At 63.4% G+C, this 57,058-nt stretch carries 51 protein-coding genes and 1 other RNA gene (1 of these 52 cut by a window edge); 14 read left to right on the top strand and 38 right to left on the bottom strand.

Annotation, left to right across the window (positions count from 1 at the left end; genetic code table 11):
• From EV664_RS14325 to mtgA, 3 genes are all read left to right on the top strand, one after another.
• A protein-coding gene (locus tag EV664_RS14325) for an RluA family pseudouridine synthase (RefSeq protein ID WP_133496412.1) crosses the window boundary here: on the top strand, positions 1–361 show its end. It extends 590 nt beyond the left edge of the window; only the last 361 of its 951 coding nucleotides appear in the window; its start codon lies off the left edge, out of view; it ends in the stop codon at positions 359–361.
• 61 nt (positions 362–422) lie between these two features.
• Positions 423–1,328, top strand: a complete 906-nt coding sequence (gene rpoH / locus EV664_RS14320; protein ID WP_133496411.1) for an RNA polymerase sigma factor RpoH — start codon at positions 423–425, stop codon at positions 1,326–1,328.
• Positions 1,329–1,447: 119 nt separating this feature from the next.
• On the top strand, positions 1,448–2,182 hold the full coding sequence (gene mtgA / locus EV664_RS14315) for a monofunctional biosynthetic peptidoglycan transglycosylase (protein ID WP_133496410.1): 735 nt from the start codon (positions 1,448–1,450) through the stop codon (positions 2,180–2,182).
• 38 nt (positions 2,183–2,220) lie between these two features.
• Here mtgA and EV664_RS14310 read toward each other — a convergent pair whose 3' ends face one another.
• The 6 genes from EV664_RS14310 to EV664_RS14285 form a co-directional block, all read right to left on the bottom strand.
• Complete coding sequence (locus EV664_RS14310; RefSeq protein WP_133496409.1) at positions 2,221–2,472, bottom strand: hypothetical protein; 252 nt, start codon at positions 2,470–2,472, stop codon at positions 2,221–2,223.
• A gap of 61 nt (positions 2,473–2,533) precedes the next feature.
• On the bottom strand, positions 2,534–2,857 hold the full coding sequence (locus EV664_RS14305) for a YbaB/EbfC family nucleoid-associated protein (protein WP_133496408.1): 324 nt from the start codon (positions 2,855–2,857) through the stop codon (positions 2,534–2,536).
• Between the two features lie 5 nt (positions 2,858–2,862).
• The gene (locus EV664_RS14300; protein ID WP_133496407.1) at positions 2,863–4,533 is read right to left on the bottom strand and encodes a DNA polymerase III subunit gamma/tau; all 1,671 of its coding nucleotides are present in this window, start codon (positions 4,531–4,533) and stop codon (positions 2,863–2,865) included.
• A gap of 516 nt (positions 4,534–5,049) precedes the next feature.
• Positions 5,050–5,147: signal recognition particle sRNA small type (gene ffs, locus EV664_RS14295), an RNA gene on the bottom strand.
• Positions 5,148–5,195: 48 nt separating this feature from the next.
• Complete coding sequence (locus tag EV664_RS14290; protein ID WP_133496406.1) at positions 5,196–6,209, bottom strand: inorganic phosphate transporter; 1,014 nt, start codon at positions 6,207–6,209, stop codon at positions 5,196–5,198.
• A 15-nt stretch (positions 6,210–6,224) separates the two neighbouring features.
• Entirely contained in the window at positions 6,225–7,283 is a 1,059-nt protein-coding gene (locus EV664_RS14285; RefSeq protein ID WP_188656445.1) for a DUF47 family protein, read from the bottom strand.
• Positions 7,284–7,453: 170 nt separating this feature from the next.
• Here EV664_RS14285 and EV664_RS14280 point away from each other — a divergent pair, with 170 nt between their 5' ends.
• Positions 7,454–8,917, top strand: coding sequence for a peptide MFS transporter (locus EV664_RS14280; RefSeq protein WP_308423535.1), 1,464 nt, complete (start codon positions 7,454–7,456; stop codon positions 8,915–8,917).
• 9 nt (positions 8,918–8,926) lie between these two features.
• On the opposite strand, the gene EV664_RS14275 is transcribed toward EV664_RS14280, so the two are convergent.
• The 5 genes from EV664_RS14275 to EV664_RS14255 form a co-directional block, all read right to left on the bottom strand.
• The gene (locus EV664_RS14275; RefSeq protein WP_133496405.1) at positions 8,927–10,384 is read right to left on the bottom strand and encodes an ATP-binding protein; all 1,458 of its coding nucleotides are present in this window, start codon (positions 10,382–10,384) and stop codon (positions 8,927–8,929) included.
• 500 nt (positions 10,385–10,884) lie between these two features.
• Positions 10,885–11,769 carry a class A beta-lactamase gene (gene bla / locus EV664_RS14270; RefSeq protein ID WP_133496404.1) on the bottom strand — a complete coding sequence of 295 codons (885 nt, stop codon included), beginning with the start codon at positions 11,767–11,769 and terminating at the stop codon, positions 10,885–10,887.
• 3 nt (positions 11,770–11,772) lie between these two features.
• Positions 11,773–12,108 (bottom strand): 2Fe-2S iron-sulfur cluster-binding protein, encoded by a 336-nt coding sequence (locus EV664_RS14265; protein WP_133496403.1) that lies wholly within the window; start codon positions 12,106–12,108, stop codon positions 11,773–11,775.
• Positions 12,105–13,199, bottom strand: coding sequence for a cysteine desulfurase family protein (locus EV664_RS14260; protein WP_133496402.1), 1,095 nt, complete (start codon positions 13,197–13,199; stop codon positions 12,105–12,107). Before EV664_RS14260 ends, EV664_RS14265 begins: the two co-directional genes overlap by 4 nt.
• On the bottom strand, positions 13,196–14,278 hold the full coding sequence (locus EV664_RS14255; protein ID WP_133496401.1) for a cysteine desulfurase family protein: 1,083 nt from the start codon (positions 14,276–14,278) through the stop codon (positions 13,196–13,198). The genes EV664_RS14260 and EV664_RS14255 overlap by 4 nt, the downstream gene beginning before the upstream one ends.
• Positions 14,279–14,380: 102 nt before the next feature.
• Here EV664_RS14255 and EV664_RS14250 point away from each other — a divergent pair, with 102 nt between their 5' ends.
• Entirely contained in the window at positions 14,381–15,037 is a 657-nt protein-coding gene (locus EV664_RS14250; protein WP_133496400.1) for an alpha/beta hydrolase, read from the top strand.
• An 18-nt stretch (positions 15,038–15,055) separates the two neighbouring features.
• Here the strand turns inward: EV664_RS14250 and EV664_RS14245 are convergent, their stop codons facing one another.
• From EV664_RS14245 to EV664_RS14235, 3 genes are read right to left on the bottom strand one after another with little or no spacing between them, the layout of a single operon-like run.
• Positions 15,056–15,670 carry a hypothetical protein gene (locus EV664_RS14245; protein WP_211338516.1) on the bottom strand — a complete coding sequence of 205 codons (615 nt, stop codon included), beginning with the start codon at positions 15,668–15,670 and terminating at the stop codon, positions 15,056–15,058.
• A gap of 58 nt (positions 15,671–15,728) precedes the next feature.
• Complete coding sequence (locus tag EV664_RS14240) at positions 15,729–15,923, bottom strand: hypothetical protein (protein WP_162848865.1); 195 nt, start codon at positions 15,921–15,923, stop codon at positions 15,729–15,731.
• A gap of 44 nt (positions 15,924–15,967) precedes the next feature.
• Positions 15,968–16,933, bottom strand: a complete 966-nt coding sequence (locus EV664_RS14235) for a threonine ammonia-lyase (RefSeq protein ID WP_133496398.1) — start codon at positions 16,931–16,933, stop codon at positions 15,968–15,970.
• Positions 16,934–17,075: 142 nt separating this feature from the next.
• Here EV664_RS14235 and EV664_RS14230 point away from each other — a divergent pair, with 142 nt between their 5' ends.
• Positions 17,076–18,290, top strand: coding sequence for a type III PLP-dependent enzyme (locus EV664_RS14230; RefSeq protein WP_133496397.1), 1,215 nt, complete (start codon positions 17,076–17,078; stop codon positions 18,288–18,290).
• 308 nt (positions 18,291–18,598) lie between these two features.
• Here the strand turns inward: EV664_RS14230 and EV664_RS14225 are convergent, their stop codons facing one another.
• Both EV664_RS14225 and EV664_RS14220 read right to left on the bottom strand, forming a co-directional pair.
• On the bottom strand, positions 18,599–19,777 hold the full coding sequence (locus EV664_RS14225) for a carboxynorspermidine decarboxylase (RefSeq protein ID WP_133496477.1): 1,179 nt from the start codon (positions 19,775–19,777) through the stop codon (positions 18,599–18,601).
• Positions 19,778–20,094: 317 nt separating this feature from the next.
• A complete protein-coding gene (locus EV664_RS14220; protein ID WP_133496396.1) occupies positions 20,095–21,300 on the bottom strand; it encodes a saccharopine dehydrogenase family protein in 1,206 nt (401 codons plus the stop codon).
• Positions 21,301–21,430: 130 nt separating this feature from the next.
• On the opposite strand from EV664_RS14220, the gene EV664_RS14215 reads away from it, so the two are divergent.
• A complete protein-coding gene (locus EV664_RS14215; protein WP_133496395.1) occupies positions 21,431–22,435 on the top strand; it encodes an alpha/beta hydrolase in 1,005 nt (334 codons plus the stop codon).
• A 287-nt stretch (positions 22,436–22,722) separates the two neighbouring features.
• Here EV664_RS14215 and EV664_RS14210 read toward each other — a convergent pair whose 3' ends face one another.
• The 12 genes from EV664_RS14210 to EV664_RS14155 form a co-directional block, all read right to left on the bottom strand.
• Complete coding sequence (locus tag EV664_RS14210; RefSeq protein WP_133496394.1) at positions 22,723–24,609, bottom strand: XrtA/PEP-CTERM system amidotransferase; 1,887 nt, start codon at positions 24,607–24,609, stop codon at positions 22,723–22,725.
• The gene (gene xrtA, locus EV664_RS14205) at positions 24,609–26,141 is read right to left on the bottom strand and encodes an exosortase A (protein ID WP_133496393.1); all 1,533 of its coding nucleotides are present in this window, start codon (positions 26,139–26,141) and stop codon (positions 24,609–24,611) included. The genes EV664_RS14210 and xrtA overlap by 1 nt, the downstream gene beginning before the upstream one ends.
• Complete coding sequence (locus tag EV664_RS14200) at positions 26,138–27,328, bottom strand: TIGR03087 family PEP-CTERM/XrtA system glycosyltransferase (protein WP_133496392.1); 1,191 nt, start codon at positions 27,326–27,328, stop codon at positions 26,138–26,140. The genes xrtA and EV664_RS14200 overlap by 4 nt, the downstream gene beginning before the upstream one ends.
• Positions 27,328–28,398, bottom strand: a complete 1,071-nt coding sequence (locus EV664_RS14195; RefSeq protein WP_133496391.1) for a FemAB family XrtA/PEP-CTERM system-associated protein — start codon at positions 28,396–28,398, stop codon at positions 27,328–27,330. Before EV664_RS14195 ends, EV664_RS14200 begins: the two co-directional genes overlap by 1 nt.
• Entirely contained in the window at positions 28,395–29,237 is an 843-nt protein-coding gene (locus EV664_RS14190) for an XrtA system polysaccharide deacetylase (RefSeq protein WP_133496390.1), read from the bottom strand. Before EV664_RS14190 ends, EV664_RS14195 begins: the two co-directional genes overlap by 4 nt.
• A gap of 5 nt (positions 29,238–29,242) precedes the next feature.
• Positions 29,243–30,268, bottom strand: coding sequence for an ExeA family protein (locus tag EV664_RS14185; RefSeq protein WP_133496476.1), 1,026 nt, complete (start codon positions 30,266–30,268; stop codon positions 29,243–29,245).
• Positions 30,269–30,297: 29 nt separating this feature from the next.
• The gene (locus EV664_RS14180) at positions 30,298–31,854 is read right to left on the bottom strand and encodes a TonB-dependent receptor (RefSeq protein WP_133496389.1); all 1,557 of its coding nucleotides are present in this window, start codon (positions 31,852–31,854) and stop codon (positions 30,298–30,300) included.
• 44 nt (positions 31,855–31,898) lie between these two features.
• Positions 31,899–32,777 carry an AAA family ATPase gene (locus EV664_RS14175; protein ID WP_133496388.1) on the bottom strand — a complete coding sequence of 293 codons (879 nt, stop codon included), beginning with the start codon at positions 32,775–32,777 and terminating at the stop codon, positions 31,899–31,901.
• Positions 32,778–32,787: 10 nt separating this feature from the next.
• A complete protein-coding gene (locus tag EV664_RS14170) occupies positions 32,788–34,311 on the bottom strand; it encodes an XrtA system polysaccharide chain length determinant (RefSeq protein WP_133496387.1) in 1,524 nt (507 codons plus the stop codon).
• Between the two features lies 1 nt (position 34,312).
• Complete coding sequence (locus EV664_RS14165) at positions 34,313–34,954, bottom strand: XrtA/PEP-CTERM system exopolysaccharide export protein (protein WP_133496386.1); 642 nt, start codon at positions 34,952–34,954, stop codon at positions 34,313–34,315.
• A gap of 69 nt (positions 34,955–35,023) precedes the next feature.
• Positions 35,024–36,262: a pyridoxal-dependent decarboxylase, exosortase A system-associated gene (locus tag EV664_RS14160; RefSeq protein WP_133496385.1), complete on the bottom strand. Its 1,239-nt coding sequence runs from the start codon at positions 36,260–36,262 to the stop codon at positions 35,024–35,026.
• Positions 36,259–37,761, bottom strand: coding sequence for an AMP-binding protein (locus EV664_RS14155; RefSeq protein ID WP_133496384.1), 1,503 nt, complete (start codon positions 37,759–37,761; stop codon positions 36,259–36,261). Before EV664_RS14155 ends, EV664_RS14160 begins: the two co-directional genes overlap by 4 nt.
• Positions 37,762–37,884: 123 nt before the next feature.
• On the opposite strand from EV664_RS14155, the gene EV664_RS14150 reads away from it, so the two are divergent.
• From EV664_RS14150 to EV664_RS14140, 3 genes are read left to right on the top strand one after another with little or no spacing between them, the layout of a single operon-like run.
• On the top strand, positions 37,885–38,157 hold the full coding sequence (locus EV664_RS14150; RefSeq protein WP_133496383.1) for an acyl carrier protein: 273 nt from the start codon (positions 37,885–37,887) through the stop codon (positions 38,155–38,157).
• On the top strand, positions 38,154–38,867 hold the full coding sequence (locus EV664_RS14145) for a hypothetical protein (RefSeq protein ID WP_133496382.1): 714 nt from the start codon (positions 38,154–38,156) through the stop codon (positions 38,865–38,867). The genes EV664_RS14150 and EV664_RS14145 overlap by 4 nt, the downstream gene beginning before the upstream one ends.
• Positions 38,855–39,649: a hydrolase 1, exosortase A system-associated gene (locus tag EV664_RS14140; protein WP_133496381.1), complete on the top strand. Its 795-nt coding sequence runs from the start codon at positions 38,855–38,857 to the stop codon at positions 39,647–39,649. Before EV664_RS14145 ends, EV664_RS14140 begins: the two co-directional genes overlap by 13 nt.
• A 166-nt stretch (positions 39,650–39,815) precedes the next feature.
• Here the strand turns inward: EV664_RS14140 and trxB are convergent, their stop codons facing one another.
• The gene (gene trxB / locus EV664_RS14135) at positions 39,816–40,763 is read right to left on the bottom strand and encodes a thioredoxin-disulfide reductase (RefSeq protein ID WP_133496475.1); all 948 of its coding nucleotides are present in this window, start codon (positions 40,761–40,763) and stop codon (positions 39,816–39,818) included.
• A gap of 203 nt (positions 40,764–40,966) precedes the next feature.
• Between trxB and EV664_RS14130 the strand changes: the two genes are divergently transcribed.
• Genes EV664_RS14130 through fdhD form a run of 3 tightly spaced genes read left to right on the top strand, consistent with a single transcriptional unit; the run spans position 40,967 to position 44,573 of the window.
• Positions 40,967–43,255 carry an FdhF/YdeP family oxidoreductase gene (locus EV664_RS14130; RefSeq protein WP_133496380.1) on the top strand — a complete coding sequence of 763 codons (2,289 nt, stop codon included), beginning with the start codon at positions 40,967–40,969 and terminating at the stop codon, positions 43,253–43,255.
• Positions 43,252–43,773 (top strand): molybdenum cofactor guanylyltransferase, encoded by a 522-nt coding sequence (gene mobA / locus EV664_RS14125; RefSeq protein WP_133496379.1) that lies wholly within the window; start codon positions 43,252–43,254, stop codon positions 43,771–43,773. The genes EV664_RS14130 and mobA overlap by 4 nt, the downstream gene beginning before the upstream one ends.
• The gene (gene fdhD, locus EV664_RS14120) at positions 43,770–44,573 is read left to right on the top strand and encodes a formate dehydrogenase accessory sulfurtransferase FdhD (protein ID WP_133496378.1); all 804 of its coding nucleotides are present in this window, start codon (positions 43,770–43,772) and stop codon (positions 44,571–44,573) included. Before mobA ends, fdhD begins: the two co-directional genes overlap by 4 nt.
• On the opposite strand, the gene EV664_RS14115 is transcribed toward fdhD, so the two are convergent.
• The 9 genes from EV664_RS14115 to EV664_RS14075 form a co-directional block, all read right to left on the bottom strand.
• Positions 44,562–45,806, bottom strand: coding sequence for an NAD(P)/FAD-dependent oxidoreductase (locus EV664_RS14115; RefSeq protein WP_133496377.1), 1,245 nt, complete (start codon positions 45,804–45,806; stop codon positions 44,562–44,564). The genes fdhD and EV664_RS14115 overlap by 12 nt on opposite strands.
• Positions 45,807–45,818: 12 nt before the next feature.
• Positions 45,819–46,136 (bottom strand): 2Fe-2S iron-sulfur cluster-binding protein, encoded by a 318-nt coding sequence (locus EV664_RS14110; protein WP_133496376.1) that lies wholly within the window; start codon positions 46,134–46,136, stop codon positions 45,819–45,821.
• Positions 46,137–46,244: 108 nt separating this feature from the next.
• Complete coding sequence (locus EV664_RS14105; RefSeq protein ID WP_133496375.1) at positions 46,245–47,429, bottom strand: acetyl-CoA C-acyltransferase; 1,185 nt, start codon at positions 47,427–47,429, stop codon at positions 46,245–46,247.
• Positions 47,430–48,017: 588 nt separating this feature from the next.
• Positions 48,018–48,365 carry a hypothetical protein gene (locus tag EV664_RS14100; protein WP_133496374.1) on the bottom strand — a complete coding sequence of 116 codons (348 nt, stop codon included), beginning with the start codon at positions 48,363–48,365 and terminating at the stop codon, positions 48,018–48,020.
• 619 nt (positions 48,366–48,984) lie between these two features.
• Positions 48,985–50,379, bottom strand: a complete 1,395-nt coding sequence (locus EV664_RS14095) for an aldehyde dehydrogenase family protein (RefSeq protein ID WP_133496373.1) — start codon at positions 50,377–50,379, stop codon at positions 48,985–48,987.
• Positions 50,376–52,016: an acetolactate synthase large subunit gene (locus EV664_RS14090; protein WP_133496372.1), complete on the bottom strand. Its 1,641-nt coding sequence runs from the start codon at positions 52,014–52,016 to the stop codon at positions 50,376–50,378. The genes EV664_RS14095 and EV664_RS14090 overlap by 4 nt, the downstream gene beginning before the upstream one ends.
• Before the next feature lie 68 nt (positions 52,017–52,084).
• Positions 52,085–53,704, bottom strand: a complete 1,620-nt coding sequence (locus tag EV664_RS14085; RefSeq protein WP_133496371.1) for a multicopper oxidase family protein — start codon at positions 53,702–53,704, stop codon at positions 52,085–52,087.
• A gap of 26 nt (positions 53,705–53,730) precedes the next feature.
• A complete protein-coding gene (locus EV664_RS14080; RefSeq protein WP_040379137.1) occupies positions 53,731–55,671 on the bottom strand; it encodes a cytochrome c/FTR1 family iron permease in 1,941 nt (646 codons plus the stop codon).
• Entirely contained in the window at positions 55,668–56,330 is a 663-nt protein-coding gene (locus tag EV664_RS14075; RefSeq protein ID WP_050775901.1) for a cation efflux transmembrane domain-containing protein, read from the bottom strand. Before EV664_RS14075 ends, EV664_RS14080 begins: the two co-directional genes overlap by 4 nt.
• Before the next feature lie 87 nt (positions 56,331–56,417).
• Between EV664_RS14075 and EV664_RS14070 the strand changes: the two genes are divergently transcribed.
• The gene (locus EV664_RS14070; protein WP_050775903.1) at positions 56,418–56,864 is read left to right on the top strand and encodes a MerR family transcriptional regulator; all 447 of its coding nucleotides are present in this window, start codon (positions 56,418–56,420) and stop codon (positions 56,862–56,864) included.
• Positions 56,865–57,058: the final 194 nt, after the last annotated feature.

Genomic DNA, 57,058 nt, shown 5'->3' with positions numbered 1-57,058 from the left:
ACGATCGCCGGCAAATCGCAAGAAGGTCGCGATCGTTTCGGGGGGCAAACATGCGGTCACCCATTATCGGCTGGTCGAACCGCTGAAAGAGGCTGCGCTGGTCGAATGCCGGCTGGAAACCGGGCGCACGCATCAGGTGCGTGTGCATATGGCGTCGATCGGGCATCCGCTGCTCGGCGACCAGACCTATGGCCGTCCGCGCCCCGCGCATCGGCCCATTCTGGAAACGCTGGATTTCCGGCGCCAGGCCTTGCACGCTGCCCGTTTGGGGTTCATTCATCCTATAAATGGCAGTGCTTTATCGTTTGATAGTCAAATGCCCCGTGACATGCGGGAACTGTTGGCCAAACTTCACGTATAGAAATTGGTGACGCGCTGACCGTGTATGACAGCGCCATCGGACGGATAAGGAGACGAAGATCATGGCAAGCGGCAGCAACGTCCCGGCGACGATCCCCGCGCTTGGGGGAGAGGCGAGCCTCAACCGCTATCTTGCCGAGATCAAGAAATTCCCGATTCTCACGCCCGAGCAGGAATATATGCTCGCCAAGCGGTTTCAGGAGCATCAGGACCCCGAAGCAGCGGCGCAGCTGGTGACCAGCCATCTCCGCCTCGTCGCGAAGATCGCCATGGGCTATCGCGGCTATGGGCTGCCGGTCAGCGAGCTGATTTCGGAGGGCAATATCGGCCTGATGCAGGGCGTGAAGAAATTCGAGCCCGATCGCGGTTTCCGCCTCGCCACCTATGCGATGTGGTGGATTCGCGCCTCGATTCAGGAATTCATCCTGCGCTCGTGGAGCCTCGTCAAAATGGGCACCACGGCGGCGCAGAAAAAGCTGTTCTTCAATCTTCGCCGGATGAAGGCGAAGCTCGACGCGTTCGAGGACGGCGATCTGAAGCCCGAGGACGTCGAAAAGATCGCGACCGATCTTGGCGTTACTGCGGAAGAAGTCACCAGCATGAACCGTCGCATGGCGATGGGCGGCGATACCTCGCTCAACGTACCGATGCGCGAAGATGGTGAGGCGCAGTGGCAGGACTGGCTGCAGGACGACGAACCGCTTCAGGACGAGCGCGTTGCCGACGTGCAGGAAGCCGAGGTGCGCCACGATATGCTGGTCGAGGCGATGGACGATCTCAACGATCGCGAAAAGCATATCCTGACCGAACGGCGGCTCACCGACGATCCCAAGACGCTTGAGGAACTGAGCCAGGTCTATGGTGTCAGCCGTGAGCGGGTTCGCCAGATCGAGGTGCGTGCATTCGAAAAGTTGCAAAAGGCGATGATGCGGCTTGCCGGTGAGAAGCGGTTGCTTGCTGCGGGATGATGGTGCATCGCCTCTGCAAAGCGGGGGCGATTGCCGGCGGGGATAGCGACATCGGGTAGCGCCATCCCCGGTTGCCGGACATTCTCCGCAAATCGGCAAGTGTCAATCTGCGGAACATCATGGCGACCAAAGCGAAAAAGGCCGGCAAGGCAAAGCGGGGTAGACGGGGACCAGTGCGCTGGATGGCCGTTACGCTGTTCAAGCTCGCGCTGGCATTCGTGCTGTTGTCGGTGATCTGGGTCGGGATCTATCGCTTCGTACCGCCGCCGATCACTTTTACGATGATAAGCGACATGCTTTCCGGGCATGGCGCAACGCGCGACTGGATGAGCATCGACCGGATCGATCGCAATATGGTGCGTGCGGTGATCGCCGGTGAAGATTCGCGGTTTTGCGAGCATTCGGGTTTCGATTATGAAGCGATCCGCAAAGCGTTCGAGCGCAATGAGCGCGGCGGGCATGTCATCCGCGGCGGATCGACGATCAGCCAGCAGACTGCGAAGAACGCCTTTTTGTGGCAGGATGGCGGCTATTTCCGCAAGGGGCTTGAGGCCTGGTTCACCTTTCTGATCGAGCATCTGTGGGGCAAGCGGCGGATCATGGAAGTCTATCTGAACATCGCCGAGACAGGGATCGGCACCTATGGCGTGAATGCAGGTGCCGAACGCTATTTCCATCACGGCGCAGACCGGCTGACTGCGCAGGAAGCGGCGCAGATCGCCGCTGTGCTGCCGCTCCCCAAAAAGCGCGCCGGGATCGCGCCGACAGGTTTTACCCGCCGCTATGGCAATACGATCCGCAAGCGGATCAATGTCGTACGCAATAGCGGATATGATAGCTGCGTTTATAAATGAGGTGAAATCCGACCCTATGGGTCGTCCTCATCCAGCAATCATTCCTTCGAACCCTGATCGATTGCGTCGCCAGCTTTGTCGGCGGTGTCGGAAACGCTTTTCGCTGCGCCGGTGATCGCCTGTGTCTGGAGATCGTCATTCTTGCTCTGGTTGAGCAGAAAATAAGCGCCGACAATCACCAGAATCAGGACGGCTATTCCGATCAGCAAACCGCCGCCGCCGCTGCGCCGTTCCTCGATCACCGTAGTATGGGTGTGGCCCGGCGTTTCGGTAGTGCGTTCTTCGACCATCGGTCATCCTCCTCAACATGATGGGGAGCATAACCTTTTTCAGGTTCCGCTTGTTCCGCGATCAGAACGGCATTTTGAAGCCGGGGGGAAGCTGCATCCCACTGGTGAGCTTGGACATTTCCTCGTTGCTTGCCTGATCCGCCTTCGCCCGTGCATCGTTGAACGCAGCGACGATCAGATCCTCCACCACCTGCTTTTCGGCGGGCTGAAGCAGCGATTCGTCCACATCGACCGCGACGATCCGGCCCTTGGCGGTGGCTTTTACCGTGACGAGCCCGCCGCCCGATTTCCCCTCAACCTCAATATTATCGAGATTGGCCTGCGCCTTTTGAAGTTCGTTCTGAACATTCTGCGCCATATTCATGATTTCTTCGAGATTCTGCATCGCATTCATCCATTCTGTCTGCGGGTCCAGCGCTCCAGTTCGGCGCCGGGAAATGCTTCCATCGCTGCCGCGACCATCGGTTCGGCGAGCACCGCCGCGCGATCCGCCTCCGCATTGGCGCGGCGCTGTTCGCGCAAGGTCGGCTCACCCGGCGCGTCGCTCGCCGTGATCTTCCATATAACGCCCGTTATTTCGCGCAGGTCCGCGGCAAGGTCACGCAAAAAATCGCTCGGCAAAGGACGCGCCGCGCTGATTTCCATCTTCGGCGGGTCGAAGCGGATCGGGCTGACCAGATTCCGCACCTGCGCTTCCATCGCATGTTTGTTGTTCGCCTCCAGCAGCGCGGCCAGCGCTTCGAGGCTGTCGGGCAGTTTGGGCGGTTCAGGCTCCGGAGCAGGTTCGGGCGCGATCTGCGCATTCGGCGCCGGCGCGGAGGGCGCCGATGGCGCCTCTGCCGGAGCGGGCGGTGCCCCCTCCCCGCGCATCAGGCGGCGGGCGAGATCGCCGGGATCGGGCAGCGACGCGGCGTGAACGACCCGCAGCAGCGCCATTTCGCATGCCTCGATCGGCATGGCTGCGCGGGCAACCTCTTCATGTCCTTTCAGCAGCATCTGCCATAGCCGGTGCAGCACCGGGTTCGACAGCGACCCGGCCCATTCGGCCAGCATCGCACGCGTTTCGACCGACTGCGCCGGATCATCAGGCGTGCCGACCTTGACCAGCGTGACGCTGTGCACCGTTTCGAGCAGCGCCTGCATCACCGATTGCGGATCGACGCCGAGATCATATTGCCGCCGGATCGCGGCGATGACGCCTGCCGCATCGCCCGCCAGGAGCAGGCCGAACAGGTCGCGCACCGCGCCGCGATCAGACAGGCCAAGCATCTGGCGCACCGAGTCGGCGCGAACGCCCCCGCCCTCCATATCGGCGTGGGCAATCGCCTGATCGAGAATCGAAAGCCCGTCGCGTGCCGATCCTTCCGCAGCGCGGGCAATCAGCGCGAGCGCTTCGGGTTCGGCCTCTGCCCCTTCCTGCTGCGTCACGAACGCGAAATGCGCGGCGAGCTTGTCCGCCGGGATTCGGCGCAGGTCGAATCGCTGGCAGCGCGACAGGACCGTCACCGGCACCTTGTTCACTTCGGTGGTGGCGAACAGGAATTTCACATGTTCGGGCGGCTCTTCCAGCGTCTTCAACAGCGCGTTGAAGGCGTTTTTGGAGAGCATATGCACTTCGTCGATGATGTAGATTTTGAAGCGCGCCGACACCGCCGCATAGCGCGAGGCATCGATAATCTCTCGCACATCGTCAACGCCGGTATGGCTCGCCGCGTCCATTTCGATCACATCGATATGCCGCCCCTCGGCAATGGCGCGGCAGGGTTCGCACACGCCGCAGGGCGAGATGGTCGGGCCGCCATTTCCATCCGGACCGATGCAATTGAGCGCTTTCGCGATCAGCCGCGCGGTCGAGGTCTTACCCACGCCGCGAACGCCGGTGAGCAGGAATGCGTGCGCCAGCCGGTCGCGTTTGATTGCGTTGGCCAGCGTGGTGACCATCGCATCCTGCCCGATCAGCTCGGAAAAGGTCTGCGGCCGGTATTTGCGCGCGAGCACGCGATAGGCCTCAGCCTTTTGCGGCTGGGGCGGTTCGTCGAGTCCGAGGGAAGATTCGTTCATCGCAGCTTGTCTAGCCCAACCGGGCGGGCGTGTCGAAACTTGTCAAAGTTCACACTACGCCCCCCCTCGCTCCCCCACCCGATCCACGAAACCGATTCCGATTTCCGAAGGGTGCGTGCATCGTGCATCGTGAATGATCCTGTTTTGTTCCGATTCAGCTATGCCATAAGCGGGGCGTGTAGGAAAGCCCCGGACGGTCTGGCGGGTGAATTTCCGGGGTGGTTCGCTATCGAGGGGATTGGGGGTCTGGGTTGGGGGCGGTGGCAGACGGTAGCGGCCCCGGCCTGCGCCGGGGCGACGATTTTGGCAAATCGCGGTGCGTATACGTCGCTGACACTATGCGTCGCCCCGGCGCAGGCCGGGGCCGCTGGCGTGTGGCGCTATGGTTGCGCGGAGCGGTGGCGGTTGGTGCGGCTTGATGCATGGCTGCGGGCGGGGTGGCGCTCTGGATTGCCGCGCCCCTTCGGGGCTCGCAATGACGATGCTGCGACGGGTCGCGATCCATGAAATCTGGAGAGAGGTGGGAGCCGGAACGACCCGATGCGAAATCGTTGCGGCTGCTTCCTTCCGGACCTGACCGGGTTGGCGACGGCACCGTCCGCCCGACTCCCGGTCGGGCATATGGTGGAATCATCGCGGCAACGCAACCCCCGCCGCGCGCATCAGAAAAAGGTGGTGAGATAGTAGAACAGCGCGCCCACCGCTGCGGAAGCGGGAATTGTCACGATCCATGCGACGACGACATTCTGCGCCACGCCCCAGCGGACCGCCGATGCACGCCGCGCGGTCCCTGCCCCGATAATCGAGCCGGTGATGGTGTGGGTGGTCGAAACCGGAATGCCCAGCCAGGAAGCGCCGAACAGCACCACCGATCCGGCGGCGGAGGCGCTGAACCCCTGATGCTGCGACAATTTGGTGATTCGCGATCCCATCGTCTCGATAATCCGCCAGCCGCCGGTCATCGTGCCCAATGCGATCGCGGTATAACAGGCGATGGCGACCCAGTGCGGCACTTCGAACGGGCCGGTCAGATAGCCGGTCGAATAGAGCAGCACCGTGATGATGCCCATCGTCTTTTGCGCATCGTTCAGGCCATGGCTGAGCGAATACGCGGCCGAGGAAATGAGGTGCATCACGCGCAACCCCTTTTCCGCGCCGCGCGCGGTTGCCCGGTGCAGCGCCCAGCTCGACAGCAGCATGACGAGCATGGCGAGGAACATGCCGATCATCGGCGACAGCACGATCGCGATCAGCGTTTTGTTCAGCCCCGACCATTCGATGCCGGAAAGCCCGGCATGGGCAACGCCCGATCCGATCAGCCCGCCGATCAGCGCATGGCTTGACGAGGACGGAATCCCTTTCAGCCAGGTGACGACATTCCAGAACATCGCACCGATCAGCGCGCCGAAAATGACCGCCGGGGTTACCAGATCCTTGTCGATCAGCCCCTTGCCGATCGTTTCCGCAACCGCATGCAGGCTGGGAAAGGCGATGGTCAGAAAATAGGCGGCGAAGTTGAACACGGCCGCGAAGCCGACCGCCATGACCGGCGAGAGCAGCCGCGTGGCGACCACCGTCGCGATCGAATTGGCCGCATCGTGCAGGCCGTTCAGATAATCGAACGCCAGCGCGACAAGAATGAGCGCGACGAGCAGCGGAAAAGCGAGTTCATGCACAAGCGGTTCGCCGGATCAGACGTGGTCGATGACGATGCCGTCGATCTCGTCGGCGACATCCTCAAACGCATCGACGATCCGTTCGAGATGTTTGTAGATTTCACGCTCCACGACAAAGCGCAGCGTATCGGTCTGGCCATGCTGTTTCAGCGCTTCTCTCAGACCTTCGGTATGGATATCGTCGGCATGGCCCTCCATCCGGATGAGCCGCTCGGTCAGTTCGTGCAGCCGCCGCCCGTTGCGCGCGACATCGCGCAGCAGCGGCATGGCATCGGCGGTCAGCCGCGCCGCATCGACGACGATTGCTGCCATATCGCGCATCTGCGGCGTGAATTCGGTGAACTGATAGAGGTCGATGGCCTGTGCCGCGGCCTGCATCTCATCGACCGTATCGTCGAGCGCGCCGATCAGGCTGGTGATCGCGCCCCGGTCGAACGGGGTGAGGAAGGTGCGGCGAACCGTCTGCAATACTTCGCGGGTGATTTCGTCGGCATCATGTTCACGCTCGACAATCTCGCGAATATGCTCATCGGCCCCCTGCCCTTCGCCGAACAGGCGAGCGGTGGCATCGGCGGCAGCCAGAACCGTGGCGGCATGCGCCTCGAACATGCCGAAGAAATTGCCCGTCCGGGGCAACAGGCGCTGAAACCACGCGAACATCGATTTTATCCCTGATTTTGGTGACGTGCCGCCCGTCGGCGCAGTGCGCGCGGCGGCATTTTTGAATTCGGACGCGGCGAAGGAGCGAATCAATTCCCCCAGATCGGGTTCGTCGACTGCATCCGCCGCTTCGGCGAGTGAAAACCAGCGGCGGTCGCGCTGATGCTGTTCTTTCCATGCCGAAAGTTCGTCGGTGACGGCCAGCGGAAATACCTCGACATCGGCCATCAGCGACGCGCCGCTGCGCCGCAGCTTGCGGTAGCGATAGCTGCCGAGCGGCACCGGGCATATCGCGCCGATCACGCCCGCCTCTTCCTTCGCCTCGGTCGCGGCGGCGACATGCGGCGCAACGCCGGGGCCGATATTCCCCTTCGGCATCACCCAGCGCCCTGTCCCGCGCGAGGTGATGAGCATCACCTGCACCGGTGCATCGGGGGATTCGGATCGGTACGGAAGGGCAGCTATCTGACGAATGAGAGAAGGTCCGCGTTCATATTTGTGCCAGCGCTTTAGGCGCGAGGGGCGCGACGTGCAACGGTCGCAGCACGCGCCGGACAGCTAAGGTTCATAGAGCAGCATTACGCATGATAGTTTCAAACGAGACGATCAAGGAGCGCCCTTCCCGCATGACCGCCGCCGAGATGACGCCCGAACTCGACATCGAAACCCACACTGACCGCGCGTTTTTCGGCCATCCCAAAGGGCTGGCCTATCTTGCCTTTACCGAGGCGTGGGAGCGGTTTTCCTATTACGGGATGCAGACGCTGCTCGTGCTGTACATGGTGCACCACCTGTTGCAGCCCGCCAATATCGGCAATGTCGCAGCGTTCGGGGCGTTTCATTCGCTGCCCATGTATCGCGGGCTTTCGGGCGAGGCGCTGGCGTCGGCGATTTTCGGCACCTATGCCGCACTCGTCTATCTGACGCCGATCGCGGGCGGGTTCATCGCCGACCGATGGCTGGGCAAACGCCGCGCGGTGCTGTTCGGCGCGATAACGATGGCGGCGGGCCATTTCCTGATGGCGTTCGAAGCGAGCTTTCTGTTCGCATTGCTTGCGCTGGTCATCGGATCGGGGCTGATGAAGGGCAATATCGCGAGCCAGGTCGGCGCGCTGTACGGCGAAACCGACCGGCGGCGCGCCGATGCGTTTCAGATCTTCTATCTCGGCATCAATGCGGGCGTGATCCTGTCGCCGATCATCGTCGGCACGCTGGGTCAGGATGTCGGCTGGCATTGGGGATTCGGCGCGGCGGGCGTGGGCATGCTGATCTCGCTCGGCATCTATATTGCCGGGCAGAAATATCTGCCGCGCGAACATTTCACCCCTAAAGTGCGTGGTGCCGATGCCGCGCCCAAGGAGAGACTGACGCGCAGCGACATCCCTGCGCTGATCGCGGTTTTGTTGCTGATCCCGGTGCTGGCGATCGCGCTGATCCCCAACATGCAGATCTTCAACATCTATCTGATCTGGGGCGACCAGCATTTTGCGCTGAGCCAGTTCAACGTGCCGGCGCTCGATTTCCGGTTCCTGTCCTCGTACCTGATCACCATCGATTCGATCGTGTCGGTGTCGTTCCTGTTTCTCGTGACGCTGTTTTACCGCTGGTATGGAAAGCATTGGAAACAGCCTGATGAGCTGACCAAGATGATCATCGGCGCGGGCTTTTCGGTTGGGGGCATGGTCTGCCTGTTCATGGCCGCCGCAACCACGCCAGCTGGCCATAAGATCAGCATGTTCTGGCCCATGATGTTCGAACTGATGAACTCGATCGGTTTCGCCCATGTGCTGCCGGTCAGCCTCGCCCTGTTCGCGCGCCTGGCGCCCAAGGCGCTGAACGCGACCGTGATCGGTTTCTATTATCTGTCCTTCTTCGCCGCCAATTCGCTGATCGGCTGGCTGGGCGGGTTTTACGTGACGATGCCGACGACAACGTTCTGGCTGATCCACGCCGCCTGCGCCGGTTTTGCGGGCGCGGTGTTCATCGCGTTCAAGCTGCTGCTCGCCAAACGGTTGATGAGCGACGAACCAGCCGAAGCGCCGGCCTGACCGCGCGCGTCACACCTCTGCGGGCTGAGTCGTCCAGCCGAGATGCGGCAGCGTGATCGAGCGCTTTCCGGCGAGGTCGACGCGGGTGACGATCAGGTCGCGCTCTTCGATATAGCCGATCAGGCGGCGCACCCGGCCGAGCGAGCTGGTGCCATAGGTTTCGGCGATTGCCGAGTCGCTGGGGCACGGTTCGCCTTCCTTTGCGGCACGAGCGATGAGCAGGAACGTGCCGAGCATGTCATCGGGCAGCGTGTCGGCAAGCGCCATGGCCGGTGCCCATTCCTCACCCGGCGCATCGAAAATCCCGGCGCGTGCGCAGGACAGCCGCCGCGTAAAGCCGGCGATATCAAGCGGCGGGGGAGACAATCCGGCCATGCGGCAACGGACCTGAAAATCCTGAAACAGCACCGGCGGCGCGCGGAACGCCGAGTCGGCGTCGGCGACGATCGCACGCATCACATCGGCGATGATCGTCTCGACCTCATCGGGCGATTTGTCGGGCAGCGCAGATGCCGAGGACTGCTGCGTCGCGGGGCTGGCCGCGAGCTGCTCCATCAGCGTTTCGGGTGCCTGACGCCGTACCGGTGGCGGCGGCGGGGGTGGCGGAGCATCGGCCAGTTCGGCGAAGAGCAGATCCTTCATATCCTCCGCCGGTGCGCTGGGCAGCGGAGTCAGCTTGGGGCTGCCGCTGCGCGCGCTGGTTTCGACATCGCCGATCTTCACCGCGATCGGGCGGCGGCACAGTGCGGGCCCGAGCGCAAGGAAATGGCCGCGTTGCAGGTCGCGGATCTGCTCCGCCTGCCGCCGCTCCATGCCGAGCAGATCGGCAGCGCGCGCCATGTCGATGTCGAGAAAGGTGCGCCCCATCAGGAAGTTCGACGCTTCCGCCGCGACATTCTTGGCGAGTTTGGCGAGACGCTGGGTGGCGATCACCCCGGCCAGCCCGCGCTTGCGCCCCCGGCACATCAGGTTCGTCATCGCGCCCAGCGAGGCGCGGCGGACATCTTCGGGCACTTCGCCGCCGCCGGTGGGGGCGAAAAGCTGCGCCTCATCGACCACGACCAGCGCGGGATACCAATGTTCGCGCGGGGCATCGAACAGCGCGGCAAGGAACCATGCGGCGCAGCGCATCTGCCCGTCCGCCTCCAGCCCTTCGAGGTTGAGCACCACCGAGGCGCGATGTTCGCGGATGCGCGCGGCAAAGGTCACGATCTCGCGCTCCGAATGGTCGAGCGCGTCGATGACGACGTGGCCGTATGCGTCGGAAAGCGTGACGAAATCCCCTTCGGGATCGATAATCACCTGCTGCACATGACCGGCGCTCTTTTCGAGCATCCGGCGCAGCAGATGCGACTTTCCCGAGCCCGAATTGCCCTGCACCAGCAAGCGCGTGGCGAGCAATTCCTCAAGGTCGATGGGCACGGTCTTCCCCGCGCCGTCGGTGCCAAGATCGACGAGAACGGTCATATGACCGCGCTATGGCGGAAAGGAGCGGTCGGGGGCAAGGGCGCGGTCGGGGTTATCCACAGGGTTTTGGGTGGGGGCGGCGGTATTCCCGCGCAGGCGGGAGTGCGGCGCGACAGACGCAAGGGGGGTTTTGTGGGGCTCTGGATTCCCGCTTTCGCGGGAATACGATGGGCCTTTTTCGATCAGGTGGCGAGATACGGCAGTTGCCTACGCCTATGTGCCCGGCCGTATTCCTGCGCAGGGGGGAATACGGGGCGGCAGACGCGAGGTGCAGTTGGTGCGGCTCTGGATTCCCGATTCCGCAGGGATACGGCAGGCCTTTCTCGATCGGGTGGTGAGATACCGCAATTGCCTGCACCTATGTGCCCGGCCGTATTCCCGCGCAGGCGGGAATCCAGGGCGGCAGACGCCGGGTGCAGTTGATGCGGCTCTGGATTCCCGCTTCCGCGGGAATACGAGGAGTCAGGGATTTCCGTGTTCGCGGGAATATGGGCGTTGCCTCACGGGGCGAAGAGCGCGCCGACCAGCTCGCCGATCTTGGCATGGACCGCATCGGCGGCGTCGGGCTGTCCGTCGGGTGCCCAGAGATAGCTGGCGATGACGATCGGGCGTCGCCCCTCGCCCGGCCATGCGACGGCGACGTCGTTATACCAGCCGTCTCCGCTCGTACCGGTCTTGTCCCCTGCCTTCCAGTTGACCGGAAGTCCGGCGCGAATCCGCTTCAGCCCGGTTTCGCTGTCGATCATCCACTGGGCGAGCGTGCGGCGATGCGCTTCGGTAAGCAGCTGGCTGAACAACAGATCGTTGACCAGCCCCGCCATCGCCCAGGGGGTGGTCGAATCGGCATCCTGGCCGGGGCGAACGCGATTGATGAGCGGTTCGGGATGGTCGATGCTGGTCACCGTATCGCCCGCCTCGCGCAGATAGCGGGTGAGGCCGCGCGGCCCGCCGACCTGCGGCAGCAACAGATTGGCGGCGCTATTGTCGCTGACGGTCACCGCAGCGCGGGCCAGTTCGCCGATCGTCATGCTGCCTTTGGCGAGATTCGCCTTCACCGCCGGGGCATAGTCGAGCAGGTCAGCAGCGCTGATGCTGACCGGCGTGTCGAGGCTGAGCGTGCCCTTCTCCGCCCCCGCCATCACTGCAGCGGCTAGCGGCAGCTTGAAGGTCGAGCACAGCCCTACGCGCTGATCGGCATTCCAGGTCAGCCGGTGGCCGGTGCCGGTATCGAGCACGGCGAGATACAGCTTACCGTTTACCGCATTTTCAAGCTTGTCGAAGATCGATCCGCCCTGCGCTGCCTGAAACGCGGTTGCACCGCGTGTCGTCGCGACAAGGCCAAGCGCGGTCGCACCGGCGAGCATCGATCGGCGGGTAAAATCCATGTTTTATCGTCCCTGCATATTATGCGCCTGCGCCGGGATGCGCACGGTAAGCCCGTCCAGCGCGTCGGTCAGCGTGATCTGGCACGCAAGCCGGCTCGTCCGCCGGACATCGGCGGCAAGGTCGAGCATATCCTCTTCCTCATCGCTGGCGGGCGGCAATTTTTCGAAATCCTGATCCGACACGATCACATGGCAGGTCGAACATGCCATCTGCCCTTCGCACGTGCCCTCAAGCGGCTGTCCCGCCGCCTGCCCGGCGCGGAGCAGGTTGTCGCCCGGCTCGGCGGTCACTTCGCGCACCGATTGGCCATCGGCATCAATGAAGCGCACCGCGATCATGCCGACACCCGCTGGCTTGTTGCTGCTTCGTCGATCCGTTTCATCGCGGCGGTGAGTTCCTCTGTCTGGGTGTAGCGGCCAAAGCCGATCCGAATGCTGCTGCGTGCTTCGCGATCGGTAAGGCCGATCCCGCGAAGTACATGGCTCGACCGGCCCGATCCGCTGGCACAGGCCGATCCGGCGGAAAATGCAATGTCGCGAAGCTCGCTCATCAGCCGGTTTACGTCCACCCCCTCACGCCGGATATTGAGGTTGCCGCGATAGCGCGCCTCGACTGAACCGTTGATGACCCAGTCGCTGCCGAGCGCATCGATCGCCGCGTCGAACAGTGCGGCGACGTGCGCGGCATCCGCCTCACGCCGCTCAGCCGCAAGCGCCGCCGCAGCACCGAAACCGGCGCATAAAGCGGGCGAGAGCGTGCCCGACCGGCCCGCCGCTTCCTGTCCGCCGCCATGGAGCAGCGGGTCGAGGGTGACACCGTTACGAATCCACAGCGCACCGATCCCCTTCGGCCCGTGAATCTTGTGCGCGGAAATCGCGATCAGGTCGCACTCCGCCGGGATAGCGACCCGGCCATAGCCCTGTACGGCATCGCACAGCATCAGCGCGCCCGCTTCGTGCGCCAGCGCGGCAAGGTCAGCGACAGGCTGAATCACGCCGATCTCATTATTCACGAGCATCGCCGCGACCAGTGCGGTGCCCGGCCGGATCGCCTCGCGCGCCGCCGCCATATCGACCAGCCCGTCGCCGCCGACCGGCAGCACCACGACCTCGCGCGCCGTCGCCTCCAGTGCACGCACCGTATCGAGCACGGCGGCATGTTCGGTCGCGATCGTCACGATCCGCCCCTCGCCGCACCCTTTCAGCGCCCAGTTGAGCGCTTCGGTAGCGCCGGAGGTGAACGACAGGGTGCCGCCAGCGGGCAGCGGCACAGCGACCTGTTCGCGTGCGACTTCGACTGCTGCGCGCGCCGCGCGGCCTGCTTTGTGGCTGCTATGCGGATTGGCATGCTGCGATTCGAGCCATGGCAGCATCGCGGCCAGCGCTTCCGGCGCCAGCGGAGTCGTTGCCTGATAATCGAGATAGGTCATGCCGCGCGGCTCCGCGCATCCCTTGCGATATCAGCCCAGCAGCGGGCGAAGGAAGCGATCTGATCGGGCGTGGTCGTCCAGCCCACACTCACCCGGATCGCGCATTCGGCAAGCGGCGCGGGGGTGCGGATCGCACCCAGCACATGGCTGGTCTTCAGCGTACCCGACGAACAGGCGCTTCCCGCCGACACCGCGAAGCCCGCCATGTCGAATCGGATCAGTTGCGCAGCCGACTTCACCCCCGGCATCGCCCAGGTCGCGACCGCCGCCGATCCGCCGGGCGCAATCTGCACGCCGCCCGCATCGGTCAGCTTCATCTGAAGATCGAGCAGCGCCGGACGCAGCGCGGCGAGCCATTGTGCGGTGCCGTCGGCGTCCACGGCGCGCGCCTCCAGCGCCGCCGCCATGCCGAGCGCGCCGGGCAGATTCTCGGTCCCCCCGCGATAGCCGAATTCCTGCCCGCCGCCGGGGTTGAGCATGGCGAATTCGCGCACCAGCAGTGCGCCGATTCCCGGCGGGCCACCGAATTTATGCGCCGAAATCGCGATCATATCGGCATCGGGCAGCGCATATTTTCCCGCCGATTGCGAACAATCGCAAAACAGCAGCCCGCCCGCGTCGCGCACCTCTCCGGCGATATCGCCAATTCCCTGTATCGTGCCGGTTTCCGAATTTACGTGCTGGATCGCGACCAGCGGGTTTTCGGCTTTGGCGAGCAGCGCCGCGAGCAGATCGCGATCGACCGCTCCGCCCGGCAATACCGGGACGCGCGGGGCATCGCCCGAAAGCCGCAGCACCGAATCATGTTCGATCGCGCTGACCAGCAGCGGGCGCTCCCGACGGCCGAGTGCAAGCGCGATCGATTCGCTCGCGCCGCTGGTGAAGATCAGCTCGCCCGACCAGCCGAGCGCCGCCTTGATCCGTGCCCGCGCATCCTCCAGCGCGGCGCGCGCCGCCCGCCCCTCAGCGTGCGGAGAGGACGGGTTCGCCCAGCGGCGCAGCCCCTCCGAAACCGCGCTCAGTGCCTCGGGCCGGACCGGCGTGGTCGCCGCATGGTCGAGATAGATTCGATCAGCCATGACGGCCGGGTGTCAGGATGATTGCGCGAAAGGTCACGCCGCCTATATAGCCTCCACATTTCGGCGTGCCACCATGCGCACCCCTCCAATTGCGGAAGACCAATGCCCGAAGTCATTTTTCCCGGACCCGAAGGTCGCCTCGAAGGCCGGTTCGCCCCGGCACCCAAGCCGCGCGCACCCGTCGCGCTGATCCTGCACCCGCACCCTTCGTCGGGCGGAACGATGAACAATCGTATCGTGCAGGAGCTGTACAAGACGTTTCAGCGGCGCGGTTTCGCCACGCTGCGTTTCAATTTCCGCGGCGTCGGGCGCAGCCAGGGCACGTTCGACAACGGTATCGGCGAATTGTCGGATGCGGCAAGCGCGCTCGACTGGGTGCAGAGCTTCCATCCCGAAGCGCAGCAGACCTGGGTCGCGGCGCCCAGCTTCGGCGCGTGGATCGGCATGCAGCTATTGATGCGCCGCCCCGAAATTCGCGGCTTCATTTCGATCGCGCCGCCCGCGAACCTTTATGATTTCAGCTTCCTCGCCCCCTGCCCGGCATCGGGCATCATCATCAATGGCGAGGCGGATGAAGTGGTGACGCCCAGCGGGGTGCAGCGCCTTGTCGACAAGCTGCGCACGCAAAAGCATATCACCATTCATCACGACACGATTCCGGGCGCCAACCATTTCTTCGAACATGAAATGGACCCGCTGATGGCGAGCGTGAACAATTATCTCGACATGCGGCTCGACCCGAACTGCCCGATCAAGTGAGGCAATGCGCGCCGGAGATCAGCCCCCGGCGCGTTTCAGATCGGCCGAGGCGATGTGCCAGCGGCGTTGCTCGGCGGTCGATCCGGGAACGTCGTTGACCCGGCGCAGCGTGTAGCTGCCGGTAAAATGCTGGCGGGTGCCGTCCTTCAGGCGCGAATCGACCTCCACCGGCACGGCGATATAGATCGACCCGGCCGCTCCTTCGGGATCGCCCATTTCTCCGATCGCGACTTTGGTCGAGGCCGTTTGGGCGAAGCCCTTTTTGAAGCCGGACAGGCTCTGGTTGCTCGCCTTTCCGTCATCGCCCCATAAAGCATAAGCATCGCGGAAATCGCCGCGATCGATCGCGGCGTAATAGCGGCGCACGACATCGCCCGCCGCAGCGGCGCTGGTCGGATCGCCATCGGGGTTCGACATTGCCATGTTGCGTTCGGGTTCGTTCGCGCGGTTCCCTGCGCCCGGCACGGGATCACCGGCGAGTCCGCCCTCTTCGCGCGCAGCCGCGCCGACGACCGCTGCATCCGCATTGCCGACCGCTGCATTCGCGTCGTTCTGCGCCACTGGCTGCTGCGAACAGGCGGCGATGAGCACGATCGGAGCAAGGGCGAAAGATGCGGAGATGTAGCGCTTCATGGCTTCCTCATGGCTGGTTCGGAATGCCAAGAACCCGCAAGGCCGCTGCAAGGGTCCGTCAGAGCGTCCAGATCAGCACATTGGCGAACAGCACTGCCGCGCAGATCAGCATCAGCATCCCCTTTTGCCGGGTATCCGCCCCCCGCCGGATCAGCATGATCCCGCCGATGACGAGCAGGAACATCGCGACCATCGCGATTCCCGGCGCTGCTCCGGCGATGCTCCGAAACAAGGGGCTGACCGGCTCAGCCATCGGCCGCCACATAGAGGTTCATCGCCTCAGACCTTTGCTTCCTACTATTCGGCACTGATCGCCGCCGCATAATCGGCAATATCGACATTGCCGCCCGACAACACGACCAGCATTCCGGGTGCGGGCGTCACCTTGCGCGCGAGCAGCGCGGCGAGCGCCACCGCGCCGCCCGGTTCGACCACGAGTCGCAGTTTCGCTGCCGCCCAGCGCTGCGCCGCCCGCACTTCGGCCTCGCTCACCGCCACGCCCTTCGCATCGCGCCGGGCAAGCACTTCGAAGGTACGTTCGCTGACCAGCGGGGTTTGCAACGCGTCGCAGGCAGTCGGCGGGGGATTGTCGCCCACCGGCTCGATCCACCCGGCCTCAAGGCTGCGGCGCATATCGTCCCAGCCTTCGGGTTCGACCACCGTCACCTTCGCATCGGGAATCGCCAGCGCCATGCCCGAGGCAAGCCCGCCGCCGCCGCACGGGATCACCATATGCGATACATCGGGCAGCCGCGCCTCGACCATCTGGCTCATCGCTTCGATCGCGGTGCTGCCCTGTCCTTCGATAATCCAGGGGTCGTCGAAACTCGGCACGAGCACCGCGCCGCGCGAATGGGCGAGATGCGCCGCGATCTTTTCGCGACTCTCGGTGGCGCGGTCATAGATGACGACCTCCGCGCCCAGCGCCAGTGTGCCTTCGCGCTTCACGCGCGGGGCATCGGCAGGCATCACGATGACCGCCGGCATACCGAGTCGCTTCGCCGCCCATGCGACACCCTGCGCATGGTTGCCGGAAGAAAAGGCGACGACACCCGATTCGCGCTGCGCCGAATCGATCGCGGTTAGCCGGTGCCAGGCCCCGCGCAGCTTGAACGCGCCGACGGGTTGCAGACATTCGGCCTTGAACGTTATGGGAACCCCGCCCACGTCATGAACGTAAATTGGGGATGGCGGCAGGATCGCCGCCACTTTCGCCGCGGCATCGCGAACGCCCGCCCGGGTTGGTTGTCGCAGAATTGTCACAAATACCCTCGTTTCGTCCGAAGTTGCGCCGAAACGCTTTACATAGCAACAGCTCGCCCCTATGTGGGCGCTCCGCTGCCCCAAGGGACTTCCAACCGCAAGGCAGCTCTTTGTGTTGAACTACCCGTGGAGGTCCCTTGAATTGGCCGAGCATCATAGCGCGCTGGGGCTAGCAACCGCCCTTCGTCCGGTACAGCCGGTAACCCTCGTCCGTCCCCATGCGGCACGCAGGGCAGCTACATTCTTTACCGAAAAATTTCCCGGTCGCTGCATGTACGCGGTGAAGGCCAACCCTTCGCCTGACCTGCTGCAGATCCTGTGGGAATCGGGTGTCACGCATTACGATGTGGCGTCGATCGGTGAAGTACGCCTTGTTTCGCGCACCCTGCCGGACGCGACCCTGTGCTTCATGCACCCGGTCAAAGCCGAGGAAGCGATCGAGGAAGCCTATTTCACGCATGGCGTGCGCACGTTCAGCCTCGACACGATCGAGGAACTGGAAAAGATCGTGCGCGCAACGCGCGGTGCCGAAGACCTGACGCTGTGCGTCCGGCTTCGCGTATCGTCCGACCTGTCGAAACTGAGCCTTGCGGCGAAGTTCGGCGCGGAACCGGGCGATACGAAGGAACTGCTGTTCGCCGCGCGTCAGGCCGCCGATGCTCTCGGCATCTGCTTCCATGTCGGAAGTCAGGCGATGAGCCCGGATGCCTATGCAAATGCGATGGAAATCGTTCGTGCCGCGATCGTCGAAGCGTCGGTCACCGTCGATGTGATCGATGTTGGCGGCGGGTTCCCCTCGACCTATCCGGGCATGGAGCCGCCGCCGCTGGAGCGCTATTTCGACACGATCCATCGTGCGTTCGAAAGCTTGCCGATTTCCTATTCGGCGGAGCTTTGGGCCGAGCCGGGCCGTGCGCTGTGTGCCGAATACAGCTCGCTGATCGTGCGCGTGGAAAAGCGTCGCGGGACCGAGCTGTATATCAATGACGGTGCCTATGGCGCACTGTTCGATGCGGCGCATATCGGCTGGCGTTTCCCGGTGAAGCGGCTGCGCGAAGTGCCGACCGCATCGCCGTACGAGGAGTTCAGCTTTTACGGTCCGACCTGCGACGATATCGACCATATGGCAGGCCCGTTCCTCCTTCCGGCCGATATTCAGACCGGCGATTATATCGAGATCGGGATGCTGGGTGCCTATGGCGCTGCGCTGCGCACGGCGTTCAACGGCTTCGGCGCGGATGAAACGCACAGCGTCGATGACGAGCCGATGGATTCGCTCTATCTGGGCGATGCGCGCGAAGCCGAGCCCAGCCGGGTGGTTTCGATGGACGAGCACCGCCGCAAAGCGGGTCAGTGAGGCATAGAGAAAGGCCGGAAGGGAGTAATCCTTTCCGGCCTTTTTTATTGGCGTTGACATCAAGACGCGTTGGTCTGGTCTGAAGCAAGACCGTCATTGCGAGCCCCAAAGGGGCGCGGCAATCCATTGTAGCGCCTGCGTGACTGGATCGCTTCGTTGCTCCGCTCCTCGCGATGACGATGGGGTCATCACATCCTACGCACTGCAACGTCGATCAAGCCCGAAGCCCGTGGACACTGGCCGTGGTCGAGATACATCGCGCGGCGACCGTGTCTCAATATCGCCCGAGGCGAACGATTGCCCCCCGCTCAGCTCAGCCGGTCGCGGAAGGTGGTCCAGTCGAACCGGCGCACGACCTGTAGGCTGTCGTCGCGGCTGTTCCAGATCGCGATCGACGGAAGCGGCACGCCGTTGAACGTAGTCGTCTTCACCATCGAATAATGCGCCTGATCGAGGAACGCGAAGCGGTCGCCCGGCTGTGGACGATGCGGGAAGCGATAATCGCCGATCTCATCGCCAGCGAGGCAGGACGGGCCGCCGAGGCGCACCGTGACGCCCTCTCCTTCGCCCGCTTCGTTCAGCATCGCCGGGCGATAGGGCGCTTCGATCACATCGGGCATGTGGCAGGTGGCGGAGATATCGACGATCGCCACCGGCATGCCGTTGTCGAAAATATCAACGAACTCGCCGACCAATATGCCGGTATCGAGCGCGATCGCTTCGCCGGGTTCGAGATAGACCTCGCACCCCGTCTCTTCGCGCACTTCGCGGATGAAGGCGATCAGGTCCTCGCGCTGATAATCGGCGCGGGTGATATGGTGGCCGCCGCCGAAATTGATCCATTTCAGCCGGTCGAAATAGGGCGCCAGTCGCGGCTTCAGCGCTTCCCATGTCCGGCGCAGCGGCGGGAAATCCTGTTCGCACAGGCTATGAAGGTGGATGCCGTCCATCCCCTCAAGATGCTCGGGCAAAAGCTGGTTCGCCGGAAAGCCGAGGCGCGAATGCGGCCGCGCGGGGTCATATTTCGATACCTCGCCCTCGCTGTGCATCGGATTGAGGCGCAGGCCCATGTCGAAGCGTTCCCCCGCCTCGCGCGCTGCCCGAGCGGCATCGCGCATCGCGGCTGCCTGACCCGGCGAATTGAAGATCACATGGTCGGACAGGCGGAACACTTCCGCCATGTCTTCGGCCTTATAGCCGGCGCAGAAGGTCGCGACCTCACCCTGATAATGTTCGGATGCCAGCCGCGCCTCCCACAGGCCTGACGTCGCCGTACCGTCGAGATAGCGCCCGACCAGATCACCCAGCGACCACATCGAAAACGCTTTCAGCGCCAGCAATATCCTGCACCCTGCCCGGTCGCGCACATCCGCGAGTACGCGAAGATTGGCCTCGACCGCAGCGCGATCGACCACGAAACAGGGCGACGGCACCCGGCTCAGATCGAAATCGGTGAACGCACCCGGCCCGCCCGATTTGGTGGTCATGGGGGTCTGGGGTTCGGTATCGGAAGCGTGGGCCATGGTTTCCTTCGTCATGCCGGACTGGTTCGCGCATCCGTTTTGCCGCGAACCGGGACCCGCGCGCTTTGCCGCACGATGAACCCGGGCACAAGGCCGGGGTGACGATACGGGGGCAGGGCAGAAGAAGCGCGGCCCTTCGACAAGCTCAGGGCGAACGGTTTTGAGGGTGGAGGTGCAACCCTCTCCGCCGTTTGTGCTGAGCTTGTCGAAGCACCGTTCTTATCGGCAACGGTAGCGCCTCAGCCGCTGGGCGGCCCCGGCCTGCGCCGGGGCAACGGTATTTAGAAGCGCAGCGGTTCGGCCAGCTCACGCACCTGCCAGGGCAGGCCATGCTGGTTCAGCATGTCCATGAACGGATCGGGATCGAGCTGTTCCATGTTGAACACGCCCTCCCCCTTCCACGTGCCGTTCAGCATCAGCGCAGCGCCGATCATCGCGGGAACGCCGGTGGTGTAGCTGACCGCCTGATTGCCCGTTTCCTCGAACGCAGCTTCATGATCGCATACATTGTAGATGCGCACGGTCTTTGCCTTGCCGTCCTTGGTGCCGGTGGCGATGTCGCCGATATTGGTCTTGCCCTTGGTCGTCTGCCCCAGATCGCTGGGTTCGGGCAGCACGGCTTTGAGGAACTGCAAGGGAATGATCTCGACGCCGTTATACATGACCGGGTCGATCCGGGTCATGCCGACATTCTGCAGCACGTCGAGATAGCGCAGATACTGATCGCCGAACGTCATCCAGAAGCGAATGCGCTTGATGCCCGGAATATGCTTCGCAAGGCTCTCAAGCTCCTCATGATACATGAGGTACATATTCTTGGTGCCGACTTCTTCGAAATTATAGACCTGCCGCGTCGAAAGTGCAGGCGTTTCGATCCATTCGCCATTTTCATAATGGCGGGCAGGCGCGGTGATTTCGCGGATATTGATTTCGGGATTGAAATTGGTCGCGAAATGCTGGCCGTGATCGCCGCCATTGCAATCGAGAATGTCGAGCGTGTCGATCGTGTCGAGATGGTGCTTTTTCAGATACGCCGCGAACACGCTGGTCACGCCCGGATCGAATCCCGAACCCAGCAGCGCCATCAGCCCGGCCTCTTTGAAGCGCTCCTGATAGGCCCATTGCCAGCTATATTCGAACTTCGCTTCGTCGCGCGGTTCGTAATTGGCGGTATCGAGATAATGCACGCCCGCTTTCAGGCACGCATCCATGATCGGCAGATCCTGATAGGGAAGCGCGAGATTGACGACGAGTGCGGGCTTCACCTTTTCGATCAGGCGGACCATCGCGTCGACATCGTCGGCATCGACCTGCGCCGTGTCGATATCCGCGCCGAAGCGCTGCTTCACCGAAGCGGCGATCGCGTCGCATTTGAACTGCCGCCGGCTCGCCAGCGTGATCTTCCCGAACAGATCGGGGTTCTTCGCCATCTTGTGGACCGCGACCGACGACACGCCGCCGGCACCGATTACGAGAACGTCTTTCACGCCATTTGCCTCCCGAAATTCGAACAGGTGCGGGACATAGCGATGCGCCCGGCCGATGCAAGTCAGTAGCCCTCGACAAGCCGCCCTTTCACAGGTCAGATAGGCGAAGGATCTGAGGAGAGGGACAAAAATGACCATAGACCGGCGGACATTGATCGGCAGTGCGATCGGAATCGGCATGGCCGGGATGACCAGCGCAGCCGCGTCGGCGCAGGACTGGCCGCCCGCCGTCCCCGCAGACCGAAGCCCGAATCGCCCCGCCTGGCCGCCCCGGGAGACGTTCCGCATCTGGCCCGGTCGCGCGCCGGGATCGCCCGAAACGCTTCCCGTCGACGGTTCGACGATGGAAGGTCCCGCCGATGGTCGTCAGCTCTGGGTACGTGGAGTCGCGCATCCGACTCTCTCGGTCTATCGCCCCGAAAAGCCCGACGGGCGCGCGGTGCTTTGCATGCCCGGCGGGGGGTATAAATTCCTGTCGGTGCAGAATGAAGGCATCCACGTCGCGGCGGCGTTCAATCCGCACGGCATAACGGTGTTCGTCCTCACCTATCGCCTGCCCGGCGAAGGATGGGCGAACCGCGCGGACGTTCCGCTGCAGGATGCGCAGCGCGCCATGCGGGTCATCCGGTCGCGGGCGGCGCAATGGAATATCGACCCGGCGAAACTCGGCTGTATCGGCTTTTCTGCCGGAGGACATCTTGCCGCGTCGCTGACGGTGGGATTCGATGACAAGGTGTATTCGCCGGTGGACGACGCCGATACGCAGTCGGCGCGGCCCGCTTATTCGGGTCTGATCTATCCGGTCATCGACCTGTCGATCGGGCCGAACGGCGATTCGACGAAGAGCCTGGTCGGGCCCGATGCGACTCCGGAACAATATGCACGGTACGAAGCCAGCAAGCGCGTGACAGGCGACACCCCGCCGATGTTTATCGTTCAGGCGCTGGACGACCCCATCGTCAATCCGCAAAATGCGATCAACATGATGGAAGCGGCGCGCGCGCATGAGGTGCCGGTCGAAGCGCATTTCTTCGAACATGGCGGCCATGGGTTCGGCATAAAGGGGCTTTCCGAAGACATGCCCGCCGCGCACTGGCCGTTATTTTTCCGCCTTTGGAGCGCGAAGCATAGCTGATCGGTCGCCAATCTAAACATGTCTCGACTTCGCTCGACAAGAACCGATCGGGGGCTTTGGGGTTTAATCCCCCCTCCCTTCCGTTTGCCTGCGAAGCGCAGTCGAGAAGCGTTGGTCCGGACGCACCCCCATACCATGATGCCGTAAGCGTGCCTTACCGAGCAAAGTCGTCATCGCGAGGAGCGTAGCGACGAAGCGATCCAGCGATGTGGACACCGCTCTGGATTGCTTCGCCCTTCGGGCTCGCAATGACGATGGTGAGACAGGTTCCGATCAACGCACCTTGATTACCCGAACAGGCGAACCGCCGACCGTTCCAGCATCAGCAATTGCCACAGCGTGCGGCCATGATCGGCCAGTCCCGCACGATGGTCCGACGCGATCTGCTCCAGTGCCTTTCGATCGAACCATGCGGTCAGGATCGGCGACTGGCTGAGCGCCCGTGCCTCACCTGCCAGTTCGCCGCGAAACCATGCGCTGATCGGGGTCACGAACCCCATTTTCGGGCGATAGAGAATTTCCTTCGGCAGCCAGGGCTCTATCGCCTTTTTCATCAGCCATTTGCCCTCACCGCGCCGGAGCCGCATCGACACGGGCAGCCGCGCGGCGAATTCGATCAGGCGGTGGTCGAGCAGCGGCTCGCGCGCCTCCAGCCCCACCGCCATGCTCGTGCGGTCGATCTTGGTCAGGATATCGCCGGGCAACCAGTGTTTGAAATCGGCATATTGGGCGGCGTCGAGCGGTTCGCGCGCGGGTGCATCGCGCATCGCGGCGATATAGCGATCCTCGGCGCGATGCCCGCCCAGTCGCCGGACCATGGCGTCGGTATAGAGCCGGGAGCGCAGATGCGGCGGCGTGACCCCGACCGACTTCGCATACGCCTCCGCCCCGTCGCCGGCGATCGACAACAGCGTCGTCTTTGCCCGGAACATTTGCGGCGCCCAGTCGGCCTTTGGATAGACATTGCCCAGCGTCCCGAACACCTGCCGCCGCAACCCTTCGGGCAGCAGACCGCGCACCCGCTCTTCCGCCGCCTGAAACTTATGGCGGCGATATCCGGCCAGCGCCTCATCCGCGCCGTCGCCCGACAGCGCGACCGTCACCCGCTCGCGGGCGAGCGCGCAGACGCGATAGGTGGCGAGCGCGGAGGCATCGGCGAACGGTTCGTCAAAAGCAGTGACCAGCGTATCGACGAGCGAGAAATCGCGCGCCGCCACGGTCTGCGTGCGGTGATGCGTGGCGAAGCGCTTTGCGACGATATCGGCATGCGCGGTTTCGTCATGATCGGCGCGGTCGAACCCGATCGTGCAGGTCTCGACCGGCGTGCGGCTCGCCTCCGCCATCAGCGCGACGACCGCCGAACTATCCACTCCGCCCGACAGGAATGCGCCCAGCGGCACATCGGCGACCATGCGCGAGCGAACTGCAGCGCGCAGCAGATCGGCCAGTTCGGCCTGAAGGTCGCTCGCCGAACCCTTTGCCCGGTCCGAAAAATCGACGTCCCACCATTGCACCGGGTCAGGGACCGGATGGCCGCGCCGCAGCAGCAGGAAATGCCCGGCGGGCAGCTTGCGCGCACCCATCAGTATCGAGGAATCGTCGGGGATATAGCCGAGCCCCATAAAATCCTCGACCGCGCGGACATCCGCCTCACGCCGCATCAGTGGATGCGCGAGCAGGCCCTTAAGCTCCGAGGCGAAGGCGACCGCGCCGTCCGACAATTCGGTATAGAGCAGCGGCTTCACGCCCATCCGGTCACGCGCCAGAAACAGGCTGCGCGCATCGGCATCGTAAAGCGCAAAGGCGAACATGCCGTTGAGCCGCGACAGCATATCCGGCCCCCATGCGCGCCATGCGTGGAGCAGCACTTCGGTATCGCTGCCGGTGGTGAAGACCGCGCCCTTCGCCTCCAGCTCGCGGGCAAGCTCGGCGAAATTGTAAATCTCGCCATTGAAGCTGACAGTAAGGCGACCATCAGGCGTCGCCATGGGCTGCGCGCCGCCGTCAAGATCGATGATCGCAAGCCGGCGATGGCCCAGCCCTATGCCGGTTTCGGTCCACACCCCCGCGCCGTCCGGCCCGCGATGGGCCTGCGCCTCGGTCATCGCCGCGATTCGCGCCGGATCGATCGGCTTGGGCGTCTGGGGATAGAAAAGGCCGGCAATCGCGCACATCAGTTCGTTGTCCCCAGCATCCGGTCGGCAAGCGTGTCAAGGCGAAGCGCATCCGCGAAACGGCCAATCTCCGCGCGCGGATCGCCCTTTCCGCCATCCTCTACCGAGATCAGGATCGCAACCGCGCGCTGTTTTCCGCCGAGCAATTTGGCGCGCAGCGTCGCCAGCTTGGCGCGGTTCGGACTGTCGGTGAGCGTGCCCGCGACGTCGTACCATGTCGCGACATGGCGATAGACCGGACCCGGCGCGGTCATGCGCAGCACCGCTCCGCCACGGATCGGCGCTTCATCGGCGATACGCACCCATTGGTCATTCTCGCGAATCGGGCCGATGCCGAAGCCGACGACCTCGCGACCCTCGCGCTGCCCGGCATAGATGGCGACGGCCAGATCGACCCGCGCCCCGTCCGGCCCGCGATACTGGCCGATCAGCAGCCGGTCGGCATCCGGATAATGGGGTGCCCATGGAAAATGCGTCCTGCGCTCGACGAGCGTCCAGCCGGGTAGTTCGGGCAGCGCCACTGCTCGCGGCAATGCGTCTGCGCGGCCGGCAATGGCACCCGCCCAGAGCAGGAAGGCGAGCGCGATGCCGATTACCAGCCCGGTCGCAGTAAACGGATCGGTGCGCAGGCGCGCGGGTGGCGGCAAGTCGGCGGGGTCGAACCATGGCGCATCGGGATCGCGATCGAACCAGCGCCAGCCGATCGCCAGCACCATCGCCATGACCAGCGCGAAAAACACCCAGCCATAGACGATATGGTCAAAGCCGGTCGCCGCCTCTACCGAGGTCAGATGCGCGGCATAGATCGTGCCGAACGCGCGAATGCCGTTGGCGATGATCGGCACCACCAGCGCCATCGCCATAAACCCCGCCCGGCGTTTCCACGAGACGTAACAGACATTGGCGACCAGCGTGCCATAGGCCATCATCGCGATCAGGAATTTGGCACCCGAACAGGCTTCCGCGACTTCGAAATAGCCGTTCGGAATGGTGATCAGCACGCCATCGACCTGCGCCGGTACGCCGAACAGGTGAAGCAGCACCATGCACATATGCACGGTGACCGTTTGAAGCGGCGCTTCGAACATCTCGCCGAAGGGCACGAGGAACAGCAGAAAGGCGAGCGGGAACAGTATCGCTCGCGCGATATGCGGACCGAGCAGCGTCACCGCCGCGCCCTGCATCATCAGCACCAGCCCCAGATGACGAAGCAATGCGACGCCCGCCGCGCTGCCAAGCAGCCACAGGCCACCACCGCCCGCAACAAGCAGCAGGCCCGGATACCAGCTTTGCGGTGTGAGCTGCGCCAGCCCTTCGCGCCGTTGCCACACCAGCCAGCCGAATACCGGCAGAATGAACAGGCAATGGCCGAAGGTCGTGCTGTTCCAATAGATATAAGCGAGGTCGCCGACATCGCCGCGAAACAGGATCAGCAGCGATGCGATCGCGCCTGCCAGCAACAAGAGATGCCGGGACCAGCCGGTTGCCGCGGTCTGCCCATGCGGCACCGCCATGCGCTGCGCATCGCTCATGCCGCGCCCCCCGATCCGATCAGCCGGTCGAGCACTGCCAGCCGCGCCGACCAGCCATAGCGCTCGATCGTTCGCCTCCGCGCCGCCTCGCCCTGTGCGCGGGCGGCAGCGGGATCGTCGAGCAGTGCGATAACCGCATCGCCGAAGCCGCGCTCGCCTTCCGCAACGCAAATCGTGCCGCCATGGTCGATGCCGCATGCCGCCGCCGGGCTGGCCACGACGGGGCGCGCCATCGCCATCGCTTCGAGCACCTTGTTCTGCACCCCGCGCGCAAGGGTCAGCGGTGCTACCGCCACCGATGCGGCGGCGAGCCAGCCCCGGACATCAGCGACCTCCCCGGTAACGGTCACGCCGGGCAGCTTCGCCAGCGCCCGAACCGCTTCGCCCGGATTGCGCCCGACAATCGCGAAGCGGGCGGCGGCATGGCTCTGGCGGATATGCGGCAGCACATGGCCGGCGAACCAGCGCACCGCCTCGACATTGGGCCGATAATCCATCTGCCCGGTGAAGACGATCAGCGGCCCCGGCGCTTCGAGGGCAGCGAAATCACCGTCGGGGTCGTATAATCGCGTGTCGATCCCGTTTTCGACCGCTTCCACCCTTGCGTCCGGTGCTGTGTGCGAGAAGAGTTCAGCTTCCGCCGCACTGACGAACAGGCTCACATCGACGCGCGCGGCGACATGGCGTTCGAACCGGCCGAGCAACCGCGCCTCGCGCTGGTGCACCCATTTGAGCGGCCAGCGTGCACTGTTCGCATAAGCGGCAAATTTGGCCGAATCCATATCGACGAAATCCATCACCACCCGCGCGGCGTGGGTCTCGGGGAGATATTGCGCCATCTGACCCGAAAAGACGTAGATCGTGTCGATATCGCGCCCGGCCAGTATCCGCTTCACCGCATCGCGAACCCGGCGATCGCCGAATGCCGTGACGGAAGCGGGCGCACCGGTCAGCAGCGCCTCCCCCATTGCGCGGCCCCGCGACTTGCTCCGCCGCACCACTGTCCGGCTCGCCGTCCAGCGCGCAAGCTGCTCACCATATTCCGCGTCGCGCGCATCATCGGCAAAGGCGATCAGATGCACCGGCGCGCTGCGGCCGAGATGCTTCAAAATGTGGAAGCTGCGCATCTTGTCGCCACGGTCGGGCGGGAACGGCACGCGATGCGCCAGAAACAGGATATCGCCCATCAGCCCAGCCCCCGGGCAATCGGGGGGCCGATGCGATTGGCGAGCCAGAGCGGCAATTTCTTCCACGCCGCGACCTGAAGCCGATATTTGGGGCTGAGCGGATTGATCTTGCGCGGCTCCCCGCCATCGCTCGCCCGCGCCCAATAGGTCAGCGGTTCGGGCGTGAAGCCCCAGTTCTTCTTGAACGCCGCCGGACCCGTTCCGACCTTCGACCGGCCGAAATCGAACCGGTCGCATGCCTTTCGCCGGGCATGGCACATCAGCGCATAATACATCCGGTCATTGGCGCGCAGCGCCCGCGCCGCATGCACCCCGCCGCCCCAATAGGGATAGACGCAGCCGCGCCAGTACAGGCTCAGCACTGCCGCCACCGGGCGATGCTCGCTGCGCACGATCAGAATATCCGACGCATCGTCGAACGCATCGAGCACTGCATCGAACAGCGCGCGCGGAAATACCGGCGTGCCGAGGTTGCGGACCGATTCGGCATAGACCGCATAATGGTCGCGGCGCAGCGCTCTCTCCCGACCGAAATCGACCGTCAGATCGCCGTTCAGCGCCTTGCGCACCTCGGCGCGCTGTTTGCGCGGGATCGCGGCCAGCTGCGCAGCATCGTCCCCGGCAAGGGCTGCGACAAAGCCGAGATAGCTTTCGCTGTCCGCATGCCATTGCGCGCCCGGACAGGGACCGCCGCGAAGCTCCATCGTGCCGCACCCGGCATCCTCCGCCAGCGCCCATCCGGCAAGGACCAGCGGTTCGAGCGCAGCGGCATCGCGCACCAGCGCCCCCCCGCCGACCGCGAACCCGGCCGACACCATCGCATTGCCGAACAGAGGCGATCGCATTTCGGTGAGCGGCAGCACGCCGACCAGCTTTCCGTGATGCTCGGCAATCAGATAGCGTGCGTGCTGGCCGCACCCCCGCTCGATAGCCGCGCTCCATTGTGGCAGGTGAAAGGGCGTGCCGTCGGGATGTTCGTCGACAAAGTCGCGCAACCGGTCGCACTCACGCGCATCGTCAAGATCGGCAAGGCGGGTGGTCACCATTCCGGCGGGCGGCTGAACCGTCATATGAAGCGAGCACCCTCGCGCTGCGCTACCGCGTCGGTACGCTCCCATTCGTGCCGACCAAGCAGGCGACGCATCTTTCCCGCCATTGCGCTGAGCCGGCTATAATGGCGCAGGCGCGAGCGCAGCGGCGCGTTTTCGACGCGCGGCTGATCGGGATCGACTTCCCAGGGATGGAAATAGAATACCGCCGGGCGCCCCTCGCGCATATTGACCCGGCGAACGGTCCAGTCAGTGAACGCAAAGGGCAACAGGCGAAAAAAGCCGCCGCCCGTCGCCATGTTGCGCCCGGCGATCTGTGCGGTCGTGACCGGCAATTCGATCAGCGCGGAGCCCGCCACCGGGCGAAAGGCGAAGCGCGGCGCTTCGGGCCAGCCATAATGGTCATGACGGACTGGCGCGACGCTGGACGAATAGGCATAGCCCTGTTCGGCGAGGATTTCGTGCGCCCAGGGCGTGCGCTTGTCGATCGAAAAGCTCGGCGCGCGATATCCGGTTACCGCGACGCCCGACCGATCCTCCAGCAGGTCGCGCGTGCGGCGCAGATCGTCGCGAAACTGGTCGGGGGTCATGGTGAACACCCGGCGATGGTCCCAGCCATGGCTGGCGATCTCATGCCCTGCTTCGGCGATGCGGCGCATCATCGGCCCGTTGCGCCTCGCGATCCAGCCGAGCGTGAAAAAGGTCGCCTTCACGCCCGCTTCGGCGAACAGGTCGATCACCGCATCGGTATTGGCGGCGACGCGCTGCTCCAGTCCCTCCCAGTCACCCCGGTCGATGACGCGTTCGAACGCGCCGACCTGAAACCAGTCCTCGACATCGACCGACATTGCATTGCGCATCGCGGCTATTCCTGTTCGCCGGTCAGCGCTTCGACCTTTTCCGGATCGGGCCGGTCCCGGTCGCCCTCGACCCATTCGACGAGCAGCGCAAGCACACGGCGAAGCACGCGATCCTGTTCCTCCAGCCGCGCCTCCATCCGCGCGATCCGGTCGAGCAATTCGCTGTTGTCCGGGTCGGGCGCGCGCGTCGGCGACGCTTTGGGCTCGGTCGCCGGCGCGGTGTCGCGCTCCAGATCGGCGATTACCTGTTCGACATGCGCGCCGGTAAAGACATCCAATTCCTCCATCGCGCCGAGCATCATCAGCCGCGCGGCGAGCAGGTTCACCTCTCGCGGGACCCCGCGCGACCAGCGGTGGATCGCAGCGACGGCGTCGTCATCGAAGGTCGGACTGCCGCTCGATCCCGCGACAGAGAGGCGGTGCATCAGATAGGCCTGCACCTCATCGGGCGCCATGGGCGCGAGTTCGTGCATCGCGATCACGCGCTGGCGCAATTGCTCCAGCCGCTCCCTGCCCTGCAGCGCTTCGCGGAATTCGGGCTGGCCGAGCAGGAATATCTGCAGCAACGGAAAGCCGCCCAGCTGGAAATTCGACAGCATCCGCAGCTCTTCGAGCGATTCGAGCGGAAGCGCCTGAACCTCATCGACGATCAGCAGCGTTCGCCTGCCCGCGCGCGCGACGTCGAGCAATCCCTGCTCGATCGCGCCCAGCGCCTGTGCGCGCGCCATGCCCTGCGTTTCCACGCCCAGCCCGGCGGCGACCATGTGCAGCAGATCGTCAACCTTGATCTGCGTCGTGACGATCGTGATCAGGTTCAGCCGTTCGGTGTCGATCGTTTCGACCAGATGGCCGACCAGTATCGTCTTTCCGGTGCCCGGATCGCCGGTGATGACGATGAACCCCTCACCCTGGCTGATGCCATAGCCGAGATAGGCCATCGCCTTTTTATGCGTCGCCATATCGAACCAGAAACCGGGGTCCGGCGTCAGCTGGAACGGCCTTGCGTGCAAGCCGTAATAATCCTGATTCATCCCGCTATTCCCCGCGATTGCCGCATTTTTCAAAAATCATACCCAAGGCCCAGCAGCGCCTGAACCGAAATATCCATATCCGCGCCGTCGCGCTGATAGGTGAACAATCCGGCCGAGAGCGAGGCCGCCAGCCTGCCGAAGCTGCGCGCATATGCGGCATTCGCTCCGACGCTCCACACCGGCGTTGCGGTGCCCGGCCCTCCGTCGAAATAATTGGCGTATAGGTTACCCGTCAGCGAAGAGACAGGCGACAGCGCACGCGCGGCGAACGCCTGAACATAATAGCTTCGGTCGGTAACGCCGTCGATCGTCGCGCCACCCGCCGCATCCTGCGGCGCGAAGAAACGCCGCTGGGTATAGCCAAGGCCAAGGCCCAGCCGGGTCTGCCCGCGATTGAACGCGATCACGCCGTCGACGCCGCGCGCGCGATAATTCGCCGCCGCCAGCGATTGCAGCGCACCGTTCAGGCAGCCGCCGACCGCATTGCCCGCCGTGCCGAATACGCAGCCGTTATAATTGTTGCTGAACGTGTCCGCCTCGGTCCCGAACCGGGTGGGCAGCGAATCGAGCGCGCCGCCCAGTTGCCGCCCGAAGCTCTGGATGCCGTCATACACCGCGATGCGGATCCCCGACCCCTCGCCGATTTCATGCGTGAACGATCCGGTATAGCTCCAGCTGTCGTAACGGCGCCCGATCCGCGTCTCCAGTTCGGTGCGGTGGCTGGGCCGCCAGATCAGCCCTGCATTCCAATATAGCGGATTGTCGGTGGCATATGCGGTACGTCGCGGCGATCCGGGCGCGGTGACGAACCTTCCGTCATCGCCGATCACCGGATTGCCGAGTGCGTCGGTCAGCGGATCACGCTGGCTGACGCGAATCTCTTCATATCCCGCCCCCGCGACCAGCGCGATCGTTCGGACGAACGGCCATAACAGTTCGCCGCCGATATTGCGGCCGAGGTACCGCTGGTCGAGCTGGCTTGCATCCTCGCGATTGACCGAGCCGCTGATCGTTATCCCGACGGGCAACATGCGACCGGGGCGGGTGGTTGCGCTGGCCGCGAAGCTCTGGCGGGTCGAATTGCCGAAATAATCGATCGCCGGCTGCCCCGAGATCCCGGCAACGCCCGGAGAGTCCGCATGGGTATAGCCGAGACGGTAGGACGCATCGATCCGCACCGGGCCGATCGCGCTCTCTACGCTCGGCCCCAGATCGACCGAATAGATCTGGGTGATATTATCGGCATCGCCGACCAGCAGCGTCGGCGCGGCCCCGCGAATATCGGCGCGTGTCCGTGTCGCAAGCGCGCTGGCGTCGAACCGCACGCCGCGCGCCACGTCGATCTCGGCCCGGCCAAGCCCGCTATGCACATAGCTGTCGCTCAGACGATCCCCATAGCCGAAGCGATGCTGGTAATTATAGTCGAGCTGCACCCGCACGCGCCGGCTCTGCACCGACACATCCACCCCGGCGCCGAGCGTCGAATAGGTCAGCACGTCGCCCGATTGCAGATCGGCGGTCAGCACCTGACTCGCTTCGATATGCGGCGTGATCCGGGGCCGCGACTGCTGAGCCGAAGCGGCCATAGGCAGTGCCAGTACCGCCACACCGCACAAAAGCGGCCAGCCTCTCACCGCCGCGCCTCTTCCCCATAATAGCCGAAGCGCGGCACGCCATGCGTCAGGGTAACCACGTTCAGCAACAACTGGATATGTTCGCATGCGTCGAACATCTGCACTGCCGCGCGCAAATCCGATTCGCTGGTCGAATCGGCGCGAACGATCATCAATATCTGCCCGACCTGCGATGCCAGCGCTGACCCCGAAGACGCCGCGAGCGCGGGTGGCGAATCGAAAATCACGATCCGCCGGGGATCGGCGCTGGTCAACCGGTCGATCAGCGCCCGGCCCCGGCTGCTCGCCAGCAATTCGGTGTCGTTGTCCGATTGCGTTCCCGCCGGCAACAGCGAAAGATGGGGGATATCGGTCGGCAGGATCAGTCGCTCGACATCCACCGAGGAGGGATTGGCCAGCGCATCGAGCAGCCCGGACGCCGCCTCGACACCCAGCCTCGGCAGAATATCGGGTTTGGCGAAATCCGCGTCGACCAGAAGGATGTCAAGGTCGCGCTCCGCAGCCAGCGAGATCGCAAGGTTGATCGCGCTGAAGGTCTTGCCCTCGCCCGGTCGCGCCGATCCCACCAGAATCGAACGCGCGTGCCGCGAATTGCGCCGCGCAAGGTCGGTGGCCGTGTTCAGCAGGTGCCGCTTTACCAGCCGCATTTCCTCGGCAAGCGCATTCACCGGCGCGCCGGGGACCAGCATGCCCTGCCGCTCCAGCGCTGCCCGGTCGATCGGCACCGCGCCGTGCCGGGGACCTGCATCACTCACCCGGCCGGAGATGGTCGGCCGCGGGTCCAGCCCGATCGGCACGATATCGTCGTCGGACAGGCGCGCGACCGCGCGTTCGATCAGCGACGAACCGCGAAGGCGAGGATCATAATCTTTCATCGCCCGCTCCTCATGCCAGCAATCCGGGGTGAAGCAGGTCCGCGCCGACGAGCGCAGCATAAACGAAGCACAACGCCCCCGCCCCGCCGAGAAACAGCTTGTTGCGCCGTGCCCGCTTCGCGGCATTCGCCTCCGTGATCACCTTGCCGATCGAACCGATTACCGGCATCCCGCTCGCCTGTTCGAGGCGCGCCGGGGTCGCGAAAGTGGTACGGATCATTCCCAGCGCATAAGCAGCGGCAACACCCGCACCGATCCCGACGATCAGGACGGCGGTCAGCAGCAACGGACGGTTCGGCGCGCTTGGCGAACGCGGCACAGTCGGCGGATCGACAATGTTGAATTTCATCGCATCGGTCGCATTCTGCGCCTGCGCCTGAAGCTTCACCTGTTCGCGTTCGGTCAGCAGCTTCTGATACTGGTCCTGCAACACCTGAAGGTCGCGCCCGGCCTGAGCATCATCGGCGACCATCCGGGGATCGCCGTTAAATTCGTTCCGCAGCGCATCGATATCGCTTTGCAGCTGGTTGCGTCGCTGGGTGAGTTCGGCGACCCGCGCCTCGCGCTCGGCACGCATCGACTGAAGCTGCATATACAGGGGATTGGGCGATCCGCCATTGCCATAGACGGGTTCATCGCGTGCTGCCTGCTGCGCCTGTTCGATCTGGTTTTTCAGCGCGATGACGTCGGGATGCTGGTCGGTCCAGCCACGCGCACGCGCATCGGCAAGCTGTTGCTGCAAAGTCGCCAGCCGGGTGCGTGCCGGTCCTGCGCTGCCGGGGCTTCCCGGCAGGGTGCGCCTTGTACCGGCAAGCTGAGTCGAAACCGCCGTCAGGCTGGATCGTGCTGCCGCCAGATCCTGCTCGACATTGGCAAGCTGGCTGTTCGCTGCGGCGAGCCGGTCGGGCAAGGGACCGGTTCCGGGCAGGCCCGACAGATACCGGCTCTGAAAATTGGCAGACTTCACCTCGGCATTCTGGATCTGCGCCTGACGCTGATCGAGCTGCTGGTTGAGGAAATTCAGCCTTTGGGCGATTTCTCTCCGATCGGCGACGAGATTGTCGCTGACGAAGACATCGATCATCTTCTGAACGATCTGCTGCGCCAGCACCGCGCTTTGCGCCCCCGGTCCGCCGGTCACGTCGGCCGAAATCTTGAACAGATTATCCTGTTGCTGGACGACCGTGATCATCTTCTGGAGCGCCGCGACCTGCGCGCTCACATCGGCATCGCGTGCCATGCCCTGCGAAAGATCGGTGCCGCGCACGACCTTCTCCAGATTCACGGCCGAGGTCAGCGTCTGACGGATACGGTCCATCTGCCGCGCCTGCTGATCGGGCGAAGGCCCCACATCGTCGGGCAGGATGTCGCTGGTCTGAACAAGGATGCGCGCGCTCGATTCATAATGATCGGGGATCCGCGAAATCACGCCCCATCCGATCACGCACACCGCCCAGGCGACACCGAGCGCTATCCAGCGCCGTATCCATATCGCATGAATGGCGGCGCGTATCTCGTCATACATCGCCCCCATGTCAGAACATGCTTTCGGGAATGATGATGATATCGCCCGGCTCCAGCCGGACATTGGCCGAAATATCGCCGTCCCGGACCAGACTGTCGAGGCGCAGATGATATTCGTGCTGTTTGCCCGTATCGGGATCGACACGCACCAGCCGCGCGCGATTGCCCGCAGCATATTCGTTCATGCCGCCCACTGCGATGATCGCGTCGAGCACCGTCATATTCGCGCGATAGGGAATCGAGGCAGGCTTTTCGCTCGCACCGACCACACGAATCCGTTGCGCATAGGTACCGGAGAAATTCTCGACGATGACCGATACGATCGGGTTTTCGACATATTCGCTCAGCGCTTTTTTCATATCGTCGGCGAGCTGCGCGGGCGTCTTGCCCGCTGCAGGCATGTCGTTGACCAGCGGCGTGGTGATCCGCCCGTCGGGGCGCACCTGAACCTTTGTCGACAATTCGGGGTTGCGCCAGACGAAGATCTGAAGCTGATCGAGCGGGCCGATCTGATATTCTTCATCCGTCTGTTCGGCAGCCGGTGTGTGCGTAGCCGGGGGAAGCTGCGGCATCGTGCCGCCGGCGCAGCCGGTGACGAACAACGCCGAAGCCAACGGGCCAGCCCTTTTCCACGCCCGATGCAACAGCCCCATCACCACAACCTCTCCTGCCGTACAAATGTATGCACCCGGTCGATATGCCGCATGCCGGTTAAGATAGAGTTAGGTCGTTTCCGCGGCGCGGGGGAGGCATTCCCGGGCAGGACCATGTCCCAGAAACGCGCTCGGGCTGGCGGTCAGGCCATAGGCCCCGGCAAGGAATATGGCGATCAGATCGCCCGGCTGCGCCTTTGGCAATGCCACCTTGTCGGCGAGCCGATCAAGCGGGGTGCACAGGCACCCGACCACCGAAACCGCCTCTTCCGCTACGGCATCCATTCGCATCGGCAGCGCGACCGGATAGTTGCGCCGCACCACGGTGCCGAAATTGCCGCTCGCCGCAAGCTGATGATGCAGCCCGCCGTCGACGACGAGGAACGTCTCCCCCTGGCTCACCTTCCGGTCGAGAATGCGGGTCAGATACACCCCCGCTTCGCCCACCAGCCAGCGACCGAGCTCGACAGCAAAGCCGGTTTTCCGGTTTGCAAGCGACGAAACATCCAGCGCCTCGCCCAAAGCAGCGCCGATCGCTTCGACATCGACCGGCGTATCGCCCGGAAAATAGGGAATGCCGAAACCGCCGCCCAGATTGACGAAGGGTGGCGTCGCACCCGCTTCCTCGCCCAGCCGTTCGGCCAGCGCCAGCGTCGCTGCCTGCGTCTCGATGATCGCCTGCGTATCGAGCGACTGCGACCCCGCAAAGATATGAAAGCCGCGCCAGTCGCCACCGCGCGCAAGGATGTGCCGGACCAGCGCCGGGACCTCAGCGGCATCCACACCAAAGGGCGAAGCGCGCCCGCCCATTTTCATCCCCGAACCGCGCAGTTCGAAATCGGGATTCACCCGCACCGCAAGCCGAGGTGCGACACCCAGCTGCTCGCCAATGGCCAGCGCGCGCTCTGCCTCGCCTGCGGATTCGAGGTTCAGCGTCACACCGCTGCGGATCGCCGCTTCCAGTTCGGCGTCGCGCTTGCCCGGCCCGGCAAAGCTGATCTCGCCCCCCGGTTTCGACCGAAGCGCGAGTGCCATTTCGCCGCCCGACGCCACGTCCAGCCCGTCGACCAGCGCTGCCATCGCAGATACGAGCGGCGGATAGGGGTTGGCCTTGATCGCGAAATGCACGCCCACCCGGTCGGGCAGGGCAGCGCGCAGCCGGGCGACGCGCCGCTCCATCGCCGCCATGTCGTACACGAAGCACGGCGTGGACCCGGCCTGCTCCACCCAATATTCGGCATCGTGCCCTGCGATGGTCAGACGGTCCTGACCGGCATAATCGGGCGGGATCGGACCCATCGGTTTCATTGCGTGACCTCCGCGCGCAGGCGGGCGCGATCGAGTTTGCCATTGGCGTTGCGCGGCAATGCGTCGCGCCATTCGTAGCGAGCGGGCTGCATGAAGCCGGGAAGGTCGCGGCGCAAGCGCTGACGCAGCGCCGTCTCTGCCTCACCGGGATCGCCGTTCGCGCGTGCGACAACGAGGATCGCCTGCCCCAGCCGCGCGTCCGGAATACCGAATGCCGCAGCCTCGGCCGCCTCATCGCCGCCGAGCACGGCTTCCTCCACCTCTTGCGGGCTGATCCGGTTGCCTGCGCTTTTGATCATCTCATCATCACGCCCGACAAAACGCAGCAGACCGTCCGCTCCCTCGATCACGGTATCGCCCGACCACACCGCCATTCCGTCGCTTGCCGCAAAGACAGGCGCAGGGCGGAAACGCTGCGCGGTTCGTTCGGGGTCGCGCCAATAGCCCTTCGCGACGAGCGGGCCGGCATGGACCAGTTCGCCCGCCTCGCCCGGCGCGGCTCGGCTGCCATCGGGGCGAAGCACCAATATCTCGGCAAAGGGGATCGCCCGTCCCATCGAATCGGGATTGGCATCGACCAGCGCCGGATCGAGATAGGTCGAGCGAAAGGCTTCGGTGAGGCCATACATCGGATAGAGATCGGCCCCGGCAAACCGGGCGCGCAAATCGCGCACCATCCGTATCGTAAGCGCTCCGCCCGAATTGGTCAGCCGTTTCAGCCGCCCGGCAACCGCATCGGGCCAGTCCGCCTCGAGCAATTGCACCCAGAGCGGCGGCACGCCCGCAATGGTGGTGATGTCGAACCGGTCGACCGCCTTCACCACATCGCGCGGGGTCAGATAATCGAGCGGCGCGACGCTCGCCCCCGCTGCCCAGCTCGAAAATAACTGGTTCTGGCCGTAATCGAAGCTGAGGGGGAGCACGCCGAGCACCCGGTCCTGCGGCGTCAGCTTCAGATAGTGCGCCACGCTGATCGCGCCGAGCCACAGATTGGCATGGCTGAGCATCACGCCCTTGGGTCGGCCGGTCGATCCCGAGGTATAGAGAATCGCGGCAAGATCGTCGGGATCGGCGTTCGAGGGCGGTATGTACGCGCCCGCGAGTTCTTCCTCCAGCACCGCGCAGCTTTCGGGCACATCGCCCGGCTCCAGCGCGGCGAGACGCGGTTTCTGCGTCACCAGCGCGGATGCACCGCTGTCCGACAGGATATGCGCGACCTGTGCACGCTTCAGCGCCGGATTGACCGGCACATGAATCAATCCGACCCGCGGCGCGGCGAGCGGCAGGATACACGCAGTGCGCGTCTTGGGCAGCCAGCTTGCGATCCGGTCCCCCGGCGCCAGCCCGGCGGCACGCAGCGTGCCCGCCATCGCACCAACGGCATGTTCAAGCGCGGCATAGCTTATCGCGCCGCGCTTATCGATCAGCGCGGGCGCAGCGGATTGCCCGCGTTGCGGAAGGTGATCGATGGGATATGGAACGGGATCGGGGGAAACCATATTGTCCTGTTATCGGCCGTTGCCGCACTGGCAAGCGCGCGGTGCCGGGGCACGCTGCCCTTGGCATCGGACAGCGCAATGAGTATCGGCGGTTCGCTTCCAAAGGACAAGAGGATCGGAGCGTTGGTTCCAGAAGGCAGGCAGGAAATCGAGGATACGGTGCGCGCGACCTTGTGCGACGTGCTTGGCCTCGCGCCCGAGCGGGTTGCGGATTTCGCCCCCGAAACTCCGTTGTTCGGCGCGCTTCCCGAACTCGATTCGATGGCGGTCGCAGGGTTGCTGACCGAGCTTGAGGACCGGCTCGGCATCCTGATCGAGGATGACGATGTCGATGGCGACACGCTGGAAACCTTCGGCGCGCTGACCCGCTTTGCGAGTGCCAAGGCGCTGCAATGATCGCTGACTATGATTGGGCTGGCGGGACGGAGGCGATGCTTCGCTTCGGTCCCGATACCGGCCCGGTCATGGTCGCGATATTGCCGCTGTTCGAAGAGGCGAACCGGACGCGCACCTTCGCGGTGCGGCTGTTGCGGTTGCTCGCCGGGCGCGGCATTGCGGGGGTACTGCCCGATATTCCGGGTCAGAGCGAGAGCATGGTGCCGCTCGAATCGCTCACCCTGCTGCGCATGAGCGAAGCGATCGAGGGGCTGGTCGATCAGTTCGCGTCCGCGGGTCGCCGCGCTTATGGCATCGGTATCCGCAGCGGCGCGCTGCTCGACACGCTCGCGCTGCTCGATGGTCGATGGCACTTCGCACCGATGGCCGGGAACGAGTTGCTGCGCGAATTGCACCGCATCTGGCGCGCCGCCGATCCTGACCGGCACAAGGGCGATATTCAGGCGATGGCGTTCGGCAGCGATGGTCCGGTAGAGATCGCCGGAAACCTGATCGGCAGCGACCTGCTCGCCGGACTGATCGCCGCCGAGCCGTTCGATCAGTCCGGCATTCCCCGCCGAATCGTCCGGCTGGACAGCGACCCCCGCCCCGCCGACCGCCATCTGCCCGGCACGCCCTTATGGCGACGATCCGAGCCGGACGACGATCCGGCGCTCGCCGGATTGCTCGCCGACGACATCGCAAGCTGGATCGCGCAGTGCGAAGCCTGAGCACATTCGCCTGCGCGGGCGAAACGCTGGTCGGCACGCTCGATGCCGCCCCCCGCCGCACCGGCCTGCTGATCGTGTCGGGGGGCAATGAAATCCGCATCGGCGCGCATCGTGGCATGGCATTGCTGGCGCGCGATATCGCCGAAGCGGGCTTTCCCGTTTTTCGCTTCGACCGGCGCGGAATCGGCGATTCGACCGGCGCGAATGGCGGTTTCCTGTCGAGCGAGGCGGATATCGTCGCGGCTGCGCGGCAGTTCCGGAGCCTGCAACCGCAGATCGACCGGCTGGTGGCGTTCGGCAATTGCGATGCGGCGGGTGCGCTGATGCTGTTCGGAAAAGCGGCGGAAGTGAATTCGCTGATCCTCGCCAATCCCTGGCTGGAGGCGGAAAGCGGCGAGGATGCCCTGCCCCCCGCCGCCGCGATCCGCGCGCGCTATGCTGCGCGGCTGCGCGATCCGCGCGAATGGATTCGCCTGATCAGCGGCGGGGTGGACCTGAAGAAACTGATCGCGGGAGTTCGAAAGGCCGGGCAAGGCAGCAAGACCGCGCCCGGCCTGTTCGACCGCTATGTCGATTCGCTGTCGCACCATGGCGATGTCCGCATCCTGCTCGCCGCGGGCGACAATAGCGCGATTGCCTTTGCCGATGCATGGAAGCGCGCGCCTGCACCGCTTCGTGGCCGCATCCCGGTGGCACGCTGCCAGACCGCCAGCCACAGCTTCGCCCGCGAAACCGATACCATCTGGCTTCGCGAGCAAATCCGGGCAGCACTGGACGGCTGATCGCCGACACCGGTGGCGGCAGGGATGATTTACAGACCGGATCGTCATCGCGAGAAGCGCAGCGACGAAGCGATCCAGTGCTGCGATCGCTGCTTCTGGATTGCCGCGCCCCTGGGGGGCTCGCAATGACGATCGTGCGACAATTTCCGGCCAATTCGGTCCGGCGTTACTCGGCCGCTTCGGCGACGCCTTCGAATTCGACCTCGGCGAGGAAACGCTCCGCATCGAGCGCAGCCATGCAGCCGGTTCCGGCGGCAGTCACTGCCTGACGATAGGTTTTGTCCATCACATCGCCGCACGCGAACACGCCCGGAACGCTGGTCCGCGTGGTGCCGGTTTCGACCTGAATATAGCCGTCGTCATCAAGCGCGAGATGCCCGCGAAACAATTCGGTCGCCGGATGATGGCCGATCGCGACGAACCCGCCCTCGACATCCAGCGTCGAAATCTCGCCGGTCACCGTGTCTTTCAGTTCCAGCGCGACCAGTCCTTCGGGATTGCCGCCGCCGACGAACCGCTCGACCTGCTTGTTCCAGAGCACGTTGATCGATTCATGCTTCATCAGGCGTTCCTGAAGGATGCGCTCGGCGCGAAGCTCGTCGCGGCGATGGATCAGCGTGACATTGTCCGAATGGTTGGTGAGGTACAGCGCCTCTTCGACCGCGGTATTGCCGCCGCCGATCACCGCGACCTTCTTGCCGCGATAGAAGAAACCGTCGCACGTGGCGCAGGCGGAAACCCCCTTGCCCTTCATCGCTTCTTCCGAATCTAGACCCAGCCATTTGGCCTGCGCGCCGGTGGCGATCACCAGCACATCGCCCTCATACACGTCACCGCCATCGCCGGTCATGCGGAACGGACGGCTGGTAAGGTCGACATCGACGATCGTGTCCCACATCAGCTTCGTGCCGACATGCTCTGCCTGTTTCTGCATCTGCTCCATCAGCCAGGGGCCCTGAATGACGTCGGCAAAGCCGGGATAGTTTTCGACATCGGTGGTCGTCATCAACTGGCCGCCGGGCTGGATGCCCTGCACCAGAATCGGCTCCATACCGGCGCGCGCGCCGTAAATGGCGGCGGTAAGGCCTGCGGGTCCGGAACCGAGGATCAGCATACGGGTCTTGTGCGTGGCGCTCACAATATCTCTCTTCGCGTTGCGAAACGGGGGTGAGGAAGGGCGATAGGGGCTTTGCCCCCGGCCTTGCAAGATAGGCAGCATGGCGCGCGGGGAAAGCCCCGTGGCGATAAAGCAAAACTTGCTGCAACGATATGCGCGCTGCAGGGTTCAGGAAGCAGCACTTTTTCCGGAGGATTTCCATGGCCGATCGCGACGATGTCATCATCAAGGATTATGAGGGCGCGGCCGGCGGCTGGGGATCGATGGAGGGCATGGCGCATGTCCTGCCGAAAGAGAAGATCGGGCCGGACACGCTCGACGCGTTGCGCCGCCAGAACAAGCCCGAAGGCGTGATGTGCGTCAGCTGCGCCTGGGGAAAGCCGGCCAAACCGCATATCGCCGAATTTTGCGAAAATGGCGCGAAGGCGACGGCGTGGGAGCTGACTACGCTTCGCACCACGCCAGATTTCTTCCGCGAACATACGGTCAGCGAGCTTCAGGGCTGGCGCGACCATGATCTGGAACAAGCAGGCCGCCTTACCCATCCGATGAAATATGACGCCGCGACCGACCGCTATGTCGCGGTCAGCTGGCAGGAGGCGTTTGACGGAATCGGCGCGCGGATGAACAAGGCTGATGCGAAGAAGGTCGTCTTCTATGCCTCGGGCCGGGCCAGCCTTGAAACCAGCTATATGTATTCGCTGCTCGCGCGGCTTTATGGCTCGCACAACCTGCCCGACAGTTCGAATATGTGCCACGAAACCACGTCGGTGGGCCTGAAAAACGCCACCGGATCGCCGGTCGCGACGATCCAGATGGACGATTATGAGCTTTGCGACGCGATCTTCTGTTTCGGGCAGAATGTCGGCACCAACAGCCCGCGCATGCTCCATACGCTGAAAGCAGCACGCAAGCGCGGCGTGGAGATCGTGAACTTCAATCCCTTGCGCGAACGCGGCTGGGAACGGTTTACCGACCCGCAAAATCCGGTTCAGATGGCCACCGGCGGTTCGACGCAGATTTCGACCCAATATCATCAGGTAAAGGCGGGCGGCGATATCTCCGCCGTGCTGGGCATCGCCAAGATCGCGATCGCCGCCGATGACGCGGCGCGCGCCGCCGGGCGCGAACCGATTCTCGACCATCATTTCATCGGACAGCATACCGTCCGGTTCGAGGAATTCGCCGAATATGTCCGCAAGGCCGAATGGGACGACATCCTGCGCGAAAGCGGACTGACCCGTGAGGCGATCGAGGATGCGGCGCGCGTGTATCTGAAATCGAAAGCGCTCATCATCGTCTATGGCATGGGGATCACCCAGCATCGCTATGGCATGGATTCGCTCTATATGATCGTGAACCTGCTGCTCATGCGCGGGCATATCGGGCGGCCGGGTGCCGGTCCCGGCCCGGTGCGCGGCCATTCCAATGTGCAGGGCCAGCGTACGGTAGGTATCACTGAAAAGCCCGAACTCGCCCCGAATGCGCGGCTGAAACAGCTATATGATTTCACCCCGCCTGACTGGAAGGGATGGGACACGGTCGAAAGCTGCCGCCATATCATCGACGGAACCTGCGACGGCTTCATCCAGCTGGGCGGCAACTTTCTGCGCGCCACGCCCGAGCATGAGAAGATGGTGAAGGGCTGGGCGAAACTCCCCTTTCAGGTGCATATCGCGACCAAGCTCAACAAATCGCATCTGCATCCGGGTGAGGATTGCTGGATCCTCCCCTGTCTCGGCCGGATGGAGCGCGACATGCAGGCAAGCGGGCCGCAGGCAGTGACGATGGAGGATTCGTTCAGCCATATCTATGGCTCGCTCGGCAAGGCGACGCCCGCCAGCCATCATCTGCTTTCGGAACCGGCGATCGTCGCCGGCATCGCAAAGGCGGCCCTCGAACCCAATGAAAATGTGCCATGGGATGCGTGGGTCGACGATTATTCGCTGGTGCGCGATGCGATTGAGGATACCTATCCCGACAAATTCTCGAACTTCAACGAGCGCATGTGGCAGCCGGGCGGTTTTTGGAAAGGCAATCCCGCCGCGCACCGCAAATGGGAAACCGAAAGCGGCAAGGCGGAGTTCAATGCCCCGCGCGCAATGAACGCCGCCGGGTTCGACGATGCGCCGGGTCGCCTGCGCCTCGTCACGCTGCGCTCGAACGATCAGTTCAACACCACCATCTATGGCTATCATGACCGGTTTCGCGGTATCCATGGCACGCGCGAGGTGGTGATGATGAATCAGGCGGATATGACCGCGATGGGCCTGTTCGACGGCGATATCGTATCGCTGGTCAGCGATGCCGACGATCAGGTCGAGCGCGTCGTCGACGGCCTTCGCGTCGTGCCCTACAATATTCCGGAAGGGTGCGTGGGTGGCTATTACCCCGAACTCAACGTGCTGATTTCGCTGGAACATCATGCGCTGGAAAGCCATGTTCCGGCCGGTAAGTCGGTTCCGGTACGGGTGCGCAAACCGGCGTGATCGCCCCCATCGGTGCGATATTGGCGGGCGGCGCGTCGCGTCGCTTCGGCAGCGACAAGGCGCTGGCGGAGATGCGCGGCATGCCGATGATCGACCATGCTGCTCGTGCGCTCTCCCGCCATGTCGATCGGGTGGTGGTGATCGGGCGCGACCATCCGGGCCTTGCGGGCGCGCCCGACCGGCCCCAGCCCGGCCTCGGCCCGCTGGGCGGAATTGCGGGAGCGCTGAGCTATGCGCACGATCTGGGCGAGCCTTCGGTGCTTACCGTCGCGTGCGACGTCCCCTTCCCGCCCGATAGCCTGTTCGAAGCGCTGCGCCGCCCGCCATGCTGGTGCGAGGATCATCCGGTTTTCGGCCACTGGCCGGTTTCGCTGATGCTCGAACTCGACGCGTGGCTCGAAAAGCAAGCGGACCGGTCGGTACGTGGTTTCGCGCGCGCCACCGGCACCATTCCGGTGCGCGTCGCCGATCCGATTACCGATGTGGATACGCCGGAGGATCTGGACCGCATAGCATGACCAGCCGGGCAGAACCTGTCACGCGCCTGTCGCAGGGCAGCGCCGAAGCGATCGATCGCGCGATAGCATTGGAGGCACCGGTCGCGGTCGAATTCAACGGCATCGGCTATGCAGTGATGATGATGTCTCCAGCCGATCTTTCCGCCTTCGCGCTTGGCTTTGCGCTTACCGAGCGGATCGCCGAAAGCCCGGCCGACCTGATCGATGTGGATGTTGCGCACGTGCCGGCGGGGATCGTTCTGCGCATCATCGTCTCTCCGCAGGCCGCCGAGAGGATCGGCGAGCGGGTGCGCCATCGCACCAGCGATACGGGGTGCGGCCTTTGCGGGATTGCCAGTCTGGAAAGCCTGACCCGTCCCCTGCCCGCCCCGCCGGCCCCGATGGCGATCGACGCCGATGCAATCCATCGCGCGCTCGGCGCGTTGCGCGATCATCAGCCATTGGGCGCCGCCACCGGGGCGACGCACGCCGCTGCGTTTTGCACACCCGACGGAGCAATCGTCGCAGCGGCGGAGGATGTCGGCCGCCATAATGCGCTTGATAAGCTGATCGGGAGGATCGGGGGGCATGCATCCGCACCCGGCTTCGCGGTCGTCACCTCGCGGATCAGCTTCGAAATGGCGGACAAGGCACTCGTCGCGCGCTTTCCGCTGCTGGTCGGAATTTCGGCACCGACCAGCATGGCGGTCGACCATGCGCGCGCAAACGGCCTTGGGCTGGTGGCGCTGGCGCGATCCGATTCGATGCTGGTGCTGAACGATCCCGCCGCCCCGGCCCGGGTCACAGACTCAGCCCAGTAGCGGCAGTTCCTTCAACGGCGTATCGGCGTCGGCGAGCAACGCCGGATCGATCCTCGCGCCCTCGACCACGAGTTTGCGGCCCTGCACATAATCCTTGATCCGGTTCACGCAATCGAGCGCGATCACCCGGCCTTCGCGCAGATAGATCACCGAAAAACTGCGCGTTGCGGGATCGCCGCGAAGCACCGTCGCGTCATAGCCGGTCGACAGGCCGACGGTCTGCAATTTCAGATCATATTGGTTCGACCAGAACCAGGGCACGGCCGCATATTCATCGCCCGATCCGGTAATCGCCTTTGCAGCCACGCCCGCCTGATCATTGGCATTCTGGACTGATTCCAGCCGGATCATCTGCCCGTCGGCAAATGCATTCGCGTGCAGCGCGCAATCGCCGATCGCATAGATATCGGGCAGGCTGGTGCTGCATTGCGCATCGACCGCGACGCCGTTGCCGCCTTGCGCTCCGGCGGCGAGCAGAGGCTCGACGGCAGGAAGGATGCCGATGCCGACAATCACCATATCGGCGGGCAGCACCTCGCCATCGGCAAGCCGTACCCCGCTGACCCTGTCCTCGCCCTCAATACAGGAAACCACGGCGTTGAGGCGGATATTGACGCCATGGGCGCGATGCTCGCCCTCGAAAAAGCGCGAAAGCTCTTCGCCCGCTACCCGCGACAACACGCGATCGGCAGCCTCCAGCAGGACGATCTGCTTGCCCAATTTCGACAGCACCGCCGCCGCTTCCAGCCCGATATAGCCGCCGCCGATCACCACGACCCGCTCGGTATCGGACAATTCTTCGATCATCCGATCGACATCGGCGCGGCTGCGCACGCCATGCACGCCGCTCAGATGATGCCCGTCACAGATCAGCTTCCGGGGTGCGCCCCCGGTCGCCCATACCAATTGGCCATAGCCGATCGTCGCGCCGCCATCGGTGTTAACGCTATGCGCCGAGGCATCGACCGCTATCACCCGCGTACCGAGCAGAAAATCGACCTCGCGCTCCGCCCAAAAGGCTTCGGGACGGATCAGCAGCCGGTCGAAGCTCTTGTCCCCGGCGAGATATTCCTTGGATAGCGGGGGGCGTTCATAGGGCAGCTCCGGCTCGTCTCCGATGAGCAGGAGACTGCCTGCAAAACCGTTTTGGCGCAGCGCAATAGCACAGGCAGCGCCCGCCTGACCCGCGCCGACGATCACGGCATCGAAGCGACGATCGATTTCCTGTGCCATGTCCTCCGCCGATCAGTCTTCGGGCGCGATCCGAACGCGCAGGCCGTCAAGCTCGGGACCAAACGGAATCTGGCACGACAGGCGCGAATATTCGCTGCGATGTTCCGAGCTGTCGAGCAGATCGTCCTCATCCGCGCTCATCTTCGGCAGCTTGCCGATATAGTCGGGATCGACATGAACATGGCAGGTCGCGCACGAACAGCACCCGCCGCACAGCGCGAGCAACTCATCGAACCCATTGTCACGGATGATCTCCATAACCGAATGGCCGGTGGTTCCTTCCACCTGAGTTTCGGCCCCTTCACGGGTTACGACATTCAATCTGGGCATCGAAGCTCACACCTTTCCTGTATGTTGCGGTGGTACCGCCTGCCGGTTCGCGATGCATTAAAGCACCGTCGCGCACAAGTATCGTCCCGGACTGCGGGGACGACGGGCTTAGACAAGTTCGACAGCGACCGCCGTTGCTTCCCCGCCGCCGATGCACAGGCTGGCCACGCCGCGCTTCAGCCCGCGCTTTTCCAGCGCCGCGAGTAATGTCGCCATGATCCTCGCCCCGCTGGCCCCGATCGGATGGCCGAGCGCACAGGCGCCGCCATTCACGTTCAGCTTGTCATCGGGAATACCAAGCTCGCGCTGCGCGATCATCGCAACCACGGCGAACGCTTCGTTCACTTCGAACAGATCGACATCATCGACCGACCAGCCGGTCTTCTCCATCAGCTTCTTCATCGCGGGCACCGGCGCGGTGGTGAACAGCCCCGGTTCATGCGCATGCGCGGCATGGCCGACCAGCTTTGCAACCATGTTGAGGCCAAGCCGCTCGGCAACGCTCGCGCGCGTCATGACGAGCGCCGCCGCGCCGTCCGAAATCGACGAGGCATTGGCGGGTGTGATCGTTCCGTCCTTTTTGAACACAGGCTTCAGCGTCGGAATCTTGTCGATCTTCGCCTTGCCGGGCTGTTCGTCGGTCGCGACCGTCACCGCGCCCTTGCGCCCCGGAACTTCGACCGCGACGATTTCCTTGTCGAACGCACCGCTTTCGATCGCGGCATTGGCGCGGTTGAGCGAACGGATCGCATATTCGTCCTGCGCCTCGCGGCTGAACTGATACATCTCGACCGCGTCCTCAGCGAACGCACCCATCGGCTTGCCTGCCGTATAGGCGTCCTCCAGCCCGTCCATCATCATCGTGTCGATGATCTGGCCATGACCCAGCCGCGCGCCCGCACGATGCTTAGGGAGCGCATAGGGGGCGTTCGACATGCTCTCCATGCCGCCCGCCACGATCAGGTCGGCGCTACCCGCGGCGAGTGCGTCATGCGCCATGATCGCGGCCTGCATCCCCGATCCGCACATTTTGTTGACCGTCGTCGCCTGAACCCCAAGCGACAGGCCTGCCCCGAGCGCCGCCTGACGCGCGGGCGCCTGACCCAGCGTGGCAGGGAGGACGCAGCCCATGAAAATCTGCTCGATCGCATCGGCATCGGCGCCTGCACGCTCCAGCGCAGCCTTCACCGCTGCAGCACCCAGATCGGTCGCTTTCATTCCGGTGAGGTCGCCCATGAAACCGCCCATGGGCGTGCGGGCATAGCTGGCGATGACGACGGGGTCGGCGGACATAAAGGCTCCTCAATCTGGATATGCGTCACCTTCAAAGGCCGAAGGGCGCACTGTTCTGATGGAGGGTAGATCGTCCGCCGACCGCTATGGGTCAAGGCGTAGAAGCCGGGAAAAACGGCTTTGGCACCGTACTTTGTTGCGTCATGGGCAACGATGGTAGCGGAGGAGGAACATATAGCGAACATATAACGTTCTGACATTGCTCGTTTTTTCCGCCCAACTCTTGGAAAATACCCCCACCGATACCCCCAGAATCCCGAATTTGCGCCAAACCGTTACAAGGGTGCGATCGGTCGACTAATGTTCGAAAATTGGCAGCTCAACCGCCTCTTTGAACGGCGGAAGTTGGGCCGCTCCCGGACGGTCCGCTTTCAAGCCATTGGATGGCTAAACCTGACGTTCTAACTATGCAGACACACTCCCACACATCACCAACTTTGGCTCTCAAGAAGCGGATTATTACCGAAGGCATCTGGCGGTGGGATTTTATCACCTAGATATGAAAACAGTCACATCAGCATCGGCCTTCCCCAGCGAATGATGAAGGGCTTCGAACAAGGAGCGGTCGAACTTCGCGAAGACAAAGGACTACTCTACGATGGCGCACGCATTTTCCGGCTCAGCGAGGACCCATTTCCCATCTGACATCGTCAGCTCTGCAGTGTAACGACGATACTCATCGTCTCCCAAAGCAAAATCGCACGTGAAATCGGGGTGGCCAAAGCCCTTGGATTTACAAAGACCCTTGTTGGCAGGTTCTGCTTCGGGACATCCTTCAGCCCAAGCGGCGGCGAGTTCCTCACGCTGCGGTGGCGGAATGGTCGGAGTTAATGGCTCTGCCGTTGCCTGCGTTTCTGGAACTTCTTCAGGAGTGGTTTCATCCTGAGAGCTGCAGGCGGCAACAGCGAGGGCACACACTACGATTGCAAATCGCATGATCAAAATTCCTTCGGGTCAGTCAGACATCAACCAGACCGCTAATTGGCAGCTCGTTGGTTCCGTTACAGGCACGACGAATTCGCCTGCTCTAGGTTCCAGCTAAGGCCTCTCCCGCATTGGCCTAGATGCTTAAGATCGCTGCTGTTCGACGCATCTATTCAAGATGTCCTGAGCAAATTACCGCTGCCACAAACGACCAGCGCAGCGACATTGCTGCTCGCGCCTCCTTGTGCGACATCGTCTCCGGATGACCTATATTATCTACGTCGGTGCGGCATTCGCCGAGATCGCCGGTTGCTTTGCATTCTGGGCGTGGCTTCGGCTTGACCGGTCCCCGCATCGCTCACGCAACCCTCGAGGCATGCCTCGCGACCGAATGCGACGATCAGCTGATACCGACGCATCCTCCGGCTAGCGACCCCGATCACTGATCCACCGCGGTAATGCGCGGGCGGGATGCCGGCAGTGAACACGGCGCTGGCGCAGCTTGCGCCTGTACCGGGCAACTCCGAGCGCAACCGGCACAGCCTTGGTATCTTCGCTCAAAACTTGAAAGCTGTCAGAGGCAGAAGCGCGCTGAAAGCGGTGTGATTCGTCGGTTTGATTGCAGCCGATGCTAATCGAGGCCGGACGAGCTCCTCGTTATCACCATCTTTTCCGGGCTCATATCGGACATTGTATATCCGATACCGCCTGTTCCGAGACCGGAGTGCCGTCGACCTGCGAAGGGCATCCAGTCGACTCGGAAGGCGGTATGGTCGTTGACCAGCACTGTGGAGCCCGACAGGCGCTCGACGCAATAATCGGCAATGTGCTGTCGCTCGGTAAATACGGCGGCCTGAAAGGAATAAGGCAGCTCGTTCGCCTGGGAAATGGCTGCATCGATACTGTCGTATCCGTAGAGGCACACAACGGGCCCGAACACCTCCTCTCGCGAGACCTTGGCGGCGCGAGGCGGATCGATAAGAACGGTGGGATGATACAGCGTCGGGCCGATGCGCTTGCCACCTGCGGCTAGCTCGGCGCCGCTCTCGACGGCGGCCGCGACCCAGGCTTCGATCCGGTCGACCTCGGCAGGGCGAATGAGAGGACCGCACTGAGTTTCCTCGTTGGTGGGGTCCCCCACCTTCAGTGCCTTTGCGCCCGCAGCGAGCGCGGCAGCGAAGTCCGGCAGTTCGGCACGCGGAACGAACACCCGCTGGACCGATACGCAGACCTGACCGGAATGATAAAACCCCCCTTTCAGGAGCGACGGAATGACGTTTTCGCGTGGTATATTCTCATCGACGATGACCGGGGCCGCGCCCCCATGTTCCAGCGCCACACGTGTACCGGGTGCGAGCCTCGAACGGAGCATCCAGCCTACCTTGGCTGAGCCGATGAAGGAGAAGAACGCCGTTCGCGGATCCGTGACCATTTGTTCGGCGACATCGTCCGTGCAGGGCACGAAGCGGCACCAGCGTTCGTCTAGGCCTGCCTCGTACAGGATTTCCACGAAACTCTTGCAGGACAACGGAGTATCCTTGGCCGGTTTCACCAAAACGGGACATCCCGTCGCGACAGCGGGGCCAACCTGATGGGCGATCAGATTAAGGGGATGGTTGAACGCCGAAATCGCGACCACCGGCCCGATCGGCTCCCGAAAGGTGTAGGCTGTTCGCCCTGCGCCCGCCTCGGTCAGCTCCATCGGAATCTGGCGTCCGCCGCTCGCGAACAGTTCATGCACGCAGAGTTCGACGCTCTGAACGGCGCGGCTCGTTTCCGCACGGGCGTCGACAAGCGGTTTTCCGCCCTCGCGCGCGATCTGCATTGCGAGGCTCTCTGCACGCTCGTGCATGAGCGAGCTCGCACGCTGCAAGATGGCAATCCGCTCGTGAACCGGAATCCAGGCCTGCCGGTCTTCGTGCAACGTACGCGCCTCGTCCAGCCAGCGGTCGATCTTCGACCAGTCGACCAGGTCCACGCTGCCGATGCACTTCTGGTCGTAAGGATTGAGGACCTGCCAGGTCATTGGGGGCACTCCATCGCGCTCAGCTCTTCGATCAGAACTTTTCGGTTCTCCGAATAATCTACCGGCAGATCCACGAGGTGAACGCCGCCGCTTTCGAATGCGTCGTTCAAGGTCGGAAGCAGCGCTTGGCTGCTGTCGATCCGGTGGCCCGTGGCGCCATAACTTTTCGCGTAGGTGACGAAGTCAGGGTTGGCGAAACTCAGGCCGTAATCGGGAAAGCCTAGCTGTTCCTGCTTCCACCGGATCATCCCGTAAGCGGCATCGTTGAGAATGAGCACCACGAGGTTGAGGCCGAGCCTGACCGCGGTTTCCACCTCCTGCGAATTCATCATGAACCCGCCATCGCCGCACACGGCGAGCACGCGGCGTTCGGGCGAGAGCATCGCTGCCATCATCGCCGAGGGGAGACCCGCTCCCATCGTCGCCAACGCGTTGTCGAGCAGAATGGTGTTGGGCTCATGCGCGATATAGTTGCGGGCGAACCAGATCTTGTAGATACCATTGTCGAGCGCGACGATATCATCCCGGCCCATGACCGTCCGCACATCTGCAACGATGCGCTGGGGCACCATCGGAAAGCGGCCATCGTCGCTGCCTTGGCGGATGTGCGCGGCGATATTTTCGTGGACATTGGCGTAGGCTGCCGGGTCACTAGGGTGTTTTCCGCGTAGCCGGTTTCCCAGTCGCTCGATCGATCCGGCAATGTCGCCGATGACCTCCAGCTGCGGAAAATAGACCTGGTCGACCTCTGCTGCCTTGTAATTTATATGGATAACGGTGCGTCCGTCAGGCTCCATGTAGAAGGGCGGTTTCTCGACCACGTCATGGCCGATATTGACGATCAGGTCTGCGCGATCGATGGCACAATGAACATAGTCATCCGACGATAGAGCCGCCGTTCCCAGATACAGGGGGCTTGCCTCATCGAGCACTCCCTTGCCCATTTGCGTATTAAAAAACGGAAATTGGGTATCGTCGACGAACTTTCGGAGCGCCTTGCAGGCGCTACGTCGGTTGGCCCCGGCACCCACCAAAAGCAGCGGGCGATCCGCGGCGAGAATTCGCTCGGCAGCTTCGTCTAGCGCGGCATCTCCGGCCACCGCATATTGGCGGGGGTGGGGCGCAACGACCGGTTCGGAGGTTTCTTCCTCGGCAATGTCTTCGGGCAGCTCCAGCAGAACTGCACCGGGTCGCTCTTCCTGAGCTCTCCTGAAACCTTCGCGCACGAGCGAAGGAATGCGCTCCCCATTCACGATCTGCTTCGCCATCTTACATAATGGGGTGAAAAGCGAGACGACATCGACGATCTGGAACTGCGCCTGCTTCGAGACCTTGATGGGTTTTTGGCCGGTTATCATGACCAGAGGGAAAGCGCCCAGAGCGGCATAAGCTGCCGGCGTCGTGAGGTTTGTCGCCCCCGGCCCCAGCGTGGCAAGGCATACGCCGGCTTTACCGGTTAGGCGTCCATAGGTTGCCGCCATGAACCCCGCTCCTTGCTCGTGCCGGGTAACGATCAGGCGGATCGACGAGGTGCGTAGCGATTCAAGCAAATCCAAATTCTCCTCGCCCGGAACCGCAAAAATATATTCGACGCCTTCGGCTTCCAACGCGGCGACAAGAAGATCGGATGCTTTCATGGAATGGTTCTCGCGTTGGTAAGGGCCTGAGGGGCTGTCGGTGAAGAGTCTTTTGCTCTGCGGGTGATTCAGACTGTGACGGTGAATTGCCCCATCATTCCCGCGTCTTCGTGCTCGAGAATGTGGCAGTGGTACATGTAAGGCAAATCAGCGTCGGTGTAGTCCTCGAACCGCAAAAGGAGCCGCACGGTCTCGCCTGGATAGACGACAACCGTGTCCTTTAGCCCCTGTTCCGCCGCATCAGGCGCACGGCCGTTCCGGTCGAGGATACGGAACTGCACGTCGTGAATGTGAAACGGGTGCGCCATCATGGAGGCATTCTCGACTTGCCAGATTTCGGTGGTATTTACCCGCACCGTCTCATCGATACGCTGCATGTCCATCGATTTGCCGTTGATGGTAAAACCGCCTCCACGCATCATGCGCATTCCCATGCCCATATCGAGAACGAACCGGCGCGTTCGGACCGCATCGCCGGGATCTATCCGGGGCAATGTGGCAAGCCGGCGAGGCATCACGATGGCCTTGGTCCGGCCCTCGGCAGGTCGGATGTCCAATACGGTGAATTGACGCCGCTCGTCCATCATGCCGCCCATCATCCCATCGCGGCGCTCCCGTTCGCCCATCATACCGTCCCGGCCACCTCGCTCGCCCATCATCCAGTTGCCCATCGGCCCGTCGGACTCGCGCATGCGCCCGGACCCTCTCATCCCCCGGCCCATGTTTCCCATGCCCATGATTTCGAGGCCGTCCGCAAGCAGCGAAACCGGCCTTCCATCACTGACATCGACGATTACCTGCGCGCGTTCGCCGGGAGCGAGAACAACATTGTCGGTTGGCAGCGGCGCGGCGAGAAAACCGCCGTCGGTGCCGATCTGATGAAAGCTGCGGCCATCGTCGAACCCGAAACGGTAAAAGCGTGCGTTCGAGCCATTGACCAGGCGTAGCCTCAGGCGATCGGACCTTGCCTCGAAGACGGGCTCGACGACGCCGTTGACCAGCATCGTATCGCCCATCATTCCCATCATAACATTGTGCATTCGCGTGGAGTAAATGAAGCTTCCATCGCTCGCGAACGCGCGGTCCTGCACGATCAGCGGTATATCATCGACCCCATAATCGTTTGGAAGATCGAGCGCTTCGCTGGCGTTGTCGCGGACATAGATCATCCCGGCCAACCCCTGGTAAACTTGTGGCCCCGAGCGACGGTGCGCATGCGAATGATACCAGAACATCGATGCGCGCTGGCGGACATCGAAACGCGCGGTCCAGCTGCCTCCCGGCCCGATCGGTTGATGCGGTCCGCCATCGGCGCGCGCAGGGAGATGAAAACCGTGCCAGTGGACGGTCGCCGTTTCGGGCAGATCGCTCGTGACATTCATCCGCACCGTATCGCCGGCGTTCAGCTCAAGCGTGGGGCCGAGGTAGGACTGGTTGATACCGATGGTCGGCGTTTCGATCCCTTCAAAAAATCGCGAGACGCCGTGGCGTAGATTGAGATCGAAAACCCTCTCGCCGCTTTTTCGCTCGCCCGAATAAAGAGGAGGAATGCGAAGTTGCGAGCGCGCCGTTGCTGAAGCAAGCGTCGCATTCCGGCCGGTCAACAGATCGCGCCCGGTAAATGCGGCTATTCCGAATGCACCTGCGCCGAGCACCGCACCGCCAAGAATGGAACGTCTGTCGATCATATTGCTTCCCATTGCCCGGAGCGCCGTCAACCGGCCTCGGCTTGCGGTGTCCGGACTTGCATGCCTTTCCTTCTGTTGCGCCAGTACCCCAGAGCAATGAGGGCGAGCGTAATGATTTGCCCGGCTACCGGTTCAAGTGCCGGTGCAATGCCTAGGATCGGAACGCGGGGCAGATTCGGAAGCGGGGTGATCCCCAAAAGTCCGGCTTCCTGGAGGCCCGAGATGCCCTTCCCGGCCAGAACGACGGCAAGAATGCCGATCAGGATCGAGCTGTAGGCGAAGAAGGTTCCGATCGGCAGTCGCCGACTGTAGCGCAGCATCGCCCAGGCGATCAGCGCCAGCAACACGATTGCGGAGGCGGCGCCGACAAAAATTGCGTCGGCATGACCCTGGGTCCAGAGCGCTGCGAAGAACAGGATCGTCTCGAAGACCTCCCGGTAAACCACGAGGAACGCCAGCCCGAACAGAAACCATGCGGACCTGCGCGACAGAGCGTGCTGCATGGTCTTCTGGATATAGCGTTGCCATTCGCCGGCCTGCGATTTGCCGTGCATCCAAATGCCAACCGACAACAGTACGAGAGCGGCAAAAAGCGACCCGAACCCCTCTACCAGCTCGCGACCTGCCCCACTTATGCCGATCAGGTAAGTCGCTGCCACCCAAGTCAGGCCACCGGCGACAAGGGCCGACAGCCATCCGCCATGGACGAAGGGCAGAACTTCGGTTCTCTCGGCCTTGCGCAGGAACGCGATCATCGCGATCACGATCAGCAACGCCTCGAGCCCTTCGCGCAACAGGATCGCAAAGGCTCCTGCGAATGCCGAGGCCTCACTGGCATTGTCCGGGGCGAGAACCGTCTCGGCGTGGTAGAAAAGAACGTCGAGCGCATTCACCCTTTGGGCGACGGCGGCCACCGGATCCCCGCGACCTATTGCCGCTCGAAGCTCGGCCATGCCGGTTTCGACAGATGCGAGCAGGTCTGCATCGCGCGTGCTTAAAACGGCTTCCAAAGGTTCGAAGCCATCGAGATAGGCCGAGAGCGCGAGTTCGCGCGCTTCGGCCTTATTACCCGCTTCGTAAGCGGCAAGACTTTGCTGCAAGCGTTCGCGTGCCAAAGCGAGTGAGCCGGTCGTATCGCTGGCCACGGCTTCGGGATGAGCCCGCAAATAGGCCATAACGGCATCGGCACGCTCGGTGCCGATCGCCTCGCCAAGGGCTGCCGGGGTAAGGCCGGATAGAGCGGCGAGGTCAGGAATACGCGCCCGGATTTTCGGATCGTCGTTCCAGATCCGTCTGCCGCGCTCTACATTCTCAAATGCGATCGACCCTGAATAATAGGCAAGGCTCCAGCGATCTTCCGCCGGGAGATCGGAAAAGCCCGGCATGGCCGTTCCTTCCAGCCCTTGTCCGATGACCTGATAGAGCGCGAAAGCGCTGCGCTCGCGGGCACGGATGACGTCGTCAAAAGCGATTGGCGGGGGATCGAGTCCCTCTGCGGCAGGGCCGTCGCCGCCACCGCTTGGGCCATGACAGCTTGCGCAGTTCTGGGCGTACAGTGCGGCACCTCGCGCGAGGTCGGGTGCCGCCTCGGGCGCAAGCGGAACGGGAAACGCCGCGATCAGCTCGCTTGCCAATCTGCGCGCGTCGCGCGCGACGACAGCAGGCTCCACCTTCGCCGAGATTGACTCGACGAGAGCCTCTGCGTCCGCAACCAGTTGGGCACGTTGCGCGTTTGCGGGCAGAGCAGCCATGCGTTTGGCTACCGAGGCAGAAAATTCCTGCATTTCGGCATATTCCAGCTCGTTCGTGACTTCACCGTCGCTGACGGCCTCAGTGTAATCCACGGCGATGTAATCGAGCAGGCGCCAGGTCGTCTGAACCGCGCCATGCGTGCCTGCAGAAGCGGGCATTGCGACTGCGATCGACAGGAAAGCGATCAATTGGACCGCAAAAGCACGTAGCGTCATTTGGAGGCGGCCTTTCCCTGTGCAGGAGCATGCTGCGCGCGAAGTTCCTCGGTCGCGCGCTTTACAATGAGGTAAGCCGAATGCAGGAAGATCAGGGCGATCACCGCCGCGACCAGCAGATCGGGCCAAGCTTGTCCGGTCCAGGCGACTAGGGCAGCAGCGATGATCACTCCGACATTGGCGATCGCGTCATTGCGGCTGAAAAGCCAGATCGCGGATACATGTGCGTCGCCTTCGCGAAACCGCATGAGCACAAGCGCCGCCGCGATGTTGACTATCAAGGCCGCGACCGCGATCCCGCCCATCAAGCTGGCTTCAGGCGCGACCGCGTTAAGCGAGCGCCAGACCGCCAGACCGATCACTCCAAGACCCAGCGCGCCCAGAAACAGGCCCTGTGCCAGCGCGACCCGCGCGCGCGTGCGGGCACTCCACGCAAGTGCCAGGATGCCGATCAGCGTGATCGATCCATCGCCGATGAAGTCGAGGGCGTCAGCCTTGAGCGCCTGGCTGTCCGCCAGAAATCCGCCGAAGGCCTCGACAATACCGAATCCCAAATTGAGCACGACCACTATCCAGAGCGCGCGGCGATAGGCCGGGTCCACACCTGCTCTTTGCGTATCGCCGGTGCAGCCACAATCCGATGTTTCATTTTCCAACATGGGACACTAGCTAGCACCTCCAGTGGCTGTAGAGGCAAGCTGCAATCGCGAATGTTTCGCGATGTTAAGTGTCTAAGGAGTAGATTCATGCTTATCGGAGGTTTGGCAAAGGCCACCGGGACCAAGGTCAATACGATCAGGTTTTACGAGGACATCGGACTGATGCCTGAACCCGAACGTACGGCAGCGGGCCAGCGAACCTATACGGAGCGGGATGTTAAACGACTGGCCTTCATCCGGCAGGCGCGCAAACTGGGCTTTTCCATCGAGGAAGCACGCTCTCTCCTGGAACTGAAGAACACGCCTAATGGAAAGTGCGATAAGGCGAGTGATATTGCGAAACGACATCTACTTAGTATCGAAGAGCGCCTCACCCATCTTGAAGCACTGCGTGCAGAGCTGGAAAACGTAGTGGTGTCTTGCAAAGGCGGCGACTTGTCGGACTGCAAGATCATTGAGACGCTCTCTCAATCCCGCCCCAGTTTTGTGCCCGCGAAGAAAAGAACCCGAAGCCGTGCGTTCTCAGCTCCCTGAGTGCCGCGGCGGTGCGATCAGAAGCTATGAAGGTGGCGAAACACCGCCGGAATCCATCCGCTCCGGCAATCCATTTCGCTGCATTGAGAACCCACTGAGTGTTCCCCGTCAGCACCAATGGCACAGATTTGAGGTTGTGATTTAAGGAGGATTTGGGCTTCGTCGTAGTGATGAAGGAACGAAGATGAAGCCCA

Source organism: Stakelama pacifica (assembly GCF_004361835.1).
In the GTDB taxonomy this organism is placed as follows: domain Bacteria; phylum Pseudomonadota; class Alphaproteobacteria; order Sphingomonadales; family Sphingomonadaceae; genus Sphingomonas; species Sphingomonas pacifica.
This window is presented reverse-complemented; position numbering and strand designations above follow the sequence as displayed.

What these genes read in the sequence shown, in the direction of transcription:
- EV664_RS14155 (WP_133496384.1), bottom strand. Translation starts at nt 37,761, where the DNA reads ATGGTTTCCCCCGATCCCGTTCCATATCCCATCGATCACCTTCCGCAA.
- EV664_RS14110 (WP_133496376.1), bottom strand. Translation starts at nt 46,136, where the DNA reads ATGCCCAGATTGAATGTCGTAACCCGTGAAGGGGCCGAAACTCAGGTG.
- fdhD (WP_133496378.1), top strand. Translation starts at nt 43,770, where the DNA reads ATGACCAGCCGGGCAGAACCTGTCACGCGCCTGTCGCAGGGCAGCGCC.
- EV664_RS14240 (WP_162848865.1), bottom strand. Translation starts at nt 15,923, where the DNA reads ATGGCTGAGCCGGTCAGCCCCTTGTTTCGGAGCATCGCCGGAGCAGCG.
- EV664_RS14265 (WP_133496403.1), bottom strand. Translation starts at nt 12,108, where the DNA reads ATGATCGCGGTGCGCTTCATTGATGCCGATGGCCAATCGGTGCGCGAA.
- EV664_RS14310 (WP_133496409.1), bottom strand. Translation starts at nt 2,472, where the DNA reads ATGGTCGAAGAACGCACTACCGAAACGCCGGGCCACACCCATACTACG.
- EV664_RS14075 (WP_050775901.1), bottom strand. Translation starts at nt 56,330, where the DNA reads ATGTTGGAAAATGAAACATCGGATTGTGGCTGCACCGGCGATACGCAA.
- EV664_RS14100 (WP_133496374.1), bottom strand. Translation starts at nt 48,365, where the DNA reads ATGCGATTTGCAATCGTAGTGTGTGCCCTCGCTGTTGCCGCCTGCAGC.
- EV664_RS14070 (WP_050775903.1), top strand. Translation starts at nt 56,418, where the DNA reads ATGCTTATCGGAGGTTTGGCAAAGGCCACCGGGACCAAGGTCAATACG.
- EV664_RS14090 (WP_133496372.1), bottom strand. Translation starts at nt 52,016, where the DNA reads ATGAAAGCATCCGATCTTCTTGTCGCCGCGTTGGAAGCCGAAGGCGTC.
- mtgA (WP_133496410.1), top strand. Translation starts at nt 1,448, where the DNA reads ATGGCGACCAAAGCGAAAAAGGCCGGCAAGGCAAAGCGGGGTAGACGG.
- EV664_RS14190 (WP_133496390.1), bottom strand. Translation starts at nt 29,237, where the DNA reads ATGCGCAATGCAATGTCGGTCGATGTCGAGGACTGGTTTCAGGTCGGC.
- EV664_RS14185 (WP_133496476.1), bottom strand. Translation starts at nt 30,268, where the DNA reads ATGAATCAGGATTATTACGGCTTGCACGCAAGGCCGTTCCAGCTGACG.
- bla (WP_133496404.1), bottom strand. Translation starts at nt 11,769, where the DNA reads ATGGATTTTACCCGCCGATCGATGCTCGCCGGTGCGACCGCGCTTGGC.
- EV664_RS14180 (WP_133496389.1), bottom strand. Translation starts at nt 31,854, where the DNA reads ATGGCCGCTTCGGCTCAGCAGTCGCGGCCCCGGATCACGCCGCATATC.
- EV664_RS14175 (WP_133496388.1), bottom strand. Translation starts at nt 32,777, where the DNA reads ATGAAAGATTATGATCCTCGCCTTCGCGGTTCGTCGCTGATCGAACGC.
- EV664_RS14170 (WP_133496387.1), bottom strand. Translation starts at nt 34,311, where the DNA reads ATGGGGGCGATGTATGACGAGATACGCGCCGCCATTCATGCGATATGG.
- EV664_RS14300 (WP_133496407.1), bottom strand. Translation starts at nt 4,533, where the DNA reads ATGAACGAATCTTCCCTCGGACTCGACGAACCGCCCCAGCCGCAAAAG.
- EV664_RS14085 (WP_133496371.1), bottom strand. Translation starts at nt 53,704, where the DNA reads ATGATCGACAGACGTTCCATTCTTGGCGGTGCGGTGCTCGGCGCAGGT.
- EV664_RS14160 (WP_133496385.1), bottom strand. Translation starts at nt 36,262, where the DNA reads ATGAAACCGATGGGTCCGATCCCGCCCGATTATGCCGGTCAGGACCGT.
- EV664_RS14195 (WP_133496391.1), bottom strand. Translation starts at nt 28,398, where the DNA reads ATGACGGTTCAGCCGCCCGCCGGAATGGTGACCACCCGCCTTGCCGAT.
- EV664_RS14250 (WP_133496400.1), top strand. Translation starts at nt 14,381, where the DNA reads ATGCCCGAAGTCATTTTTCCCGGACCCGAAGGTCGCCTCGAAGGCCGG.
- EV664_RS14115 (WP_133496377.1), bottom strand. Translation starts at nt 45,806, where the DNA reads ATGGCACAGGAAATCGATCGTCGCTTCGATGCCGTGATCGTCGGCGCG.
- trxB (WP_133496475.1), bottom strand. Translation starts at nt 40,763, where the DNA reads ATGCTGATCCTCGGTTCCGGACCCGCAGGCCTTACCGCCGCCATTTAC.
- EV664_RS14245 (WP_211338516.1), bottom strand. Translation starts at nt 15,670, where the DNA reads ATGAAGCGCTACATCTCCGCATCTTTCGCCCTTGCTCCGATCGTGCTC.
- EV664_RS14080 (WP_040379137.1), bottom strand. Translation starts at nt 55,671, where the DNA reads ATGACGCTACGTGCTTTTGCGGTCCAATTGATCGCTTTCCTGTCGATC.
- EV664_RS14275 (WP_133496405.1), bottom strand. Translation starts at nt 10,384, where the DNA reads ATGACCGTTCTCGTCGATCTTGGCACCGACGGCGCGGGGAAGACCGTG.
- EV664_RS14130 (WP_133496380.1), top strand. Translation starts at nt 40,967, where the DNA reads ATGGCCGATCGCGACGATGTCATCATCAAGGATTATGAGGGCGCGGCC.
- EV664_RS14200 (WP_133496392.1), bottom strand. Translation starts at nt 27,328, where the DNA reads ATGGGCGATATCCTGTTTCTGGCGCATCGCGTGCCGTTCCCGCCCGAC.
- EV664_RS14215 (WP_133496395.1), top strand. Translation starts at nt 21,431, where the DNA reads ATGACCATAGACCGGCGGACATTGATCGGCAGTGCGATCGGAATCGGC.
- EV664_RS14255 (WP_133496401.1), bottom strand. Translation starts at nt 14,278, where the DNA reads ATGGCTGATCGAATCTATCTCGACCATGCGGCGACCACGCCGGTCCGG.
- EV664_RS14105 (WP_133496375.1), bottom strand. Translation starts at nt 47,429, where the DNA reads ATGTCCGCCGACCCCGTCGTCATCGCCAGCTATGCCCGCACGCCCATG.
- EV664_RS14285 (WP_188656445.1), bottom strand. Translation starts at nt 7,283, where the DNA reads ATGCTCATCACCTCGCGCGGGACAGGGCGCTGGGTGATGCCGAAGGGG.
- EV664_RS14225 (WP_133496477.1), bottom strand. Translation starts at nt 19,777, where the DNA reads ATGACCACCAAATCGGGCGGGCCGGGTGCGTTCACCGATTTCGATCTG.
- EV664_RS14210 (WP_133496394.1), bottom strand. Translation starts at nt 24,609, where the DNA reads ATGTGCGCGATTGCCGGCCTTTTCTATCCCCAGACGCCCAAGCCGATC.
- EV664_RS14280 (WP_308423535.1), top strand. Translation starts at nt 7,454, where the DNA reads ATGATAGTTTCAAACGAGACGATCAAGGAGCGCCCTTCCCGCATGACC.
- EV664_RS14305 (WP_133496408.1), bottom strand. Translation starts at nt 2,857, where the DNA reads ATGCAGAATCTCGAAGAAATCATGAATATGGCGCAGAATGTTCAGAAC.
- EV664_RS14145 (WP_133496382.1), top strand. Translation starts at nt 38,154, where the DNA reads ATGATCGCTGACTATGATTGGGCTGGCGGGACGGAGGCGATGCTTCGC.
- EV664_RS14095 (WP_133496373.1), bottom strand. Translation starts at nt 50,379, where the DNA reads ATGACCTGGCAGGTCCTCAATCCTTACGACCAGAAGTGCATCGGCAGC.
- EV664_RS14260 (WP_133496402.1), bottom strand. Translation starts at nt 13,199, where the DNA reads ATGACCTATCTCGATTATCAGGCAACGACTCCGCTGGCGCCGGAAGCG.
- EV664_RS14165 (WP_133496386.1), bottom strand. Translation starts at nt 34,954, where the DNA reads ATGGGGCTGTTGCATCGGGCGTGGAAAAGGGCTGGCCCGTTGGCTTCG.
- rpoH (WP_133496411.1), top strand. Translation starts at nt 423, where the DNA reads ATGGCAAGCGGCAGCAACGTCCCGGCGACGATCCCCGCGCTTGGGGGA.
- xrtA (WP_133496393.1), bottom strand. Translation starts at nt 26,141, where the DNA reads ATGAGCGATGCGCAGCGCATGGCGGTGCCGCATGGGCAGACCGCGGCA.